The sequence below is a fragment of the Bradyrhizobium barranii subsp. apii genome (assembly GCF_011516635.5).
In the GTDB taxonomy this organism is placed as follows: Bacteria; Pseudomonadota; Alphaproteobacteria; order Rhizobiales; family Xanthobacteraceae; genus Bradyrhizobium; species Bradyrhizobium barranii.
Genome location: NZ_CP096255.1, coordinates 913,254 through 970,585 on the forward strand (window position 1 = coordinate 913,254; position 57,332 = coordinate 970,585).

Consider the following 57,332-nt stretch of genomic DNA (forward strand, 5'->3'; position numbering starts at 1 on the left):
TCGGCGAGGTCGCGCGCATAGGCATAGGTCTCCTCGCGCAGCTTTTCCGGTGAGCAGAGCCGGTTCACCAGGCCGATCCGCAGCGCCTCCTCACTCGAGACGCGCCGGGCCGAGAGCAGCAGATCCATCGCGTTGGCGTGGCCGACGATGTGCGGCAGCATCCAGGACATGCCATGCTCGGCGATCAGTCCGCGCCGCGCGAAGGCTGTCGTGAACACGGTATTGTCGGCGGCAAAGCGCAGGTCGCAATAAAGCGCGTGGACGAGGCCGATACCGGCGGTCGCGCCGTTGAGCATGGCGATGACGGGCTTTCCGATCGACGGATAGAAGCCGTAGCGCGTCTGCCAGTCCGGCCGGCGGTTCATGTCGAAGGGCGGCAGGTTCGAGGCACGCCTGACGTCGTTGGGGTCGAGCCCCTTCAGCGCATCCATGTCGGCGCCGGCGCAGAAGGCGCGGCCCGCGCCGGTGAGCACGATGACGCGGACATTGTCATCGGCGCTCGATGCTTCCATCGCATGGCGCACGTCGCGCTCCATCGTCGGCGTCCACGCATTCATGCGATCAGGGCGATTGAGCGTGATGGTCGCGACCTTGTCGCTCACCTCATACAGAATGTGTTCGTAGGCCATGACGCTCTCCCTGTGTCTGCCGGCACGCGTTCGCGCGCGCTCGTTAGGAACGAGCCTAGCATATCCAACGGTGAGGCAAGAGCTTGCGCCAAGGCCTTGCGCGAAGGCCTTGCGCAGAGGCGCGATCACTCGGCGGCTTGCGCCAGCACCTGCCGGCGCGCCAGCCAGCCATCGATGAAATGATCGAGCCAGGCCCGCTCCGCAACGTCGTACACGGCACGGTCCGCGAAATGATGATGCCGCTCGCGCGCACCGGGCGCGCTGAGGCCGTCATAGCCGCGCGTGGTCCAGCAATGCATCATCGCGCAGGTCACGTCAGGATGAAACTGCACCCCGAAAGCGTTGCCGGTGCGGAACGCCTGGATCGGAAAATCATCGCCTTCCGCAAGCAGCTCAGTGCCGACGGGCAGTTCAAATCCTTCGCGATGCCAGTGATAGACCTGCGCCGGCCAATTCGGGCAGAGCGCGTGGCCCGCGACGGTCGGGCGGATTGGATAGTAGCCGATCTGGGCCAGCGCCTCCGCATGCGGCGCGACGCGAGCCCCCAACTGCATCGCCAGCATCTGCGCGCCGAGGCAGATGCCGAGGAACGGTCGCTGTTCGCGGAGCGGAATTTCGATCCAGTCGATCTCGCGGCGGATGTAGTCGTCGGGATCGTTGGCGCTCATCGGACCGCCGAAGAAAACAGCGCCGGCATGCTGATCGAGCGTGTCGGGCAGGGGATCGCCGAAGCGGGGACGGCGAATGTCGAGGCGATGGCCGAGCGCGCGCAGCGCATTGCCGACGCGGCCGGGTGTCGAGGATTCCTGATGCAGGATGATCAGAACCGGCAACCGGGCTTCGGAGGCGGCGGCGCTCGGCGTCCTTCTGGGGAAGGGCACCAATTCTGCGCCACCAAACCTGTCCGTCCGGAACGACATGGCCTCTGCGAGTGCTATCGGTTCAGACCGCCAGCATAGCTAAGCGGTAGTTAACATCGCGTGAGTTCGCGCACACGCGTCCCGATATTGAAGCAAGCTCCGGGCCATTACGGAGCTTTGAGCTTTCTTCAAAGCGTTTTCGAGCGAAGTGGATACCGGTTCGCGTGAAGAAAACGCGTCAAGACAAGAAATCTAGTGCCTCTGCCTCTGGAACCGGCTGGTGGCGGACAGGATGAAGCCGCGCGGGAAGAAACGCAGCGCGAACGGCACGATCTTGATGCCGAGACCAGGCAGCACTGCCCGTTTGTTGGCCATCAGGCCGCGATAAGCTTGTTGCGCAACTTCGGCGGCAGACACGTTGAGAAGAGCCGTATCATGCCCAGCCCCGACGCCGGCGCGCGCCTGGAATTCGGTGGGCACCGGACCCGGGCAAAGTACGGTGACGCGAACGCCGCGCGGCGCGAGCTCCGCCCGCAGGGCCTCGGTGAGGGAAATCACATAGGCCTTGGACGCGTAGTACACGGCCATGCCGGGGCCGGGCAGAAAGCCCGCGACCGATCCGACATTGAGAAGACCGCCCTTGTTCCTGATCAGCTGATCGGCAAAGCGCAGCGACAGATCCGTCAGAGCCCGGACGTTGACATCGACGATGCCGACCTGTTCGACGCGGTCGCGCTCGATCGCATCGCCGAACACGCCGAAGCCGGCATTGTTGACGAGATGGTCGAGCTCAACGTCTTCGGCGGCAAGCGCGGCGGCGATCTTGTCACCCGCATCCGCCTCCTGCAGGTCGCAGGCGATCACGATCGGCTTCTTGCCGCCCTTGGCGGCGAGCTCGTTCGCAAGCGCCTCCAGCCGGTCCGCGCGTCGCGCCGTCAGCGCGAGGCGATGCCCGTTGGCGGCGAACACACGCGCCAGCTCCGTGCCGATGCCCGCCGACGCACCGGTGATCAACGTTACCCGCTCAGTCACGATCGAAGTCTCTTGAATTGAAGTTTTTTGGCCCCGCAATGGCGGAACGAGAGCATAGGCCGAGCGCGACAGGCAAGCGTCACCGGCAGCATGGCTGCTTGAGCGGGCAACAGGGAAGCAGGAAAACCACGGATTTTACGGGGAAATCCGGGGCCGGGCTGGCCGACGGAGGTATATTAAAGTTTCGTCATGTGGTCAGCACAACCGCCGATAATACCGCGTCGAGACGGCTCAACCCCCGACGGCGCCGTCCTTGACCTGACCACCGGCGCGATTTGCGACCGCATGCTTGAGGTCGATCCGGTCGCGCTGGGCGATCCCGAGCAGGTCGGACGCGCGCCAAACGACGTTATCCTCGAACTCGGACACCTGGCCATCGGCATAGACCAGCTCCCACATCATCTGGACGATGCGCTTGCGGCCCTCTTCGTCGAGCGAGCGCATGATGACGCTGGTGAAGTGATAGAGGTCGACGGCCTCGCCCTCGACCTGGGTGGCGTCCGCGATCAGGCGGTCGGCGGTACCGCGATCCAGCCCGAAATGGTTTTCGATCAGGCTGTGCAGCTTGCGCTGCTCGGTCGCCGTCGGCTGACCGTCCAGCGAGACCACGTGAACCAGCAGCGCGGTGGCCGCAAGCCGGTAATCGCCATCGCCGAATGCGCGATCCCCGGCATGAGGGGCCACAATGTCGGCGATGAATTGGCGCAGGCCGTCGAGCATAGGATCCTACCGAAAACGATGAAGCCGCGGGGGTGCGGCCGCCACCAGCATTATATGAGCAGGAAACTCAACCGCCGCAACGTGCGTCAGCTCCGCGCGGGCATTACCTTTCTGCAATCTGTCACGGTATCTCGTACACCACCATCTTGTCGGCGATGCCGCGCAGGGCCGCCTGCTTCTGGATCGGCTTGATCGCGCGCTGCTCGAGCACCTCGGCGACTGCGGGCGCATCGAGCACGGGGCCCGTGATGTGGATCTCCCGCGCCGTCGACAGGCTCTGGACGCGAGCGGCGATGTTGACGGTCTGGCCGAAATAATCCTGGCGTTCGTTGAGCATCACCGCAAGACACGGGCCTTCATGGATGCCGATCTTGACGATGAGATCGTCGGTGCCGCGCTGCCTGTTGAGCTCGTCCATCGCGGCCCGCATCCGCAGGCCCGCGACGATGGCGTGCTCGGGGCGGACGAAGGTCGCCATCACGGCGTCGCCGATCGTCTTCACCACCGCGCCCTTCTCGGAGGAGATGATCTCGAGCAGCGCATGGAAATGCGCGCGCACGAGATCGAAGGCGGCGAGATCGCCGACGCGCTCGTAGAGCGCGGTCGAGCCCTTCAAATCGGTGAACAGGAATGTCAGCGACGTGATCTGGAGCCGCTGGTCGAGGCTGAGATTGTCCGCCTTGAAGACATCGCGAAACGTCTGGTTCGACAGCATGCGCTTGGCGGTGAGGAACGGCTTGCGCTTGCCGATGAGATGATGGAGCGCCTCGGCCGCGATGAACACCGACGGCAACACGCGCACGCCGGCCTGGTTCTCCAGCGACAGCCGCAGCGGCCCCGGCCGCATGGTCGTCGTTCCCGTCGGAGCCTGCACCTTGTTGTACATGATCGCGAACTGCTGACGCTCCTTGGTCGGCTCGCCCTGGACGTCGATGAAATGGGCGGCGTGCGTCACCGGCTCGAAGATGATGATGAAGTCGCCCGGCAGTTGCAGCGACATGGTCGCTTTCTCGCCCGCCGGAAGCTCGAGTGTATCGAGCGTCACCTCGTTGGCGAGCGTCGCGAAGGATTCCTTGTTGAAGTCGACGCCGGAACTCCAGAATACCTGCTTGAAATATTCCCACACCGGAAGCGTATCGGGATCGTGCGCTGCGATGCGCCGCACGCGCGGATTGACGGTGAAGGAGACCTCGACCTGATCGTCGACCGACGCCTTGTACCCGCAGGCGCAGAGCGCGCAGTGATAATCGTCCGGCTTGAGCGCCTTCAGCGTCGAATGGGCGCCCAGCACGCCGCCGCAGCCCGGACAGAGCACGTTCCAGCCGAGATCGAACAGTCCGAGCCGCGCCGAATGCAGGAAGGTGGAGATCGTGTGCTCTTCGTCGAGGCCATGCTGCCTGGAGAAATCGAGGACATTGACGCGGTTGAGCTCGTGATCCTCGCCGTTCTCGATCAGGTGCGCGATCGCGTCGACCACCTTGGCATCGGCGGTCTGCTTCAGAACGGAAAACTGGGCCTGGATGTCGCTCATGGCGGAGGCTCTATCTGGGGTGGATCGCGCCATCGGGCAGACGAATGTCTGTCACCGACGCGTGATGCGGAACAAAGGTGAGTGGTCCGGCTGGGTCGTCACGACGCCGAGCGGGATCACCGGAACCCTGTCGGCAAGCTCGATACGGAACGCGCCGATCAACCGGGCCAGCGCCAGCACGGATTCGGCGTGCGCGAACGGCGCGCCGATGCAGACGCGCGGACCCGCGCCGAACGGCAGGTAAGCGAAACGGTCGGGCGCCTCGTTCGACATGAAGCGTTTTGGGATGAAGGCGTTCGGCTGATCCCACAGCTTCTCATGCCGGTGCAGCAGCCAGGGCGCGATCATGATGATGTCGCCCTTGCCGATCTCGACGCCGGCCGCATTGTCCTTCTCGCGCGCGGCACGCGCGACCAGGAAGGCCGGCGGATAGAGCCGCATGGTCTCCTCGATCACCGCGCGGGTGAACTTCTGGCGATCGATGTCGGCCATGCTGTCGAGATGCTCGCCGTGGGTCTCGGAGGCAACTTCCTCCTGCGTCTCCGGATCGAGCGCGAGCAGATAGAGCGCCCAGAACAGCGCCGTCGCCGTGGTCTCGTGACCCGCCAGGATCATGGTCGCGACCTCGTCGACGAGTTGCGCATCCGAAAAGCCCTTGCCGGTCTCAGGGTCGCGCGCCGCGTCCATGAGATCGAACAGGTCGCGCGGCGGCGCGCCGTCCTTCTTGCCCATCGTGCGCCGTTCGGCGATCAGCATCGCGACGAATTCGGTCCAGCGTTTGCGGAAGCGGGCGCGGGCAAAATCCATCGGGGTCGGCCAGGACACCGGCAGCAGCATGTCGAGGAAATAGGGCCGCCCGAGCCGCGCGCCGTATTCCATGACGAAATTGCGCAAGGTCGGGCCGTGACGGTCCATGCCGAACGAGAACATCGTGCGCCCGGCGATCTCCAGCGTCATGCGCTGCATCGTCTCGCGCAGATCGACCGGCTCGCTTGTTCGCGCATCAAGCTTTGTGATGGTCTCGTCGAGCACCGCGGTCATATGCGGGACGAGATTTGCAGTTGCACGCGGCGTGAAGGCCGGCGCGAGCGTCCGGCGCTGATGTGTCCAGGCGTGGCCTTCCGCGATCAGAACTCCTTCGCCGAGCACCGGACGCAGCATGCGGATCCCCGCCGGCGTGCGCGTGTAATTTTCATAATTGCTGAGCAGGACATGCCGGATTGCGTCCGGCTGATTCAGGATGAAGCTGTTGTGGAGGAAAAAGCGGCCCTTGATGACCTCTTCTTCGTAGGCACGCTGCCCCCAGGTTGCGATCATGTTCTGCTTGAGGACCGCGACCCGGCCGAAAAACGACATGTCGTCGGGCGCACGCGGCGGGGTCGGAGGGATGATGGGCCGACGCACACTGGCGATGTTCATGGCTCTCTCCCGCAGATATGACCCAAGCCAATAGCTAGTAAGTCAGCTCGGCAATCGCAATCCTGTTCTCGGAGGCGGGCCAGGCGCGCGCCACAATTCGTTCTTCGCCGAACTGGGCCACGATGTTACGCCCGGCCTCCGCGGCCGGGAGCCGCAAGGTTGCTGCCGAATCCGTGGGCACACCCGGCTTGACGTCGGCCGGCTCCTTGCCGTCGAGCAGCACCACGTCCCGCGGCAGGCCGAGATAGCCGCGCGGTCGCGACATGATCACGACGGCGCCGGCATCCTTGTCCGCCGGCCCGAGCGGGCGCGCGGCACGTAGATGCACGACATCGGACGAGCGCGGGAAGGGCGTGCGGTAGATATGCGTCGTCGGCGCGTCCGGCGATGTCAGGACGAATTCGAGGAACCAGGAAGGCTCGACCTGCGCCGGACCCCAGCGGCCGTCGGCGCCGGTCTTCGCGCTGTGCACCGCGCCGCCTTTGCGCTCCCCGGTATCAGGGTCGACGCGGAAGACATCGACGGTTGCACCTGCCACCGGGCGATTGGTCGACACGCCGCCTGGCGTACCGGTCACAAGGCCGCTCAACCTGACGCTCTGCTCCGGCACAATCGCGATGCGCGCGGGCTCGCGGCCGGCAATGAATTTGTAGATCTGGCGGAAGGCGCGCGGGTGAAACGCCACTTCGCGATGGTCGAGCGCGCAGAGCACGAGATTGGTGGCGCCCGTCAACTCCGGCCCTTCGACGGTAACGCCGGTCGGCGTGCCGGGTTTGCCGATGAAGCGGCCGTCGGCTTGCGCGTACTTGTCCATGCCATCGCTACGCAGGGTGAGGAAGGCCGTGCCCGGCGTCACCTCGCTCTCACCCTCATTCAGGCCGCGCAGAAATGTACCGCGGCCATTGAATTCGTTGTTCGGCTGGTCGTCGGTCGCGAACACGCCATGATTGGGGGTGCCGCAGAGGACGGCGTGGCTGACATCGCCGACGCCGCCGTTCTTGATGACGTTGCGAATCGCATAGCCGCCGCGCGAGCTGCCGACCAGTGCCACGCGGGCCGCGCCGGTGCGGCGCTTCAATTCCGCGATGGCCGCCGCGAGTTCGCGGCGCTGGTCCTCGGTCGAGGAGCGGCCCGCCTGCTCGACCTTGTCGTCGCTGCGCGCCAGCGGATCCGTGAAATTGATCGCCATCATGCGATCGCGCGCGACGCCGTTGGATTCCATCCGCCAAAGCGTCGTCATCCAGACCGCGTCGTATTCGCCATTGCCGTGGACAAACAGGATCGGCGGCACCTCGGCATTCTGAGCCGTGGGCGCGGTCTGGGCCAGCGCGCCTGTCCGCAAGCTCGCAACCGCGAAAGGCAAGCTGCCTGCCCCCAGCAGGATCGACCGTCGCGACAGCTTCATATGTTTCTCCGGAAAAACCACGTCTTTGGACCGCTTATACCGGCCTAACCACTGGACAGCGAAGGACTTTCGCAGGCATCACTGAACCTGCCGGAATCACCCAAAGACCATTCCAAGACCACTTCTGCCAGCCCATATGGAAGGGGATATGACCGAGCAGCCGAACCGTCAGAAATTCGCCGGCGACGGCATCGCCGCACCCCTGCGGTACACCGTGTTTCGGCGCATCTGGCTCGCCAGCCTGCTCTCCAATCTTGGCCTCTTGATCCAGGGCGTGGGCGCGGCCTGGGCGATGACGCAGATGGCGGCCTCGGCCGACAAGGTGGCGCTGGTGCAGACCGCGCTGATGCTGCCGATCATGTTGATCTCGATGCCGGCCGGCGCCATCGCCGACATGTATGACCGGCGCATCGTGACCTTGATTTCGCTCGCGATCGCGCTGATCGGCGCGACTGCGCTGACGGTGCTGGCCTGGCTCAAGCTGATCACTCCGGAAACGCTGCTCGTCTTCTGCTTCGTGGTGGGCAGCGGCAATGCGCTGTTCGGGCCGGCGTGGCAATCCTCGGTCAGCGAGCAGGTCCCGCCCGAATCACTGCCGTCAGCCGTCGCACTGAACGGCATCAGCTACAATATTGCACGCAGCTTCGGTCCCGCGGTCGGCGGCGTCATCGTCGCCTCGCTCGGCGCGGTGGCCGCGTTTGCCTGCAACGCGATCCTCTATCTGCCGCTGCTGGTGGTGCTGCTGCTCTGGCGGCGCAACACCGAGCCCTCGCGCCTGCCGCGGGAGAAGCTCAACCGCGCGATGGTCTCGGGCTTCCGCTACATCACCAATTCGCCGCCGATCAAGATCGTGCTGCTGCGCACATTGGTGATGGGCCTGATCGGCGGCGCCATCATGGCACTGATGCCGCTGATCGCGCGCGATCTGCTGCATGGCGGCGCGCAGACCTACGGCATCATGCTGGGTGCCTTCGGCATGGGCGCCGTCGTCGGTGCGCTCAACATCCATGAATTGCGCAAGCGCATGAGCGGCGAAGCCGCGATCCGCGCCTGCACCATCTCGATGGCATTTGCGATGGCCGCGCTTGCCGTGAGCACGGAGCCGGTGCTGACGGCGGCGGCGCTTGTGCTCGCCGGTGCGGTCTGGATGGCGGCCGTCGCGCTGTTCAACATCGGCGTGCAGCTCTCGGCGCCGCGCTGGGTCGCGGGCCGTTCGCTCGCGGCATTCCAGGCCTCGATTTCCGGCGGCATCGCGATCGGCGCCTGGGGCTGGGGCCATCTCACCGATTACGCCGGCGTCGAGGTCGCGCTGCTGACGGCCGCCAGCCTGATGCTGATCTCGCCGGTGCTGGGCATTTGGTTGGCGATGCCGCGCGTCGGCGCCCGCAACGAGGACGCGGACGTGCTCGCCGATCCGGAAGTCAAACTGTCGCTCACGGCGCGCAGCGGGCCGCTGGTGGTCGAGATCGAATATAGGGTGAGCCAGGAGAACGCGCGCGCCTTCCACAACGTGATGCAGGACGTGCAGTTCTCCCGCCAGCGCAACGGCGCCTATGGCTGGTCGATCGCGCGCGACATCGCCGACCCCGAATTGTGGACCGAGCGCTACCACTGTCCGACCTGGCTCGATTACTTGCGCCAGCGCAACCGCTCGACGCAGTCCGAACGCGCGTTGCATCAGCAGGCGATCGATTTCCACATCGGTCCCGATCCGGTGCGGATCCGCCGCATGCTGGAGCGTCCGTTCGGCTCGGTGCGCTGGAAGGAAGAGACGCCGGATCGTGCCGGCGCCGAGGTGCTGCCGGTGGTCGCGAGCGCGGCGGGAAGCAGCACTTAGGTTTTGGCCTGTAGCCCGGATGGCGCGAAGCGCAATCCGGGACGATCTCACCGCACGGGCAGACGCCGGATTTCGCTCATCCGGGCTACGACGGCACGTCCTACTGCCCGTGATCCGTCAGCACCTTGTCGCAGGCTTTGCTGAGGCGGGTGCGGTTCTGCTTGAGGCAAGCGAGCACGGCGCCATCGCCATTGTTCATCACGGCACGGCAGAAGCGCGTCACATCGCGCGCGCAGGCATCGTGGCCGGGCTGCTGTTGCGCTGAGGCGCTCGATGCGCACAGAATCAAAGAAACAATGAAAAGAAATCTGGTCATCGCGTAATGCCTCTTACCCCAAGGAAGTGCGGGCGAAGCTAGTGCGACGATCCCGAGGCCGCAACGGCTTTATTGCCGAGCGGGACTGGCGCGCGTGGCCCCGGCCTGACGCCGGGAGCACATCGCGAGGGGAGCCAACAACGATTGCCGTTGCGCGTTGTCCTACTGCCTGTCCTGGGCGTCAGCGACCTTGCGTGAGGCGCCCTTTGCGAGGTCCTTGTCCATCACCGCGCGGCAGCCGGCGCTCAGATCAGAGCGATGCTTCATCATGCACGCCGTGATCTTCGGGACGTTGGGGATTTCCGAGGAGCACAGACGGAAGGCATCGCCGGTGCACTGCTGCTGCGCCTCGGCCGAGAAGGCGAAGCTCGAGGTCGTCGCGACGATCGAGACGATGGCGGCAAAGCCCAGAGCCAGGCTGGTGTCGCGGATCCTACTCGTCAGCGATTTGGCAGAAAAAGACTTGGTCATTTGAAGCTCCCATTGGCGCCGCTGGAAGCGGAGCCCGTTGTTGATGGGAACTACGATGCTCCGGGAAAACAGTTTCCACTGTGATGACGGTCACGGGTGGCCCGCCTTCTGTGATCTCCGTCACATGGCGCACCTCGCTGAAAATCCGGCGCAAACGCCGTCGTGTTGGTGTCACGTTAACTGTTCCTTCGCATTAATGGCTCGTCGCGCGGGAGATTCCGCCGGGTTGGTTGCGTAATTGGAAAGAATAGCGATGCGTAATGCGTTGGGCCTGATGCTGGCCAGTGTAGTTGCGGCGGTCGTGATCGCCGTCGGCGGTTGGTTTTATTATTCCGCGCGCGCCGATCAGGGCGCCCCCAAAACAACGGCCGCCCGTGCCGCCGATCAATTGCCGGCACAGGCGAAGCTCGCCGCCAAGGATGACGTCGAGACCACCGCGGCGATCGCGGCCAGGCCGACGGCAGTTGCTCAGGCAGCGGCGCCTGCGCCCGCTCCGGCCATGCCGGTGCAGCAGCGGTCGACCTGTGCCAATCCGAACGCGCTGGGCGTTGCCCGCGTGGTCGAGATCGACACCACCGGCGGACCCGGCTTCGGCTTCGAGCATTTCAAGCAGTTCGACTTCCTCACCGACAAGGAGGTCGTGCTGACCTTCGACGACGGTCCGTGGCCGGTCAACACGCCCGCGGTGCTGAAGGCGCTTGCGGATGAATGCACCAAGGGTCTGTTCTTCTCGGTCGGCAAGCACGCGACCTATCATCCGGAAATCCTGCGCCAGGTGCTGGCTCAGGGCCACACGGTCGGCACGCACACCTGGTCGCACGTCAACCTGAACAGCAAGAAGATGACGGAGCAACAGGTCAAGGACGAGGTCGAGAAGGGCTTCAGCGCGGTGAGGTTCGCGCTCGGCACCAACCCGGCACCGTTCTTCCGCTTCCCGCAGCTTCAGCACAATCCGGCGATGGTGAGCTATTTCAGCACCCGCAATGTCGCGATGTTCTCGACCGACATCGACTCCTTCGACTTCAGGAAGGGTGCCACGCCGGAGAAGATCGTCGACAACGTGATGACCAAGCTCGACAAGCTCGGCAAGGGCATCATCCTGATGCACGACTTCCAGAAGCACACCGGCGAAGCGATGCCGGCGCTGCTCGCGCGGCTGAAGGCTGGCGGCTACAAGGTCGTGCAGATGAAGGCCAAGGCAACGCTCCAGACGCTGCCGGAATATGACGAGGCGCTGCTGAAGGACCTGAAGGTGCCGACCTCGAGCGCGCGTCCGATAACGAGCGTGGTGCAGACGGTGTCGCAGTAAGCCCGAACCACTTCCTCAATACGCGCATGGCCGGGCTCTTGCCCGGCCATTTGCTTTTGGAGCGAGTCGCAGCCTTACCAGTAGATGCCGTGGCGGTGCAGCTCGCTGATGATGCGGCCTTCGGTCCAGCTGCGCTTGTGCTTCGGCTTGCCCGCCTTTGCGGTCTTCGTGGCGGGCTTGCTCGTCTCCGCCGGCGCTGAGGTCGTCGTTGTCGCGGTCACGGCAGGAGCCGTCGCCACGGCGGGAGCAGGGGCCGAGACTGCCGGCGGACGATCAACGTATTTCGGAGCTTCCGCGGCTGGCGCGACTTCGCTGATTTGCATCGTCGGAGCGGTGGTCGTGGTGGCTTGCGGAAGGCCGTCGCCATGGCCAGCGACAGGCTGCGGTCGCCAGCATGGGCAGATGCAGAAGCCAGGACCATGGCGGCGACCAGAAGGATCTTGCGCATGTGAAATCTCCCCGTGTTTGCGTGACCGGGAAATTAGGGGAGATCTGATCTGCGTTATGTGACTGTCATCACGTAGACTGCGCGCTCGGTCTTGAACCCGCGATCAGCATTCGCGGCGATCAACCCGCAACGTCACGTCCGGAAAGGTCTCGGAATCGGGCGGACAGATATGTGCTTCCCGGCGAAGCCTCGAACGCGCCGCGCCGGATGGCGCGTTTCACGATTGTTTCCAAATGTTTCTGATTGTGGTAGACGCTCGACACGCGTCAAAAGGTGTGCCGAGTCCGCCCGTTATGACCTTCGTCCAGCGAGTGAAGCGTAAGCTGCTGCCGCCGCGAGAGGTTATTCAGGGGTACGAGAACCCGGAACTGGTTGAAACGATTTTCCTGAAGACAATCAACTACAACCCGGACAGCGACTGGCCGCTGGTCGCGGGCATAAACACGGTTCTGGATTTCGGCGGAGGCGCCGGCCTGCATTACAAGGTGGCGCGCCGGCAATGCCCGGACATTCGATGGGCGGTGGTTGAGACGCCAGCAATGGTGCAGCGCGCCAAGGAGCTTGGCACCGATAGGCTGATGTTTTTCGAGCGCATCGACCAGGCCGCCGACTGGCTCGGCACTGTCGATCTCCTCCACTCGAATGGGGCCATACAGTAGGTCCCGGATGCATCGGAGACCGTGAGAACGCTGTGCTCGGTTCGGCCGGCAACGTTGGCATGGTACCGCGTTCCGATCAGCGAAGAGACCCGGCGAGAGGTTCAGACATCGTACCTGAGCGACAACGGTCCAGGGTCGTCGCTCGCCTCCAGGGAGAAGCTCGTCAGATACGAGCGCAACTGGATCTCCGAGCAAGCATTCATCCAGGCTCATGAGGGATTTCGCATCACTGAGCAGAGCCCGGATCCCACCGAGCGCGGCACGCAACAATTCAGGTTCGCGCGGGTCTAGCTTGCGACAATACGGGGGGCGATGTGTTTGACAGGTTTGCAGACTGGTTACGTCAGACGGCCTTTTTCTCGACGGCTATCGACATCGCGCGCCAGACGTTACCAGAGCCCGCGCTGATCTGGTTGCGCACGCAGATGGTGCGCAATCTCCGTGGAACGCCTGGCGAGGTGTTCGGCGAGATCTATCGTCGCAACGTCTGGGGTTACAAGGAAACCGCTTCCGGCGGCGGATCCACGCTGCACAATACCCAAAGGGTGCGAGAAAGCCTTCCTGGTCTGGTTGGCGACCTCGGGATCCGTACCCTGCTCGATTTGCCTTGTGGTGATTTTCATTGGTTGTCGAAGATCGAACTTCCAATTTCTCGCTACATTGGAGGAGACATCGTTCCGGAACTGATTGCGCGAACGGGTGACCAATACAGTCGCCCAGATCGCACGTTCCTCCGGATCGATCTCTGCAACGATCCGCTCCCGGAAGCTGACCTGCTGCTCTGCCGCGATTGCTTCATTCATCTTTCCGAAGAGATGATTTTTCAAGCAATCGACAACATTCGTCGATCCAACATCAAGTATCTCCTGACGACCACTTACCCGGCGGGCCGAAATCGTGCGATCCGCACGGGTGACTTCTTCTCCATCGATCTGAGCGCTCCGCCCTACAACTTCCCGCCGCCGATCAAGGTGCTGGACGATTACGTCCCACCGTTCGACCGGCGGCAACTGGCGCTGTGGGAAATCGAAAGCCTGCGCAAAGTCTGAGGCGATGGCATGCCGTCTCGCGGCGAGGCTGCATCGGAGGATGAAACAACGGCGCGGAAAACAACGAAAAATCAGAGCGATAAATGGTGCCGCAAGAGGGATTCGAACCCCCGACCCCGTCATTACGAATGACGTGCTCTACCAACTGAGCTATTGCGGCGAACCCTGCCGGAACCCGCGCAATGCAGGTCCGGATACGCGCGCTCCTGATATCGGGCATGGCCCGAATTGGCAAGGTGGGGCGGGCTTCGAAATGTGCCTCACGCGCCCCAGCGGGACCAGAATCCGCGCCAGCCGCCTGCCTGGGCCTTTGCATGGGTTCTGGGCGTGCCGATTTGTTCCGCAAATTCATCGCTCGGACCCTCGTCATCGATCCCGGGATCATCGGGAGCGCGGACGATGGGGATGACGGCCTGGATCGGGGCCGGCGCAGGCTTGCCGAGGTCGGCGCGGGTCCGGAACACCGGCGTTGCCGCCTCCGGCGATGATTCGGCCGCCTCAGGGGCGGGATTGACCGGCTCGGCCGGCGTGACCGCAGGCTCTTCCTTGGCGGCCTCCGCGGTCGTCTCCTTGGCCTCAGGGGGCGAATTGTCCTGTGCGGCGGGGACCGGATCCGCCGCAGCCATGGGCGGTTCCACCGGGGGTTCGCTCGGGGCTGCCGTCACCCGCTTCGGCGGCGGGGCAGCCAGCATGGCTTCCTCGAAGGCCGAGGATTCGATCGTGGCGCCCTTGTCGGAGGGCAGGCTCGCGACCGGCGTTTGCCACTGGAAGGCATCGAGACGGCCGGTGACCGGCGAGACCGGACGCCAGCGGTCGCTGACATAGCCGTCCGCGGTCCAGGCCGGATCGTGGCGGGCGCGCACCGCGCGCAAGGTCCAGGCGCGGGCACGGCCGCCGTCGCCGTGCTCGGTGCGCTCGAGCTCGGCCATCAGCAGCGCGACGCGCTGGGTCGGATCATTGACGTAAGGCGCCAGCACCGCACGCGCACGCGCGAACTCGGAGGCGTCGATCGCGGCGCGCGCGATCGCGAGCTGGCCCTCGACATGGCCCACCTTGTCGGCCGGCGTCTTGGCCGCCAGCGTCTCGACCCGCTGCAAGCGCTGCCGCGCGGAATCGCCGAGCTTCACATGCGCGTAGGCGTCGGCAAGATCCGGATGCGGATTGGCGAGCCATGCGGCCTCGACCAGCTTCATGGAGCGGCGCACCTGATGCGCTTCGCTCTCGAACTTGGCCGCAAGCACCGCGGCCGGCACCAGCGTCGGCGCGAGCTTGATGGCCTCCATCACGCTCTCGCGCGCCACGTCGCGGTCCATGGTTTCCAATTCCAGCGCGCGGGCCGTGAGCAGCACGCCGCGCTGGCGGCGATAGGCCGCCTTGTCGATCAGACCCGCGGACAGATTCGAATCCAGGATCGCGAGCGCGCCGCTCCAGTCGCCGCGCGCGCAGCGGAAGCCGAGCACCGCGTGCGAGGCCCAGGTCGAGGACGGCGACAGCTTGATCGCTTCCTCCGCGATCATCACGGCGCCGACCGCATCGTCGGCGCGCTGCGCCTCGATGAACAGGCCGCGCAGGCCGAGCAGCCGGGTATCCTCGCGCTCGGCCATGACGCGGAAGACGCGCTGGGCCTCGTCGCGATTGCCTTCGAGCTGGGCCGACTGCGCGTGCAGCAGCAGTGCGAGCGGATCGTTCGCGGCCAGCCGCCGCGCCGTATCGGCGTGACGGCGGGCGAGGGCGGTATCGCCATGACCGATCGCGAGCAGGCCGTGGGTGATGGCATGGCGGCCGCGCGCATGGCGTTTCTCATGACGGCGGCGGCGCAGGCGTCCCGGCGCGCGCCAGATCATCGTCACGATGCTCCAGACCAGCACGACCGCCGCTGCAAAGACGCCGAGCAGAAACACGAACCTCGGAAGCGTCGTTGACGCGCGGAAACTGCCCGCGGTCAGGACGAGATCGCCGGGCTGATCGGCAACCCAGGCCGCGCCGGCCGCCGCCAGCGCGATCAGGACGAGGAAGAGGACGATGCGAAGCATGGCGATCCCTATTACGCGCTGATTATTGCGCGAACCTTTACTGAGCAGGCTTGACCAGATCGGGCTTGGCGAGATCCGCCATGGCATCGTCGGCGAATTTGCGGGAGGCACCGAGCGCGGCGTCGCGCGCATCGGCCTTGTCGAGCCAGGCCTGTGCCGGTGCACGATCGGCCTCGGGCAGCGTCTTCAGCTCGCGCCGCGCTTCCGCGAAATCGTTGCGGAGCGCCGCCGCCGTCACCCGTGCGACGATGGCGCCGCGATCATTGCCGACGCCGTCGGTGCGCTCGATACGAACGAGTTTCGAGGCCCCCGCCTGGAGACGCTCGACGATACCGGCACCGGCGGCCGGGGCTTCCGCCGGCGGCGAGAGCTTGGGCACGATGTTGAGCAGTTCGCGGCTCAGCGCGACCGGCGTTGGAATGCCTGACGATGCAAAGGTGTCGAGCGGCTTCAGCATATCGGGCTTGGCCGCGAGCGACCGCGCCGCGGCCAATTGCGATTCGTAAGGATCGCCATGCCGAACCGCGACGTCGAGCAGAGCCGCCGCCACGACATGGCGCAGCGGCTTGTCATTCGTCGCCTTGTTGTCGGCAATCTTCTCACCCTGCTGTGCGAGCTCGGCGCGCTCCGTCTTGCTGGCACGCTCCAGCTGCGCAATGCGGTCGCTGAGAGCGGCAAGATCAGGCGCTGCAGCGCGCGGTGCCGAGTTCACGTCGTTGGCGGTCTTGTCGGACTGTGCGCGCAGATTGGCGATGTCACTGCGCAAGGCACTTGCTGATTTCTCCAGTGCATCGATCCGCGCCACCACGGCCGGATCGGCGGCGGGCTTGCCCGCCTTGGCTTCGACCGCGGCGACACGTCCGCTGAGTGCGTCGACCGTCGCGCTCGTGACCTGCGGCGCGGCCGGCGGCGCCTCCACGGCGGGCCAGCCCAGCATCCAGCCGACGGCAATCACGATTGCGGCTGCGACCGCGCCGGAGAACGGCGCAATGACCCAGGGCGAAACCGGCGCCGACGCGGGAGCGGAAGCAACCGTGGTCTCCGCGTGCGCGGGCTCCGGGTCGGGCCTGGCCTCTTCGGATTTGGACTCTTCGACCGTGGCCTGCTCTTGCGCGGCCTGCTCTTGCGTGGCCTGCTCCGGCGTCGGCTGAACCTCCGGTTCGGCGGCCGCCGTTGGCTGCGGCTGGGTCGAAACTTCGGTTGCCTCAAGGTCGATGGTGGGCGGGGTGCGCTTGGCACGGCCTGACTCGGGAGCCAATCCTGCGTCTTCAGGCTTGTCGTCGGCCATCGTGACGGTTCCTCACACTCAAATGCCCTGAACGGACCCGATCGCGTCGGATTCGGCCCGACCTCTTACGCCAAACGGGTCCGCAAAGCACGCTCCAAGGTATCAAATAGGGCATTTTCGTCCGGCGTCGCGGCCCCCAGAACCTGCGACGCGCCGGCATCGCGCAGCACGCTGGCGACCGTCTCGGACAGGCAGCATTGCGGGATCGCCAGCGCCGAGATTTCGACGCCTTCGTCCCGTGCCGCATCCAGGAAGGCCCGTGCGCTGCGACGGGAGTAGTGCAGCACCGCCTCGATCCCATGGGCGGCAAAGCCATCGCAGACATCGCGCGGCAGGATCTTGACCGGAGTCATGCGATAGGTGGTCTGCGTCACCACGCTGAAGCCCTCCGCGCCGAGCTCGCCGCCGAGATCGCGCGACAGATCCGCGCCCGCGAGATAGAGCAGCGTGCTTTTCTTCTTCAGCAGCTTGTCGCGCGCGCTCTGCAGCACCTTGTCGCGCAAGGCCGCGGCATCGCCGCCGGCGACGATCACCTCGGCGAAGCCGGCGTCGCGCGCCGCGGCAGCCGTGTGCTCCCCGACCGCAAACAGCGGCAGCTCCAGGAGGCCAAGATTCTTCAAGCCAAGATCCTGCAATTGCGGCGCGACGGCGCGGATCGCGTTGGCCGACGTGACGATGATGGCGCCGTAGTCGGCCTCACTCTCGTCATGGAAGGCGACCGGCTCGAACTTGAGCATCGGGGCGAGCAGCACCACATGACCCCGCACCCGCAAATTTTCCGCCGTCGCCTCATTGTCGGGATGCGGCCGTGTGACAAGAATGGACATCGCTTGTGTTCCCGAACCACGTGGCGGTGACGCATTCACGAAGGCGACTGCGCGTGACGATTGCGCAAGTGGACCCCGGAATGCTACCGGACGTACCAGAACTCTGCTTTACGGATGAGCGCAAGGGCGCAAATTGGATAACAATTCGCCAATGCTGGTACTGGGCATCGAAACCACCTGCGACGAGACCGCCGCGGCCGTGATCGAGCGCGCGCCCGACGGCAGCGGCAAGATCCTGTCCAACATCGTGCGGTCCCAGATCGAGGAGCATGCCCGCTTCGGCGGCGTGGTGCCGGAGATCGCCGCGCGCGCGCATGTCGACGTCCTCGACTGCATCATCGACCGGGCCATGCACGAGGCCGGCATCGACTATGCGCAGCTCAACGGTGTCGCAGCCGCGGCGGGGCCGGGGCTGATCGGCGGCGTCATCGTCGGCCTCACCACCGCGAAGGCGATCGCGATGGTTCACGACACGCCGCTGGTCGCGGTCAACCACCTCGAGGCGCATGCACTGACGCCGCGCCTCACCGACGGAATTGAATTTCCCTACTGCCTGTTCCTCGCCTCGGGCGGGCATACCCAGATCGTCGCCGTCACCGGGGTCGGCCAATATGTGCGGCTCGGCACCACCGTCGACGACGCGATGGGCGAAGCCTTCGACAAGGTCGCGAAGATGCTGGGCCTGCCCTATCCGGGCGGGCCGCAGGTCGAACGCGCCGCGGCAACCGGCGATGCCACGCGCTTCGCCTTCCCGCGCCCGATGCAGGGACGGCCCGATGCCAATTTCTCGCTGTCGGGATTGAAGACGGCGGTGCGCAACGAGGCGAGCCGGTTAACCGAGATCGCGCCGCAGGATATCAGCGATCTCTGCGCGAGTTTTCAAGCCGCCGTGCTCGACTCGACGGCCGACCGGTTGAGCGTCGGCCTGAGGCTTTTCCGCGAGCAGTTCGGCGCTCCGCATGCCCTCGTCGCCGCCGGCGGCGTCGCGGCCAATCAGGCGATCCGCGGCGCCCTGCATGACGTCGCGCGGCAGGCCGGGACGCAACTGATCATGCCGCCGCCCGCGCTCTGCACCGATAACGGCGCGATGATCGCCTGGGCCGGCGCCGAGCGCCTGGCGCTTGGCATGATCGACACGATGGAAGCCCAACCCCGCGCACGCTGGCTGCTCGATGCCAACGCCACGGCGCCGGCCGGTTACGGCAACACGCGGGCGGGATTCTAGCCATGACGGCGTTTCGGTCCGTCGCGGTGATTGGTGCGGGCGCATGGGGCACGGCACTGGCGACGGTGGCGGCGCGCGCCGGACGGAACGTGACGCTCTGGGCGCGCAACAGCGAACATGTCGCGCGAATCGCCTCGACCCGCGACAATCCGCGGCTGCCCGGCGTGCGGCTGGCGCCGGAGATCGTCGTGACGCACGAGCTTGCGGAGGCCGCGCGCGCTGACATGGTGCTGATCGCGACGCCTGCACAGCATTTGCGCGGCGCGGTCAACATGCTGTCCTCGCATCTGGCAAAGCCGGTGCCGATCGTCGCCTGCGCCAAAGGCATCGAGCACGGCACCCATAAATTCATGACCGACGTCATCGCGGAAGCCGCACCTCACGCGCAACCGGCGATCCTGTCAGGCCCGAGCTTTGCCGACGACGTCGCGCGCGGCTTGCCGACCGCGGTGACGCTGGCGGCGAAGGATGAAGCGCTGGCGAGCGCACTGGTGCAGGCGCTGGGCTCGGCGACCTTCCGGCCCTATCACACGACAGATGTCCGCGGCGTCGAGATCGGCGGTGCGGCCAAGAACGTGTTGGCGATCGCGGTTGGCATCGCGGTCGGGCGCAAGCTCGGCGCCTCCGCCCAGGCTGCGTTGACGACCCGCGGCTTTGCCGAGCTCACGCGCCTCGGCCGTGCCCTCGGCGCGCGCGGCGAGACGCTCACGGGCCTGTCCGGCCTCGGCGACCTGATCCTGACCTGCTCGAGCCCGCAATCGCGCAATCTCGCGCACGGCCTTGCGCTGGGCCGCGGCGAGCAGCCGCCCGCGGGCAAGCTTGCCGAAGGCGAGTTCACCGCGCCTGTGTTGATCGAACTCGCAGCTTCGCACAACATCGAGATGCCGGTATCAGAAGCGGTCGCTTCGATCCTGAGCGGCCGGAGTACGATTGACGCCGCGATCTCGGGGCTGTTGACGCGCCCCTTCAAGGCAGAGGAATGACGTCTTTCTCGTCATGCCCGCGCTTGTCGCGGGCATCCACGTCTTGATATTGAATTGGTGGCAGAGACGTGGATGGCCGGGACAAGCCCGGCCATGACGAACGGATAGGACGCGCGATGAACTACTGGCTGGTGAAATCCGAACCGTCGGTGTGGTCCTGGGACCAGCAGGTGGCGAAAGGCGCCAAGGGCGAGGCCTGGACCGGCGTGCGCAATTACACCGCGCGCCAGAACCTCGTGAACATGAAGAAGGGCGACAAGGCGTTCTTCTATCATTCCAACGAGGGCAAGGAGATCGTCGGGATCGCGGAGGTCATCAAGGAGGCCTACCCCGACCCGACCGACAAGACCGAGAAATTCGTCTGCGTCGATATCAAAGCCGACAAGCCCTTGAAGACGCCGGTCACGATGGCCGCGATCAAGGCGGACAAGAAGCTCGCTGATATGGCGCTGGTGAAATACTCGCGCCTGTCGGTGCAGCCGGTAACGGCGGAAGAGTGGAAGCTCGTCTGCAAGATGGGCGGGGTTTAGTTGCAGGTGCTGTAGCCCGGATGGAGCGAAGCGCAATCCGGGAAAGTTTGGATTGGGGCATGACCCCGGATTACGCTTCGCTCCATCCGGGCTACGATATCCGGGCTTGCGTCTCCGGCAGCGCAAACACCTCGCATGGCGAAGCGATGCCGCGCAGCGGATGCGATCCGAGCGCGACGAGAGGCGTGTCCGTCTCCGCGGCCAGCGCCCCCGATACCAGCACGGTCCGTTCCAGGGGCTTGCACAATCCCTCGAGCCGGCTGGCGAGATTGACGGCGGGACCGATCGCCGTGAAATCGAGCCTGTTGGCGGCGCCGATATTGCCCCAGAGTATTTCGCCGAGATGAAGGGCCGCGCCGAACGCAAGCGGCGGCAGTCCTTGAGCGCCGCGCTCCCCGTTGAGATACGCCATGCCGGCTTCGGCTGCGCCTGCGGCACGCAGCGCGGCGTCGCAGGCGCGACGCGGTGAGGCCTCGACCACCGGGAAGATCGCGAGCACGCCGTCGCCGATGAATTTCAGCACCTCGCCGCCGAAGGCATGAACAGCACCGGCGATGCGATCGAACCAGGCGTCGAGCGCTGCGATGACGTCGGCCGGCGGTGTGGTCTCCGACAAGGTCGTGAAGTTGCGCAGATCCGCATAGAGCAGCGCGGCTTGAATGGTCTCACCGAGATCGCGCCGCAGCGGCGCCGCCAGCACCCGCTCCGCGCTGCGCTTGCCGAGATAGGCATCGAGCGTCGCGCGCAACGTGGCGCGCGCGGCGAGCACGGCCAGCGGCGTCGCGGCGAAACGCGCAGCCTGGCGCAATTGCTCGATCTCGTCTGCGGTGAACGGACGCGGCCCGATCCAGCCGAGTTGCGGCCCATCTTGTCGTCCGACCACCTCTTCGTGCACCTCGCCGCGCGCGATGTCGCGCAGCCAGCGGCGGCCGGCATCATTGGGCGGGTCAGGCGCCAGCCCACTTGGCGCGAAGCCGAGCGCCTCGATGACCCGGCCGTTCTCCGCGCGCCACAGCCAGGTCCGCTTCGCGATCAGCGGATGCGGCACCTCCAACGTCAGGCTGCCTGCCGCAAGCGGCACACCGTCGGCGACCAGATGAGCGCCGAGTTCCGCGAGCAGACGGTCGGCCCCGGGGCAATCCGAGGCGGCATCGACGAGCCAGGCGAGGGTCCGCGAAAGTAGCATGGCCCGATGATGGCGAAGGTCGGCCATCTTTGTCACGGGCAATCCTTGACGCACCGCTTCACTGCCGCCATGTGGCCAGTGTCAGCCCAGGGACGATCGCCGATGACCGAGCCATTCGTAGTGCGACGCGAAACCCAGAAGCCCCCCGCGCCACCGTCTTCGCCTATTTGACCGACCCCGAGAAAATCCTGAGCTGGATGGGCTCCGACGCGACCACGGAGCCGCATCCGGGCGGGCTCTATCTCCTCAAGGGCATCGGTCCACGTGGCGGCGTCGGCCGCGGCACCTTCCGCGAGGTCGTGCCGGTGCATCGTCTGGCCTACACGTTCGGCTGGGAGGGCGGTCAGGAAGTGCCGCCCGGCTCGAGCCTGATCGAGATCGACCTGATCGAGCGCGACGGCGGCACGCTGCTGCGGATGACCCATAGCGGGCTCCCGACCGAGGAACAGGCCGCCGCGCACGCGAAAGGATGGGCGCATTATCTGGGCCGGCTGACGAGCGCCGCCGCGGGCCGTGATCCCGGTCCGGACAAGGGTATCTCGGACAAGATGTAGCTCTCGTAGGGTGGGCAAAGCGAAGCGTGCCCACGCGGCCTATCAACAATGTCGTGAAGAATGGTGGGCACGGCGCTTCGCGCCTTTGCCCACCCTACGGCACCGCCGCTTAAACCGCCGCGGTCGCCACCACCTGCTGCAAGAGTTGCTCGCGCCTGGCCTGCGAACGCTGGCCCTTCATGGTCGCGGCGAAGCGTTCGAGAATACCGTCCTCGAAGGCGGTGACGATGGTGTCGTGGACGTAGCTCTTGCGGCAGATCGCCGGCGTGTTGGAGAGCTTGTCGGCTGCGGCGCGGATCGCGTCCAGCACCTGCTTCTTGCGGCCGCGCTGGCTGGTCGCCGGCGTGATCCGCGACAGCGATTCCACCACGACTGCGGACGCCATCAGGGTGCGAAAATCCTTCAGCGAAATCTTGATGCCGGCGATCTCGCGCAGAAACGCGTTCACCTGCGTGGTGCTGACCGCGCGCACGATGCCGTAGGCGTCGCGATACTGGAACATGCGCTTGCCGGGAACGCCGTTCAGGATCCCGATGGCGCGTACCAGCTTGGCCGCGTCGCACTCCTTGCGCACCGCCTTGCCGCCCTTGGCCTTGAAGGTCAGCACGAAGGAATCGTCCTCGAGCGTAACGTTCGACTTCAGCATCGTGGTGGCACCGCGGGTGCCGTTGAGGCGGGCATAGGATTCATTGCCGGGGCGGATCGCGGTGCGCGCGATCAGCTCGATCACCGCAGAGAGCGCGAATTCACGCGTCGGCTCGTCGCCCGACAGGAACGCGGAGACCTTGCGCCGGATCTTTGGCAGCGCGCCGACGAGCTTTTCCAGCCGATGCGCCTTGCGGTGCTCGCGGACCTTTTCCCAATCGGCGTGGTAGCGGTATTGCAGCCGGCCCGCGGCATCGCGTCCCACCGCCTGGAGATGCGAGCTCGGATCGGCCGAGTAGCGCACCTGGCGATAGGCCGGCGGCACCGCCATGGCGTGCAGCCGGCGGATGGTGCGGGCGTCGCGGATATGCGCGCCGTTGGGACGGACGAAGGAATAGCCCTTGCCGCGCTTGATGCGCCGGATGGTCAGCTCGTTCTGGTCGCCGAGCCGCAGGCCCAGCTCCTTCGCGATCGCCTCAACCGAGGTCGCAGGCGCGGTGTCGAAGACCTTTTTCGGGCTGAGACGGGCGGAACCGGCCGGTTTCGGCCATTGTCCGAGGGCTTTGGCCAGCGCGACAGCAGCAGGATCGGCCGAAGCGAGCCGCATCGTCCCGAGATTCTGCTGATCCATCATAGTCTTAAGCCTTAGCCCTGTCTGTTATCGGTCAATGCCGCTGTTCTGATTTTTGTTCCAAGGGTCTCTTGGACAGTCTCTTGGACGGTCTCTTGGGACCCGGGTTGGCCATTTAGGGTGTTCCGAACCGCATTGCGAGTCCCGAATCAGTGACAGGCGGTTTCTAAATACCTCCTGCGGCGCATGGGCGCCCTGCACAGGCCTATTCCGGCGTCTTGGTAAAGACCTGGAAAGCCGCGCCGGCCTGTTTCAGATCTGCGACAGTCGCGCCAGGCGGCGTTGATCTTCCACATGGCTGGCCGCTCGCCGAAGATCCAGCTTGTGCTCCTTGTCGGGTCCGGTTAGGCGGACGCATAATCGGTTCAACGATGACGTCGGCTCGCCAGTCGCCTGGGCTCGGCTTGCCGTATCTGGAGGGAAGCATGTCCGAGAAGACCTACGACGTCCCCGCGGAATGGGCCAAGCGCGCCTGGATCGACCAAGCCAAGTACAAGGACATGTACGCCCGCTCGATCTCGGACCCGAACGCGTTCTGGGCGGAGCAGGCCAAGCGTATCGACTGGATGCACGCGCCGACGAAGATCGAGAACGTCTCCTTCGCGCCCGGCAACATCTCGATCAAATGGTTCGAGGACGGAATCCTCAACGTCGCCTGGAACTGCATCGACCGGCATCTTCACACGCGCGCCAACCAGACCGCGATCATCTGGGAAGGCGACGATCCCTCGCAATCCCGGCACATCACCTACAAGGAGCTGCACGACGAGGTCTGCCGGATGGCCAACATCCTGCGCACCCGCAACGTCAAGAAGGGCGACCGCGTCACCATCTACCTGCCGATGATTCCCGAAGCGGCCTACGCGATGCTGGCCTGCGCGCGGATCGGCGCGATCCACTCCGTGGTGTTCGCAGGCTTCTCGCCGGACAGCCTCGCCCAGCGCATCAACGACTGCCAGTCCAAGGTGATCATCACCGCGGACGAAGGTCTGCGCGGCGGCAAGAAGGTGCCGCTGAAGGCCAATGTCGACGCAGCGCTCGCCAAGGCCGATGGCGTCGACTGGGTCGTCGTTGTCAAGCGCACCGGCGGCACGGTCGAGATGAATCCGTCGCGCGATCTCTGGTATCACGACGCCGCCAAGATGGTGACGACGGAATGCCGGGCCGAGCACATGCACGCCGAGGATCCGCTGTTCATCCTCTACACGTCGGGCTCGACCGGCCAGCCCAAGGGGGTGTTGCACACCTCCGGCGGCTATCTCGTGTTCGCCGCGATGACGCATCAATACGTCTTCGACTATCACGACGGCGACATCTACTGGTGCACCGCCGACGTCGGCTGGGTCACCGGACACAGCTACATCCTTTATGGGCCGCTGGCGAACGGCGCGACCACGCTGATGTTCGAAGGCGTGCCGAATTATCCGGACAATTCCCGTTTCTGGAACGTCATCGACAAGCACAAGGTCAACATCTTCTACACCGCGCCGACCGCGATCCGCGCGCTGATGCAGAGCGGCGACGAGCCCGTGAAGAAGACGTCGCGTGCCTCGCTTCGCCTGCTCGGCTCGGTCGGCGAGCCGATCAATCCCGAAGCCTGGGAGTGGTATCACCGTGTCGTCGGCGACGATCGCTGCCCGATCGTCGACACCTGGTGGCAGACCGAGACCGGCGGCATCTTGATCACGCCGCTGCCGGGCGCGACCAAGCTGAAGCCGGGCTCGGCGACGCAGCCGTTCTTCGGCGTCGTGCCTGAGATCGTCGATGCCGACGGCAAGGTGCTGGACGGCGAGACATCAGGCAATCTCTGCCTGACGCGGTCATGGCCGGGCCAGATGCGCACGGTCTATGGCGACCACGCCCGCTTCGAGCAGACCTATTTCTCGACCTACAAGGGCAAGTATTTCACCGGCGACGGCTGCCGGCGCGACGCCGACGGCTATTACTGGATCACCGGCCGCGTCGACGACGTCATCAACGTCTCCGGCCACCGCATGGGCACCGCGGAAGTCGAGAGCGCGCTCGTCGCGCATGAGAAGGTGTCGGAAGCCGCCGTGGTCGGTTACCCGCACGACATCAAGGGCCAGGGCATCTACGCCTATGTCACCCTGATGGCCGGCGTCGAGCCGAGCGACGAATTGCGCAAGGAGCTCGTCACCTGGGTGCGCAAGGAGATCGGCCCAATCGCCGCGCCCGACCAGATCCAGTTCTCGCCCGGCCTGCCCAAAACCCGCTCCGGCAAGATCATGCGCCGCATCCTGCGCAAGATCGCCGAGGACGAGCCGGGCAGCCTCGGCGATACCTCGACGCTCGCCGATCCGGCCGTCGTCGACGATCTCGTGAAGAACCGGCAGAACAAGAAGTCGGCGTAAGGCACGCTCTCGTGCCCCGGACGCGGCGCAGCGCTTCTTCAGAGGTGCGCTGCAGAGCCGGGGCCGATCCAATGGCAGAGCGTGTGGCCTCCCGGGTCCCGGCTCTGCGCAGCAGCGCCAAGGCGCTGCAGCGCGTCCGGGACGTAGAGCCCCCCTCGAAACAACAGCCATTCACACCCTCACGCACTTGTCAGGGCGCGCGGCGCCGCGCCCGCGTCTTTCCAGCCAAGTGTTGTTTTCTTGTCATTTACTTTATTTCGAACATTTTCTTTGTTCCGCGTGCTGGCGGGCCCTTGGCGGCCGCGCGTGGAAACCATCCGGTTAACAGGCGCGGTTAAGAATATCCGGGCAAGCGGGCAATTGCCGGTGCTGCGTAGTTTTGGACGATCCGTTCGGGGCAGAGGAAAAATTGATGTCGGTAAGGATTGCTGTGGCGCTCGCCGCCACCATCGGGGCAGGGGTCTTGACGTCGACGGCCGCAGAGGCGCGGCCGGAAATGGTGGGGACGCACCTGGCCGACTATTCGCCGGGCACCATCGTGGTCAAAACCAACGAGCGGCGGCTCTATCTCATCCTCGATAACGGCCACGCCGTGCGCTATCCGGTCGGTGTCGGCAAGTCCGGCAAGCAATGGGCCGGCACCACCCGCATCGACGGCAAATATATCAACCCGGCTTGGTCGCCGCCTGCGGAAGTGAAGCGCGACAAGCCCAGCATCCCGGACGTCATTCCGGGCGGCTCGCCGCGCAACCCGATGGGCGTTGCGGCGATGACGCTGGCCGGCGGCGAATACGCCATCCACGGCACCAACGTGCCGGGCTCGGTCGGCGGCTTCGTCTCCTATGGCTGCATCCGCATGCTCAACGACGACATCACCGATCTCTACGGCCGCGTCTCGGTCGGCACGACGGTGGTCGTGACGCGCTGATCGCCGGGATCAGGCAAGCAAGAGCCGCGTCTTTCGACGCGGCTTTTTGTTACCAGAAGCGCCAGCCGCGCGCGCACCAGCCGTCGCGATGGCCGCCGTTGTAGCTCCGCGCGTAACCGCCGGCGAGCAACGCGGCAGATACGTCCGCAGTTCGCCTTGTTGCAACGTTGGCGAGAACACGGCCGTATTTGTCGGGGCCGAGATTGGTGATCGTCACGCCGCCCTGGCCGAGCAGATCGCGCAGCGCGCCGGTCGCCGCTAGAGCCTTGTCCAATTCATCCTGGCAGGATGCCTTCATCTCCGGCGCATCGATACCGCGCAGGCGAACGCGCGCAACGAGAACGCGTCCGTCGCGCTGGTGCACGCGAGCGAGAAAGGTATCGCCGTCGATCGTGCGAATGACGTCGACCGGCTGACGGATGTCCGGATTGGCCTGCTGCAAAATGATCTGGGCATCTCGCGATTGACCGTCGATCGCATGCGGGAAGGGCCAGTTCATCCCGTGCCGGAACGTAAGCACGACGGCCACCACGATTGCGACCACGAACATCCACGGCAACAGCCCCGAGAAGTGACGGCCGAACGGCGAACCACTGTATGAGGGCCGGTATGGATGGCTGGGATCGAAACGCGGCATCCGCGCACGCTAGGGCTGAGTCGGGCGGTCCGGCAAGATAGCCTCAAAAGCCAGCCTCAAACGACAGCCTCAAAAGTCCGAGGCGATACCTTTGCGCTCCCAATCGCCGTAGCGGGTGGGCTCCGGTCCCTTCGGTCCCTGCAATTCCTTCGGCGCCGCCGCGGCGTGGGCAGCAGCAGCCTGCCGGCGCGCTTCGGCCTCGGCCAGCGCGCGCTGGGCGGCCGGCGGGAGCGGCTTGCGATCGGGAACGGGGGGCTGGTCACTCATCTCGGCGGTTCCTAGCGCAGGATCACGGGGTGTGCGACGTCCAATAACGCATTGCTGAGATGGTCATGGCGGGCTGTAAACGCGAGAGGCCATTCTTACATTTGGCATATTCGCATGCCAGAGATACGTCTCTTGAGGCATGCGCCCATTGCGGCGGAACTGCCGCTCGCCAAGAACCTTAAGCCGCATGCCATCTCAACGTTTCGCTCCTCCGTCCGAAGTGCCTGGTCTCGCGGCGCGGCGGATCGCCGCTGACATCGTCGACGGCGTGCTGCACAAGCACCGCACGCTTGACGATCAGCTCGACGGCAGCGGTGCCCATCCCGGATTGAAGACGCTCGCCGACCGCGACCGCGCGCTGATGCGCCGCCTGGTCGCGACCGTACTGCGTCGGCTCGGCACGCTCGGCCATGTGCTGTCCCGCTTGCTCGACAAGGGCATTCCCTCCGAAGCGCCGCGCGCGCAGAGCGCACTCCTGATCGGCGCCGCCCAGATTCTCTGGATGGACGTGCCCGATCACGCCGCCGTCGATCTCTCCGTCCGCCTCGTTCAATCCGACCGGCGTGCCGCGCGTTATGCCGGCCTCGTCAATGCCGTGCTGCGCCGCTGCGCGCGCGAGGGCAAGGCGCTGGTGGATGAAGTTGCCACGCAATCGCTGGACTTGCCGCCCTGGCTGCTCGCGCGCTGGAGCGCGCATTACGGCGAGGCGACCGCAAGAGACATGGCGCTGGCGCTCGGCCACGAGCCCTCGCTCGACCTCACCGTGAAATCGGACGCCGCGCAATGGGCGAACCGGCTGCACGGTGAAGTACTGCCGACCGGATCGGTGCGCACGGTGCTGCACGGCGCCGTGACCATGCTGCCCGGCTTCACCGAGGGGCAATGGTGGGTGCAGGATGCCGCCGCTGCGTTGCCGGCTCGGCTATTTGGCGACATCAAAGGCAAGTCCATTGCCGATCTCTGCGCCGCCCCGGGCGGCAAGACCGCGCAACTGGCCCAGGCCGGCGCGCATGTCACGGCGATCGACCGCTCACCCGCCCGGGTGGCGCGTCTGCGCGAGAATCTGACGCGGCTGTCGCTCCAGGCCGAAACCGTCGTCGCCGATGCCGTGGAATGGGCCGGCCCTGCCGAAGGTTTTGACGGCATCCTGATCGATGCGCCCTGCACATCGACCGGAACGATCCGGCGCCATCCCGACGTTGCCTGGCTCCGGCAGGAATCCGACGTCGCCGCCCTGACCGCGCTCCAGCAGCGGTTGCTGAAGAAATCCGTCTCGCTGCTCAAGCCGGGCGGGACGCTGGTCTACTGCACCTGTTCGCTGGAACCCGAAGAGGGCGAGCAGGCGATCGCGGCGTTACTTGCCACGGAGGGCGGCCTGCGCCGCGTGCCGATCGAAGCTTCCGAGGTCTCGGGGCTCAGCGAGATCATCACCACGGAAGGCGACCTGCGCACTCTGCCCAGCCACCTGCCGAACGCCGATCCCAAGCTCGGCGGGCTCGACGGCTTCTACGCAGCCCGGCTCGTTAAATCCTGATTTTGCACCGGTTTTTTGCGCCAGCGCTGATTCGCGACGCTTCAAGATGGTGTCAGACGTCCGATTTTGGGATTAAGAAGGATTCGTCGTTAATCCTCTCCCCCTTCAAGGCAAGGCGTGTCGGTCGCTCAACGCAGACGTATCTCGACGCTGGTGATGAACCGCTTCGCGCGGAACATGCTCGCGCGCGCGAGCGGCGGTTCCGTTGCGCTGTCGCGGGTCTGGCCCGGCCGTACCGACCGGCTGATCATCGCGCCGCATGACCTGCGCACCGCGGATGCGACCCGCGCCGCAGAGATCTATGCCGGCCGCTTCGTCTTCGCCGGCAAGATCGTCAATTGCCACGGCCGCTCGATCTTCGATCTCGAACCGCCGTCGGAAGACTGGGAGGTCGCGCTGCTCGGCTTCGGCTGGCTGCGCCATCTGCGCGCCGCCGACACCGCGCTGACGCGGGCCAATGCGCGCGCGCTGGTCGAAGACTGGATCGCCAACCCCGCCAACAAGCGCCGCGCCGTCGCGCGGCGTGCCGACGTGCTGGCGCGGCGTGTGATCTCGCTGCTGTCGCAGGCGCCGCTGGTGCTCAACGACACCGACAACAAATTCTACCGCCGCTATCTGCGGGCGCTGGCGCGGGAGATCCGCCTTCTGCGCTACACCATGGTCAACATGCCCGACGGAGTGCCGAAGCTCCAGGTGCTGATCGCGCTGTGCTACGCGGCGCTGTGCCTTGCCAACCAGGCGCGACAGATCCGCAGTGCCTCGAAAAAGCTCTCGGACGAGTTGCAGCGGCAGATCCTGCCCGACGGCGGCCACATCTCCCGCAATCCGGGCGCGCTGATCGAGCTCTTGATCGACCTGCTGCCGCTGCGGCAGACCTTTGCCGCGCGCAACATCGCGCCGCCGCCGGCGCTGCTCAACGCGATCGACCGCATGATGCCGATGCTGCGCTTCTTCCGGCACGGCGACGGCAATTTCGCGCTCTTCAACGGCATGAGCGCGACGCCCTCGGACCTGCTCGCCACGCTGCTCGCCTATGACGACACTCACGGCGCGCCGATGGCGAACATGCCGCATACCGGCTTCCAGCGCCTCGACGCCGGCCAGACCACGCTGATCATCGACACCGGCCCGCCGCCGCCGGCCGGCGTCAGCCACGACGCCCATGCCGGCTGCCTGTCGTTCGAATTGTCTTCCGGCATTAGCCGCATCGTCACCAATTGCGGCATGCCGACCACGGGCCGCGACAATTGGCGGCCGTTCGCACGCGGCACCGCGGCGCATTCGACGCTGACCTATCACGAGACGTCCTCATGCCAGTTCGTCGAGATGTCGGCGATGAAGCGCCTCCTGCACGGCTCGCCGGTCACCAGCGGCCCCGTCGAGGTCGAGAGCTATCGCGAAATCGTTCAGAACGGCACGCTGCTCACGACCTCGCATGACGGCTATCTCGCGAAGTTCGGCGCGATCCATCGCCGCGTGCTGATGATCGCCAATGACGGCGCACGCATCGACGGCGAGGACACGCTGTCGCCGCCGCAGGGCGGACGCTTCAAGGGCGCGGATGCCGATTTCGCGCTGCGCTTCCATCTGCATCCGGCGGTGAAGGCGAGCCGGCTGTCGGATGCCCGTGGCGTCATGCTGGTGCTGCCGAACCGCGACGTCTGGACCTTCGAGGCGCTCGACGACAAGGTCGACCTCGAGGACAGCGTGTTCCTGGCCGGCAATGACGGCCCGCGCCGCACCGCGCAGATCGTGATCCGGCAGGATGCGCGGCAGGCGCCGTCGATCCGCTGGAGCTTCGTCCGCTCCACTGCATCGCCTGCGGTCACCAATGCCCGCCGCAACGCCCGGCGCGAGCCGGAACTTCCGCTGTAAACGCGCACGATTCGGCCCCATCTCATCGTTGTGAAAACGGCCGAAAGCTGCTATCGAGCCCTCGCTCGCGCGACTGGCGACCTTGGATGGAGCACCATCGGGAAGCGCGAGACATAGAAGCCGCGCGCCTGGGCATAGACACTCCTTAAGACAGAGGATCTTGCTCATGACTGACCATCCCCGCCGCGTCACCCGTGCTCTTCTCTCCGTCTCCGACAAGACCGGCCTGATCGAGTTCGCAAAGGCGCTTGCCGCGCACGATGTCGAGCTGGTCTCGACCGGCGGCACCGCCAAGGCGATCGCCGCGGCCGGCCTCAAGGTGAAGGACGTTTCCGACCTCACCGGCTTCCCCGAGATGATGGACGGCCGCGTCAAGACGCTGCATCCGAAGGTGCATGGCGGCCTGCTCGCGATCCGCGACAACAAGGAACATGCGGAGGCGATGAAGGCGCACGGCATCGCGCCGATCGATCTCCTGGTCGTCAACCTGTATCCGTTCGAAGCGACCGTCGACAAAGGCGCGGGCTTCGAGGATTGCATCGAGAACATCGACATCGGCGGCCCCGCAATGATCCGCGCCGCGGCGAAGAACCATGACGACGTCGCCGTCGTGGTCGAGGCCGAGGACTACAAGGCCGTGCTCGACGAGCTCGCCGCCAACAACGGATCGACGACGTTGAAACTGCGCCGGCGGCTTGCCGCAAAGGCCTATGCGCGCACCGGAGCTTATGACGCCGCGATCTCGAACTGGTTCAACCGCCAGCTCGAAATCGACGCGCCCGACTTCCGCGCCTTCGGCGGCAGACTGATCCAGTCGCTGCGCTATGGCGAGAACCCGCACCAGACCGCGGCGTTCTATGCGACGCCCGACAAGCGGCCGGGCGTCTCGACCGCGCGGCAGCTCCAGGGCAAGGAGCTCTCCTACAACAACATCAACGACACCGATGCGGCCTATGAGTGCATCGGCGAGTTCGACGCCAAGCGCACCGCGGCCTGCGTCATCGTCAAGCACGCCAATCCATGCGGCGTCGCCGAAGGCTCCGATCTCGTCAGCGCCTATCGCAAGGCGCTGGCCTGCGATTCCACCTCGGCGTTCGGCGGCATCATCGCAATGAACCGCGCGCTCGACGCCGACACCGCGCGCGAGATCACGAAGATCTTCACCGAGGTGATCATCGCGCCCGATGCCAGCGAGGAGGCGATCGCCATCATCGGCGCGCGCAAGAACCTCCGCCTGCTGCTCGCCGGCAGCCTGCCCGATCCGCGCGCGCCTGGCCTCACCGCCAAGACGGTGGCTGGCGGCCTCCTCGTGCAAAGCCGCGACAACGCGGTGGTCGACGACATGACCTTCAAGATCGTGACCAAACGTGCGCCTGATGACGCCGAGATGCGCGATCTGAAATTCGCGTTCCGCGTGGCAAAGCACGTCAAGTCCAACACCATCATCTACGCCAAGGATCTCGCCACCGTCGGCATCGGCGCGGGCCAGATGAGCCGGGTGGATTCAGCGCGGATCGCGGCGCGCAAGGCGCAGGACGCGGCGAATGAGCTCAAGCTCGCAGAGCCGCTCACCAAGGGCTCGGTGGTGGCGTCGGATGCGTTCTTCCCGTTCGCCGACGGCATGCTCGCCTGCATCGAGGCCGGCGCCACCGCCGTGGTGCAGCCCGGCGGCTCCATGCGCGACGACGAGGTGATCAAGGCCGCCGACGAGCATGGCATCGCCATGGTGTTCACGGGCACGCGGCACTTCCGGCACTAACTCACCCCGAGCGTAGCCCGGATGGAGCGCAGCGAAATCCGGGCGACGCCACTAATCCCGTACCCGCATCAACAACCCCAGCCCCGCGACGAAGAACACCACCAGCACGGCCATGCCGGCCTTCTGGCTCGCCGTCACCGCGGTGATCATGCCGATCAGCAGCGGGCCGATGAAGGACGTTACCTTCCCCGTCAGCGCGAACAGGCCGAAATACTGCGCGATGCGATCCTTCGGCGCGAGACGGATCAGCAGAGTGCGCGAGGCGGCCTGAAGCGGGCCGCCGGCAGCGCCGATGAGACAACCCAACACGAGATAAGCGCGCTCGGCCGCGCTCGAGAACAGGGGCGCGCCCGGAAGAGGCGGCGCAACCTTGACGAACAGGACGCTGTCCTTGTCGACCAGAAGAATCGCCGCCACCGCCAGCAACAGAACAAGCAGGCTGCCGGCGATGACGCGCTTCGGCCCGAGACCGTCGTCGAGCTTGCCGCCAAGCCATGCGCCAAGGGCGCCGGCAATCGCGAGCATGATGCCGAAGGTGCCGATCTGGATCGTGTGCCAGCCGAAGGTGCCGGCGGCATAGATGCCGCCGAACGCGAACAGCGACACCAGGCCGTCGGTGTAGATCATGTTGGCGAGCAGGAATGCCGCGAGCGATTTCCGCTGCGGCAGGCCCTTGATCGATTGCTTGAGATCCGACAATCCCTCGCGCAGCGCCTCGCGCACCGGGTGCTTCGCCGGATAGTCCGGCGTGAACAGGAATAACGGTGTCACGAAGATGATGAACCACAGCCCGGTCAGCGGTCCCACGATGCGATCGCCCTGATGGCTGACCGGATCGAGCCCGAACAGCGGCTTGAAGCCGAGCAGCGTGCGGCCGGTCTCGGGATTGGCGGCGAGGAAGCCGAGCACGATGACGAGGCTGACGATGCCGCCGATGTAACCCGTGGCCCAGCCGGTGCCGGAGAGCCGGCCGATCCGCTCAGGCGGCACCAGGGTCGGCATCATCGCGTTGTTGAAGACGGTGGCGAATTCCGCGCCGACGCTGGCGAGCGCGACCGCCGTGAGCAGCGGCGCAATGATGGCGGGATCGCCGGGCTTGCCGATCCACAGCGTGCAGGCCGCCAGCACCAGCAGTGCGCCGAATCCCGCGATCCACGGCTTCCTGCGGCCCGAGGCATCGGCAATGGCGCCGAGCACCGGCGACATCAGCGCGATCGCGAGGCCTGCGGCCGCCATCGCAAAGCCCCACAACGACTGGCCGGTGGCGGCATCTGGCGCAATGCTGGTGGCGAAATAGGGTGCGAAAACAAAGGTCGTGATCAGCGTGAAATAAGGCTGCGCGGCCCAATCGAAGAAGATCCAGCTGATAACGGCGGCGCGCGGCGGATAGGTCCGCTGCGCGCCGGCCAAGCGCGCATCCGAGGCGATCGTCGTCATATTCCAGTCCCCATCACGAACAGTTTTGCCTCTGTTGGGGCAAAGCGTATAGCATTGAAGCGACGCGTGGGAACTGGCCTGAGGCCGCGACGGAAGCTTGATGATGTCGTCATATCCGACACGGCGGACATTTTTCGCCTTCATTGCCACTCTGGCGTTTGGTTTTTCGTCTGCCACCGCACAGGATGCGCGGCGAGCCTATGTCCCACCCGCGCTCGACACGGTGCACGCCGTTCCGTCCGAGCACGGCATGGTGGTGGCGCAGGAAAAGATATCGGCGCAAGTCGGCGCCGACATCCTGCGCCGCGGCGGCAACGCGGTCGATGCCGCGGTCGCCACCGGCTTTGCGATGGCCGTGACTTATCCGCGCGCCGGCAATATTGGCGGCGGCGGATTCATGGTGATCCATTCGGCCGAGCGCAACGAGGACATCACGATCGACTATCGCGAGACCGCGCCGGCTGCGACCACCCCGCAGATCTTCCTCGGCGCTGACGGCAAGCCCGATGCGGCGAAGTCGCGGGATTCGGCGCTCGGCGTCGGCGTGCCCGGCACCGTCGCAGGTCTTGTGCTGGCCTTGGAAAAATACGGCTCGGGCCGGTTCACGCTGGCACAGCTGCTCGAGCCCGCGATTGGGCTCGCCCGCGACGGTTTTGTCGTCACCGACGACATTGCCGACACGCTGCCGGGTTGGCACCGGCGGCTCGCGCGCTGGCCGTCGTCGGCCAAGATCTTCTCGCGCCCCGACGGCACACCGCTCGGCGAAGGCGACAGGCTGGTGCAGAGCGATCTCGCCGAAACGCTGTCGGCCGTCGCCGCACAGGGGCCGCGCGGCTTCTATGAGGGACCGGTCGCGGACAAGCTCGCCAAGGCCGTGACTGACGCCGGCGGCATCATGACGCCGGCCGATCTGAAATCCTATCAGGCCGTGGTCCGTGCCCCGGTGCGCGGCACATATCGCGGCTACGACATTGTCTCGATGCCGCTGCCGTCCTCCGGCGGCGTGGTGCTGGTGGAGACGCTCAACATCCTCGAGGGCTTTCAGCTGGCCGATCTGAAGCAGGGGTCGCCGGCCTCGCTGCATCTGCTGATCGAAGCCATGAAGCGCGCCTATGCGGATCGTGCGCGCTATCTCGGCGATCCCGCCTTCGTCAATGCGCCGATCGACACGCTCACTGCAAAGGACTACGCCGCCAAGCTGCGCGCCGGCATCTCCACGGAGCGCGCCACGCCGTCGAAGCAGCTCGTCTCCGCCCCTCCCGCGCCGCGCGAGGGCACCAACACCACGCACTTTTCCGTCGTCGACGCCGGCGGCAATGCCGTCAGCAACACCACCACGCTGAATTTCAGCTATGGCGTCGGCCTCGTTGCCGACGGAACCGGCGTGCTGCTCAACAACGAGCTCGACGATTTCACAGCCGCGGTCGGCGCTTCCAACGCCTACGGCCTCGTCGGTTTCGAGCCCAATCTGCCCGGACCCGGCAAGCGGCCGTTGTCCTCGATGTCCCCGACCATCGTGCTCAAGGACGGCAAGCCGGTGCTGGTGACGGGCTCGCCCGGCGGCAGCCGCATCATCTCGACCGTGCTCCAGGTCGTCGTCAACGTGCTCGACTACAAGATGGATGTGGCCGCCGCCGTCGCTGCGCCACGGCTGCATCACCAATGGCTGCCGGACGAGGTGCGCGTCGAGAGCGGCTTTCCCGGCGATGTGCTGTTCGAGCTGAAGGCGATGGATCACCTCATCGTCGAGCCGATGGGACAGACCTCGGCCAATTCGATTCTGGTGACGCCGAACGGTCCACTCGGCGCGCCCGATCCGCGTACCCGCGGCGCGGAGGCCGCGGGACAGTAGTTTCGCCGTTGCATGGCACGGCAGCGCGCGCCTGCTTGCGCGGGCTGCCGTGCGTGCTACCACCGCGCAGCTTTAAGTGACCGCCGGGGAACGCACATGAGCACAGCCGATCCGACCCAGCGCATTGAGCGCGCGGAGATCGAAGACACCAGCCTTCTCGCCTTCTACCGCGACATGAACGCGCCGGAGCGGCGGACGTTCTGGGCCTGCGCCGCGGGCTGGGCGCTCGACGGCATGGACTTCATGATCTATCCGCTGGTGATCGGCACCATCATCGCGCTGTGGAAGGTCGATGCGGCCTCGGCCGGACTCGCCGGCACCGTGACGCTGCTGGCCTCCGCGATCGGCGGCTGGCTCGGCGGCTATCTCTCCGATCATATCGGACGTGTCAGGACGCTCCAGATCACCATCATCTGGTTCTCGTTCTTCTCGCTGGTCTGCGCGGTCGTCCAGAATTTCGACCAGCTGCTGATCGCACGCGCCGTGCTCGGCCTCGGCTTCGGCGGCGAGTGGGCGGCGGGCGCCGTGCTGATGGGCGAGGCGATCCGTCCGCAATATCGCGGACGCGCAGTCGGTTCGGTGCAGTCGGGCTGGGCGGTCGGCTGGGGTCTCGCCGTGCTGTCGCAGGCGATCCTGTTCTCGGCTTTGCCGCCGGAGACGGCGTGGCGCTGGATGTTCGTGATCGGCGCACTGCCGGCGCTGCTGGTGTTCTACATCCGCCGCTCCGTCACCGAGCCGGAGATCGCGGCCGAGGCCCGCGCAAAACAGGCCGCGAGCGGCGATCGTCCTGTGCTCTGGGAAATCTTCTCCGGCCCGATCCTGAAGACCACGATCCTGGCCTCGCTGATGGCGACCGGCTGCCAAGGCGGCTACTACGCCGTCACCTTCTGGGTGCCGCAGTTCCTGACCAAGGAGCGGCACCTGTCGATCGTCGGTTCGACCGGTTATCTCTCGACGCTGATCATCGGCTCTTTCATCGGCTATCTCGTCGGGGCCTGGCTCGCGGATCGCATCGGCAGGCGCAATCTGTTCCTGATCTTCTCGATCGGCGCCATGGCCGTGGTGCTGCTCTACACGCAGCTGCCGCTCACCAACGAGATCCTGTGGGTGCTCGGCTTCCCGCTGGGCTTCTTCGCCTCGGGCTATTTCTCAGGGATCGGCGCGTTCCTGACCGAGCTCTATCCGACGCGGCTCCGCGGCTCCGGCCAGGGCTTCTGCTACAATTTCGGCCGCGGCATCGGCGCGCTGTTTCCGTTCCTGGTCGGCGCGCTCTCGGCGACGACGTCGCTCGCGAATGCCATCGCGATGTTCGCGGTGGTGGCTTACGTGCTGTTCTTCATTGCCGCCTTCGCGCTGCCGGAGACGCGCGGGCGCGTGCTGCACGCGGACTAGTCCGGCGTTATCACCCCGGGGCGGTGAGGAAATTTACCGCCCCACCTGGTACGGCCCCCCCTTTTCCAGCGCTCTGGCGTAGGCCGGCCGCGCGTGGATGCGCTCCAGGAATGCCATCGCCTTGGGATGGCCGAGCTCGAGCCCGCCACGCGCTTGCGCGGCTTCGAGCGGGAAGCTCATCTGAATGTCGGCGGCGGTGAACTCGTTGCCGGCAAACCACTCGCTCTTGCTGAGCTCGCCTTCCCAATAATCCATGTGCTGCTTGAGCTGCGGATTGACCAGCGCGGTGAGCGCCTGGTTCGAGACCTTGCGCACCAGCGGGCGAAGCAGCGCGGGTGCGCGCTTCGGCATCAGCGTGAACAGCAGCTTGAGCAGCAGCGGCTGCATCGCCGAGCCCTCCGCATAGTGCAGCCAATAGGTGAAGCGCAGCCGCTCCGGCGTGTTCGGCGGCGGAATCAGCCGGCCGTTGCCGTAGGTGGCGATGAGATATTCGATGATCGCGCCGGACTCGGCGATGGTGTTGCCGTTGTCGGTAATGACGGGCGACTTGCCGAGCGGATGGATGGCGCGCAGCTCCTTCGGCGCGCGCATGTCCGGCTGGCGCTGATAGCGCACGATCTCGTAGGGCACGCCCAACTCCTCGAGCAGCCACAGCACCCGCTGTGAGCGGGAATTGTTGAGGTGGTGAACGGTCAGCATCGTTGAGGTCCCCAGGCTAGGCGTGGTCGGTCGGCCGCGCCGTTCGTGCCAGCCCGGGAACGCAATGTCGAGCCATCCGGACGGATAATTTCACCCGGATATATTGACGTTGGCAATTTACCCGGATATTAAAAGGCCAACGTCATCAATATGGCAATGATTTCAATGCAACGGACTTTCACAGCCTTCCAGGGCCATCGCCGCCTGGCGTCCGGGCCAGCGGGAGAGGTCGCGCTGGTCGTCAAGCGGATGGTGCCACCGCCGGACGAGCCCATCATCATCTTCGAGGACAGCACGGGCCGACCGATCGACTTCGATCTGCGCGGCGGGGATCGCGAGGTGCTGGCGCGGGTGGCGAAGCTTGTCCCGCCGCCGGTCGAGGAGACCGCGCCACCGAGCGAGCCGCGCGGGCGCGGCCGGCCGAAGCTCGGCGTGGTCGCGCGCGAGGTGACGCTGCTGCCGCGGCACTGGGAATGGCTCAACGCGCAACCGGGCGGCGCCTCGGTCGCGCTGCGGAAGCTCGTCGACGAGGCAAGACGCGTAAGCGGCGACAAGGACCGCGAGCGGCAGGCCCGCGATGCGGCCTATCACTTCATGTCGACCATGGCGGGTAATCTGCCGCAGTTCGAGGAAGCTTCGCGCGCCCTGTTCGCGGATGACCGGCGGCGCTTCACCGGACTGATCGCCGACTGGCCGGTCGACGTCCGCGACCACATCGTCAAGCTCGCCTACAGCGACCGCGCTTAGGCGCAGCACATTCTCTCATCCCATCGACGGCCGAGCCGCGCGCGCATCGCGCGGCAACGGCTTCGCACGCCCCGATGAAAGGCCTATCCATGTCCGCGCCAAAGCCGCTCTGGACGACATTCCTCCGCTTCCTCGCGCCGCTGGTGCTGAGCAACGCGCTGCAATCGCTGTTCGGGACCGTCAGCAACGTCTATCTCGGCCAGATGATCGGCGTCGACGCGCTCGCAGCGGTGTCGGCGTTCTTCCCGGTGATGTTCCTCCTGTTCGCCTTCGTCATGGGCCTGAGCACCGGCGCCACTGTGCTGATCGGCCAGGCCTTTGGCGCGGGCGAGCATGGCAGGATCAGGATCGTCGTCGGCGCGACGCTCGCGATCGGCCTGCTGCTCTCGCTTTCGGTTGCGTTGGTCGGCGGCTTCTTCAGCCGGCAACTAATGACGATGCTCGCGACGCCTCCGGACATCCTCGACCAGGCGAGTGCCTATGCGCGCATCATGCTGCTCACCATGCCGCTCGGCTTCGTCTTCCTGCTGATGACGGCAATGATCCGCGGCGTCGGTGACGCCGTAACGCCGCTGCTGGCGCTGGCCTTGTCGACCACCATCGGACTGATCCTGACGCCGATGCTGATCCGCGGCGCGTTCGGGATACCTGCCGCCGGAATCACCAGTCCGGCCTGGGCGGCCGCGATTGCCAACGCGCTGACGCTGCTCGCGCTGGCCGCCTATCTGCTGCGGACGAAGCATGCACTGGCACCGGATGCCGCGTTGCGGCGTCATCTGCGGCTCAATCGTGCCGTGCTCGGAAACATCCTCGGCATCGGACTGCCGAGCGCGGTCGGCATGGTGGTGATGGCGATCGCAGAGCTCGTGCTGCTCGGGCTCGTCAACGGCTTTGGATCGGATGCCACCGCCGCGTATGGCGCGGTCAACCAGGTGATGGGCTACACGCAGTTCACGGCCATGTCGATTTCGATCGCGGTCTCGATCCTCGGCGCACAGGCCATCGGCGGCGGCGACAGGACGCTGCTCGATGGCATCGTGCGCACCGGCCTCATGTTCAACATCGTCCTGACCGGCGGGCTGGTGGGGCTGATCTATCTGGCGCCGCGGACCGTGCTCGGCCTCTTCATCACCGACAGTGCCGTGCTCGACCTCGCCGCGGGACTGCTTCACATCGCGCTGTGGAGCTCGGTGCCGTTCGGCCTGGCTACCGTGTTTTCCGGAGCCATGCGCGCGGCCGGCGTCGCCTTGGCGCCGATGCTGCTGTCGATCTTCGCCATTGTCGCGATCGAGCTCCCGGCCGCGGTGATCCTGAGCCGTACGATCGGCCTTGAGGGTGTGTGGGCTGCCTATCCGATCGTGTTCTGCGCCATGTTCGTTTTGCAGATGGGCTATTACCTCGCGGTGTGGCGCAGGCGCGCGATCCGGCGTCTGATCTGACCGGATCATCAAGATATTATGACCATCATTAAACGGTGGACCCGTGGCGCGCGCTGCGCCACAATGGATGAAAAGCCAGATTAAAAGCCAGGTCAGGGAGAACGATTTTGACCCGCACAGCCCCGCAATTCCTGTTCGATTTCGGCAGCCCGAACGCCTATCTCAGTCATCTCGCGATCCCGGCGATCGAGCAGCGCATCGGCGTCAAATTCGAGTACGTGCCGATCCTGCTCGGCGGCATCTTCAAGTCGACCAACAACAAGTCGCCGGCCGAGACGCTCGCCGGCATCAAGAACAAGCGCGAATTCCAGGCGGTCGAGACCGAGCGCTTCGTCAAGCGCTTCAAGGTCCAGCCCTATGTCATGAATCCGTTCTTCCCGGTCAACACGCTGAACCTGATGCGTACCGCAATCGCGGCACAGGCCGAGGGCGTGTTCGAAAAATATGTCGAGGCCGCTTTCCACCACATGTGGCGCGAGCCGAAGAAGATGGATGATCCGGAAGTTGCGGCGAAGGCGCTGGCGTCGTCCGGCCTGGACGCCCAAAAACTGTTCACCCGCGCCCAGGAGCCCGAGGTCAAGGGCAAGCTGATCAAGAACACCGAGGACGCCGTTGCCCGCGGTGCGTTCGGCTCGCCCACCTTCTTCGTCGGTAACGAGATGTTCTTCGGCAAGGAGCAGCTGCGCGAGGTCGAGGAGATGGTGTCGGGAAAGTGAAGCGCGCGAATGGCGCGTAGCGAATAGCGAGTGGAAATCGCGCCTGCTATTCGCTACTTCCTGTTCGCCATCCGCCAAAAATAAAGCCAAGTATAAAGCCAAGAATAAAAACGGAGTTCTCCCATGCGTATCCTCGTGGTCGGCGCCGGCGCCATCGGCGGCTATTTTGGTGGCAGGCTGTTACAGGCCGGCCGCGACGTCACCTTCCTGGTCCGGCCGCGCCGCGCCAGCGAGCTCGCGAGCGCCGGCCTCGTCATCAAGAGCCCGAACGGCGACGTGACCTTGAAGAATCCGCCGACCGTTCAGGCCGACGCGCTCAAGGAAAAGTTTGACGTCGTGCTCTTGAGCTGCAAGGCATTCGACCTCGACGACGCCATCAAATCGTTCGCGGCCGCCGTCGGGCCTGATACGGCGATCATCCCCATGCTCAACGGCATGAAGCATCTCGACACCCTCGACGAAAAATTCGGCAAGGAGCGCGTGCTCGGCGGCCTCTGCGCCATCGCGGCAACCCTGAACGAGAAGCGCGAAGTGGTGCAGCTCCAGCCGATGCAGTCGCTCAGTTACGGCGAGCGCGACGGCAAGCTCTCGGACCGGGTCAAGGCGATCGACGAGGCCTTCAAGAGCGGTATCAACGGCGCCGCCGCCAGCCAGAACATCATGCAGGACATGTGGGAGAAGTGGGTGTTCCTGTCTTCGCTCGCCGCAAGCACCAGCCTGATGCGGACCTCCGTCGGCAACATCCTCGCGGCCCCCGGCGGCCGGGACTTTTTGCTCGGCATGCTGGACGAGACCAGCGCGATCGCCACCGCGTCGGGCTACACGCCGGGCGGCCCGTTCTTCGAGCGCGTGAAGGGCAACCTCACCACCGAGGGATCGCCGATGACGGCATCCATGTTCCGCGACATCAAGGCGGGCCTGCCGGTCGAGGCCGATCACGTCATCGGCGACCTCATCGCGCGCGCCGACGCCGCCAAGGTACCGGTGCCGAAGCTGCGCATCGCGTATACGCATCTGAAGGCGTATGAGAGGCAGCGGGCGGGGTAGCTCCAAACTTCACTGTCGTCCCGGGGCGCGCAGAGCGCGAGCCCGGGACCCATAACCACAGGGAGTGGTTGTGACGCGAGCTGGTCACCACGAGTCTTCGCCAAACTTGATCCTGTGGCTATGGGTCCTCAGATGCGCAATTGCGCATCGTAGCTCGCGACTTCGTCGCTCCCCGGGACGACAGCGGCGTTTGCCGCAACGACTCCGCGTTACTTGAAATACGCGAGATAGTGCGAGACGGCAGTGATTTCCTCATCGCTCATGTGATAGGCGACATCGGCCATAGCAGCGCCGCCGCCGCCGACGCGCTGGCTGCTCTTGTAGTCGTGCAGTGCCTTGACCAGGTATTCCTCGCGCTGGCCCGCGAGCCGCGCGACGGCCTTGGTGCCGGCAAAGCTATCCGTATGGCACGAGGCGCAGCGGCGGCCGACGGCAACTTGCGCGCCTTTTTTCGACAGGTCCGGATCCCCGTCTTCCGCGGCCTTCGGCGGCGTCATCTGCGCGAAATAGGCGCCGAAATTGCGGATGTCCTCGTTGGTGATCTCCTCGGCGATCGGCTGCATCTGGTCGTTCTTGCGCGAGCCGGCGCGGAAGAACACGAGCTGCCACTGGATGAATTGATCGGGCTGGCCGGCCAGCGAGGGGATGTTCTCCGTCTGCGAAATGCCGTTCTCGCCGTGACAGCCGGAGCAGACGGCGGCCTTCTCCTGGATCGCGGCATTATCGGCGGCCTGAGCTCGGACGAATGCAAGTGCTGCGAGCGATAGCGTCACAGACAGAATTCCAAACCGAACGGCTCGCATGGCTGATTTCTCCGACTGTCATTGCCGGGCTTGACCCGCCTGCTTGGCGTAGGCCCGGCAATCCATCCCGTTTGCAAAGAGGTTTCTCGTTTGATGGATGCCCGGATCAAGTCCGGGCATGACGAACGCGTTCCGCTGCAAGCCTGTCACAAACAAAAGAGGCTGCGACCGTCATCCGGTCGCAGCCTCGTGTCGTCTTACGCTACTTCTTGCTGTAGCTGATGCGATAGATCGCGCCGGCCCAGTCATCGGCGACGAGGATCGAGCCATCCTTGGCGAGGATGATGTCGTTGGGACGGCCGAGATAGCCCTGGTCGCCCTCGATCCAGCCGGAGGCGAACACTTCCTTCTTGGCGTTCTTGCCGTCGGGGCCGACGATCACGCGCGTGATATTGCCGCCCTGGTACTTGTGGCGATTCCAGGAGCCATGCTCGGCGATCAGGATGTTATTCTTGTACTCGGCGGGGAATTGATCGCCGGTATAGAACTTCATACCGAGCGGAGCGACATGCGCGCCGAGGTTCAGCACGGGCGGCGTGAACTCGGAGCACTTGTGACCCATCGCGAACTTCGTATCCAGCAGGTCGCCCTGGTGGCAGTAGGGATAGCCGAAATGCTCGCCGATCTTCGAGATCATGTTCAGCTTGTCTGAGGGCAGATCGTCGCTGATCCAGTCGCGCGCGTTCTCGGTGAACCAGTATTTGCCGGTGCGCGGATCGACGTCGCCGCCGACCGAGTTGCGAACGCCGAGCGCGTAGATCTCGGCGTTGCCGGTCTTGGGATCGACGCGGCGGATCTGCGAGACACTGGTCGGGGGCACGCCGACGTTGAAGGGCGGTCCGAACGGCAGGTAGAACCAGCCTTCCTTGTCGACCGCGATGTACTTCCAGCCATGCGCGGCATAGGAGGGCATGTCGTCATAGACGACCTTGCCGTCGCCGAGCTTGTCGAGATTGGCTTCGGCGTTGTCGTAACGGATCAGCTTGTCGACCGCGATGACGTAGAGCGCGCCATCCCTAAAGGCGAGACCGGTGGGCATGTTCAGCCCCTTCAGGATGGTCTTGACCTCTTTCTTTCCGTTGTTGTCCTTGATGGCATAGACGTTGCCGAGGCCGAACGAGCCAACGAACAGCGTGCCCTTGTCACCCCAGGCCATCTGCCGCGCGGCGAGAACGCCGGGCGCATAGACTTCGATCTTGAAGCCGGCCGGCAGCTTGATCTTCTTCATCATCGCGGCGAGCTCGGCCTCCGACGCGCCGGTCGGCGGGCCTGATGGCGGCGCGAGGCCCTTCTGCGCCTCGGTCTCGTCGCCGAGGAACCAGTCATCCGGCGGATGGGTCCAGAACTCCTTGGTGCCGGATTCGTATTTCTTCAGCTGGCGGTTCTTGTCCTGCTGTTGCGCGCTGACTGCGCTTGTCCCCGCGAGAAGGGCAACCGCTGCAAGCGCCAGGACGGATTGAAAGACGGATTGATGGAATTTCATCGCGTCACTCCCCAAAGGCAGCCGTCAGGGCTGCACGTTATTTTGTTTTGCTAGTCGAGAGGCGAAGTTCGGAGTCTGTCAGGACGACAGACGCAAAAAGGTTAGCACATCTGCGGACGGTGAGAAGCGCGTCGGGAGCACTGCAGTCAGACTCAATAGAAATTGAGACTGAATGCCACGAAGATTTGCACGGCGCCGACAACGGTCTCGCTGCAACGCGGAATCAAAATGGCGCGTGACTGATTTGCAGGCAGCAGGAAGAGCGGTCGCACAGCATTGCGAAAACAACCCCATGCACAGTAGAACGGCTCAGCTCGGTCTGCTCCCGGTGACGCCGGGCAGACATTTGATGCGTCGAGCAAAACGGCAAAGACGGCGATTACGAGGCGACGGGATAGGGTCCGTCGTCGAATACCGTGTCGTGATAGCCTTTCGACCCGATCTCGCGCGCCAGCGTGCTGCGAAAATCGCGGCCATCGCGCAGGCTGTCCAGGACATGCGCGAAGTCGAATTCGGGCCGCCAGCCTAGCTCGCGCCGCGCACGGTCGTTGACATAGACGCGGTCGATCTCGGGGAATAGCCGCCATCCGCGCGCCGCATAGAGCTGCGCGCAATCCGTGTAGAGCTCGCGCACGACACCGGCCGCGTCGCGCGCGAGCGCCGCGAGATGACGGGATTCGAACGGGCTCGTGGCGGAGATGATGTAACGGGCAAAACCGATCTTCGGCGCGCGCTCGACGGCGAGCAGATGGGCGCTCACCGCGTCCGCTATATCCAGCCGTCTATAGAGCAGCTCATTGGCCTGTGCGTTGTCCAGCGGGTAAGCCGAGCGCACCGCCGGATCGTCATCGTCCTCAGGGAAGAAGCGCGAGGTCCTCAAGATCACGACCGGCAGGCCGCGCTCGCGAAAGAACAGCTCGCACAGCGTCTCGGCCATCAGCTTCGTCGTGCCGTAGATGTTCTTCGGCACCGGCGGCAGGTCCTCGGTGACCCACACCGCGGCCTGTCCGGCCCCGGGTCGAAGCTGCGAACCAAATGCGCTGGTGGTGCTAGTGAAGACGAAGCTGCGCACGCCGGCGGCTAGGGCCGCCTCGAGCAGATTGAGCGTGCCAGTGACATTGGTGTCGACGAAATCCTGCTTGCCGTGGGTCGCCACATGCGGCTTGTGCAGCGTTGCCGTGTGGATGACGGCGGTGACGCCGTCCATCTGCCGCTGCACGAAGTCGGGATCGATGATCGAGCCGATGGCATCGGTGAAGGGCGATGGCTTCAGATCGATCCCACGCGCGGGGAAACTGCGTCCCCGGAGCATACGGAGAACGGCCTCCCCAAGGTGGCCCGCGCTGCCCGTGACCAGAATTGTCATTTGAGACCCAATACAGCCGCCAGCGGCGTGGAAAACCACGGTCCGACCCGGTTTGGCTGGATGCTTTGGGAAAAATTGGAGCGGGCGAAGGGGCTCGAACCCTCGACCCCGACCTTGGCAAGAGCGCCTTGTTCCGTCCGAGCTAGTAACCACGAGTAAACCCCCAGGATTCCGGCTGTTGTCCAGGGTACGGAAACTGGAGAAGAGCTAGTTCGGTGGAGTTCGGGCGGTGACACTGGGTTTCTGCTCCCCCGGGGCTCCCCGGAGGGATAGCATGGTTGCGAGCAGCCGACGAAAACGGTTCACGGATCAGGGCATCGAGCGCCTTAGGTACGATACAAAGATCGCTCCCGAGAACGGCCGTTTAGAAATCTCAGACGATTTATGCCCGGGCTTAATTCTCCGAGTGACCCCCAAGGGGGTGAAGTCCTTCAGCGTGATCTACAAGATCCCTGGCGAGGGGGGTGTGACCCCGGGCGGGCGCCTTTTAACTGGCAAGCAGCATCGGATCACCCTCGGAACAACGCCTCCCCTCGACCTCAAATCCGCCCGGGAGCGGGCCAGGGAAATTTTGCTGGCCGCGAGCCACGGCCGCGACATCCGGCAGGAGCGAGCTGCAAGCCATATCCAGCGGCATCAGAATACGTTCGATCGGGCTTTCGAGCGATTTATTGAGCAGGAAATTAAACCAAGCGTTAACTCTTGGCGGAATGTAGAGCGCGTGCTGCGGCTCCACGTCCTGCCCCACTGGACAGGAACAGGTCTGCACGAAATCCGCCGAGCGGACATTCATCAGATCCTGGATGGATTGGTCGCGAGGGGGCTTCGAGGTGCTGGAGCCGAGGTGCGCAAGCACTTGTCACGCTTCTTTAGCTGGTCGGCCGATCGCGAACTCGTGCGAGAAAATCCGTTGACGGGCCTCAAACGCAGCGACCTAGGCTCTAACGAAGAGGCAGGCCGGGCACTGACTGACGTTGAGCTCCGGGCCGTTTGGCGGTCAGCTTGCAGCTTAGGATATCCGTTCGGAGCACTCTTCCGCCTTCTGATGCTAACCGGACAGCGTCGGAATGATTGGGCGCGGGCGAGCCGCTCCGAACTGGACTTTGGAAAAGGCTGGCTGGAGATCCCTAAGTCTCGCTACAAAAGTAGGCGAGACCACATCGTGCCGCTCTGCCCTCAGACTCTCGAAATACTCGATGATCTTCCTTCCTACAACTCTCCAAACCATTTTCTGTTTTCATCTCGAGAGGGCCGGGTGCCAGTCTCGGGCTTCTCAAAAGCTAAAGCCACAATGGATAGTGAGGCCAGCGCGTTGATCAAATTCGAAGATTCAACGCAATCACTTCAGAACTATCGCCTGCACGACTTCCGGGTCACTTGCGAAACTAGGTTAGCAACGCTCGGCTTCAATCAAGATGTTCGCGATGCCGTGCTTGGACACGCAAAGCAAGGCCTTCAGAGGACTTATAACAAGTATGACTATCACAATGAGAAGCATGAGGCACTTACGGCTTACGCATCTCACTTGGCGGAGATCGTTAAGTGACTGACCGCAACGCACCGGATCTGCACGAGGAGATTAATCGGCGAATTAGGTTGCAGCCACATCGAATAGCCGCAGCAGCCCGCGAAGGCGAAATCCCAGAATATTCGGATCAACTCGCGAAGGTGCTTGAAGCGATCAGACAGTCGTACTCTGACACGAGAGTCTCCGAGGAAGCACGTAAGACGCCAGGAATTTACAAAAATCCCGTTCCTCCAAAGCCCGGAGACGAATATTACGACGTGTGGGGAAAAGATGGAGGGTGGAGTGCTGGAACGTGGGACGAACTGTTTCCACCCGCCAAGGGGCAACCGCCTCATGAAGCACTGCGTTTAGTGCAGGATCAGCTGAAGGAATTTTGGACGGAACTACGCTGTCAAATGAACAAGGCCGCTGCTCAACCTTTCTCCCAGCATCGAAACACGCAAGGCCGCGACACAAAGCGAGCATCGAAACCAAAGAGATTGCTCAAGTGGGCCCCGCGGTTCGCTAAAGAGTATGTCCAGACGCATACGAGCGACGGCCGACAGCAAGGCAATATTCGTGAGGAGATGAGACCCCAAAACCCATCCGCGAAACTGTTCTTAGCGGCGGCTAAGCTGTTCGACCCCTCCTATACCGGAAGTAACTGCTATTCAGTTATGGAACGCCTCAAGAACGACAGGAGATCGCCCGAAGGACAGGCTGCCTTGAGAGAGCGGCGCAAACGAGCCGGTCAACGGCACCGGAGGAAGAAATCTCTCAACGCTAAATCGCACTCCTAAGACGAATTTGGCGGCGTCGCGATAAGGGCCATCAATGGAGCTGAGGAGCTGATCCCCCCGAGCTCCCCTTCCGAATACGGGTGGATAAACGTGATCCCGATGTTTGGGAATTTCGATCAGAGCCGAACCCTGCGCAGGTTGAGCTCCAAGACCGAAGCGAGCAGAGCTTTGATGCTTCTATTACAAGGGCCGGAGAGACTCCGAGGCGGCTGGCGAGAGCCGCAGCGTCACAAGACCGAGAAGACAGAGCTAACCCCAGGAAGCAAAGACAGAGGTGCCGGAGTTTCGCATCAAATTGTGCGTTGCAGAAGGGGCGCAGGTCGCTCCTGGTCAACGCCGCATCTGGCATCGTCAAAAATTAAAAGTGACAAGTTGAGCGTCAAATGCAGCGCCCAGAGTAGGAGTTACTGGCGCACGCCCAAATTCAAACGGTTGTGACTCTTTCCAATGCCAACCGCGAAGAGAATCGTCTAGAGTTATTTTGGTGACGGGCGATTGATTCAGATGCTCGTCGGTCGAAGACCCTTGGCAGATGCAAAACCTTGCTCAAGTGCTTCGTCGATTCTCTAACCGCGTAGCGCAGCCCACGACCCGCGTTTTCTCATAGTAGCCACCAGATCTGGCACTAAGTAACAGCTTCTGAGGCTCAACATAACATATCCGGCATCAAAATTGAAAATGGTAAAGCTTAAGAACGTCGATAGCTTCCTTCACTTGCTCAGGGTCGTCGTGAGGGATGCGAGCAAAAAGAAGGGAACGGAAGTTCGAACGATGTCGGTCGCGGCACTGAACAACCGACTACTGCAAAAGACGTTCAGGACATTCCAGTCGCGCGATTATGGCGCGGACAGCTTGAAGGAACTACTCGAGGCGTTCAAACCCGCCTTCGAATTGAAGGAGGAGAAGGGAGGAAGCACCGTCACATTCCACGATCTATCACTGTCGGCTGCCAGTCTGGTTACAAGGGCAACCGCCCCGGACCAGCAGGCCGAAAGTCCGGTGTCAGTTGGTGCCGGTCGGATACGCGCCGACCTCTGGACCTCGATCATGGACTACTCTAGCGGCAATCGATACGTCTGGGATGAACGGAAAGGAATCGCACGCAAAGCGTCTAACGATGATACCGGGCCCCTTCTTCCGACGATCCGCTCGGAAGAATTTCGCACTTGGCGCGCAGAATTTCTAACTTCCGCAAAGGCGACGCTGGCGCCTGAGGATAGGGCGATCGCGACCCGATGGTGCGAAAAGTTACTTCCGACGTCGAGCCTGCCACCCGAACTGCAGGCTCCTTGGAATAAGGAACTAAGCCGGCGAGTGCGGGATCGTCTATCTTCCTTTTTCTCTTCTCGCGATACGCGTTCGCTAGACGATGAGGTAGACCAAAAAGAGTTTATCGGGTCCGATCAGGCTGCTGACGAGGAAATGACCGCAGCAATTGATAGCGGAGAGTTCTTCTTAGTCGGAGAACTCGTGGCACGCCGCCTGGAGCAAAAAAGCGGGGTGGACGCATCGACAGCACTTGCGAGGATGGTCGCAGCGTGGAGTACGACGAAAGGGTCTCTCCTTCAACCCGACTCGGTGCCGGAACTGGTCGGCCGGCTTGACGCCCTTCCGACGGAGAGCGTCGCTCTCGCGCTCGTCAGCGCTATCCGGCGTCTCAGAGTCTGTCCGGAAAGATTACCTTGGATTGCATAGCTTTCGCAGCATGAGTCGGATGGAGGCCAGCTTGAGAAAGGCGAGCGCCCTGTGATTGAAGCATTCCCAATCTTTGGACAGTCTTCGGCATCGCCCGAGCCAGGCAAAGGTACGCTCGACGATCCAGCGTTTGGGCAAGACGACGAAACGGTGAGCCTGATCGGAGCGTTTGACGATTTCGAGGTTCACGCGCTTCAGAGCGCTACGCAGCCCCTTCTGGAAATGTGGCCCTTGATATCCGCCGTCGGCGTAGAGCTTCAGAAGAAAGGGATAGAGGCCGAACAACGTTGCCATCAGGAGCACGCCGCCGTCGCGATCCTGGATGTCCGCCGCATGCACGATGGCGTGCATCAAGAGGCCTTGCGTGTCGACGAGAATGTGCCGCTTCTTGCCCTTGATCTTCTTGCCCGCGTCGTAGCCATGGAGATCATGAGGCCCCCTTTTTCAGCGCTTTTCACGCTCTGGCTATCGATGATGGCGGCGGTGGGAGAAGCCTCGCGCTCGGCCCTTTCGCGACATTCGACATAGAGGGCGTGATGAATTTTATCGAGCGTGCCGTTCCAGCTCCACAGATCGAAGTAGCCATACAGCGTCGAGCGCGGCGGCAGGTCCTTGGGGATCGCGCGCCACTGGCAACCTGTGCTCAGGATGTACATCAGCCCGTTGGCAATCTCGCGCAGGTCCACCGTACGCTTGTTGCCGCCGCGCTTGGCCGGCGGGATGCGAGGCGCGATCAGCGCCCACTCCTCGTCGGTCAAGTCGCTCGGATAGCGCAGGCGGCTGCGGTCGTAGCGTGCACGGTTCTCGGTAGTCCACATTGGCGGCGCGTCCCCATCGAATCAGGCCGCTCACCTTGAATCACAACCGATTCATTCGACTCAACATGTTTTGGAACAGACACTTAGGGGCCAAACTCCGATCGTTCCGTATTGCCGTCGTGACAGCGTAGCTCAGCTCGCAAACAATGCTGCGGACCAGCGTGCTATTCATGTCGTTAACGCCGTCAGGCGTGTCGTTCGGCCAATCGCGTTGGCTTGGGATATAGGTGCCGCAAGCCGCCAAAAGGCAGCAGAGTATGGCACAAAGCAGGTGCAAATACCTCATGCTGCATCGCCTCTAAGTGTCCGACCGAAAAATAAGTTGAGTGATATCAGCGAGTTCTGATTCCATTGGTGTTGCGAAGCATCAAAGGGATCGAGGAATGTGGACTGATATCACCCGGGCACAGTTTGCCCGAGAGGAGCTGCGTTTGCCAAGCGACTTGACGGATGCGGAATGGGTCGTGCTGGAGGAGTTGCTTCCTGTGCGGGCCAAGCGTGGACGGCGTCCGAAATGGAGCTATCGCGACATCGTCGAGGCGGTGCTCTATCTGCTGCGCGGCGGGTTGCCGTGGCGCATGCTGCCGCCCACTCTGTTTCCACCAATGACCACGGTGCAGTACTATTTCTACCAATGGCGCGACAGCGGATTGTGGCAATCGATCAACCACGCACTTCTGATGCTGGCGCGCGAGGCGATCGGCCGGGAAGCCTCGCCGACGACTGGCGTGATCGACAGCCAATCGGTCAAGACCACGGAAGGCGGCGGCCCTCGCGGCTACGACGCGGGAAAGAAGATCAAGGGTCGAAAGCGCCACATCGTCACCGACACCCAAGGGCTCCTGGTCGGCGCGATCGTTCACGCTGCCGACGTCCAGGATCGCGATGGCGCGCCAGATGTCCTGTGCAGCATTCGCTACCGCTTCCCCTGGCTGCGCCATATCTTCGCCGATGGCGGCTATGCCGGCGAAAAGCTCAAGGCGGTGCTGGAAAAGATCGGCCGGTGGACTGTCGAGATCATCAAGCGCTCCGATGCCGCACAGGGCTTCGAGGTGCTTCCGCGGCGCTGGGTGGTCGAACGAACCTTCGCCTGGCTCGGCCGCAACCGCAGATTGGCCAAGGACTTCGAGCGAACCATCGAAAGCGCAACTGCCTGGCTCTTCCTCGCCTCCGTCCAACTCATGACAAGGCGCATCGCAGCCATAAAAACAGCAATGCAATTTTGAGTCAGGCTCTAAGGTTTGCATCCGATAGACGGTAGCGAGGCATGCTGCGCACATGCGTAGAACGCCGAAACGCCCCGCCGCAAAAAATAGCTCTTTTCACCGCACCTGCGGCACTAATTTACCGAATTTAAGAGTAATCGAAATCCTACTGCCAAGCCGACGGCGAGTCTGTAGCGAAACGGCAACATGTTGCAATTTATCGTTGTAGCGACTTCGCAGTGGAATTCGGGGCCTGCCGCCAACGGAGAATTGCTTGTTGTTTGTGACCTACGTCGCAATTGATGCCTTCCTAGTCCCGTTGCAATCTCCTTCGGAGGACATACCAAGGCGAGAGTTGAATTGAAGTGGTTGGCTAGGAATCGTTCAGCGCCGCAACAAGTTTACGTCCAGCATCGAGCAGCAGATCATCAAGACCGGTCTGTTTCGAGAGGGCATGGCATCTCACGCGAACAGTTCTGGGTGGACGCGAACGGAGCGATCTATTCCAGCTTTGCTATGGCAAGCAGCCTCTTGAGCTGGAGAAAAACAAGAGCACGCTCAAAGTATCGACGATCTCGTCGAGCAGCTTGACCAGATCAAGACGATCGCGGTCGCTGGCTGCATATTTCAGTGATCGTGAGCAGCGATTTCGCGCGATCATGAGCGCCGAATTCAGACGATCGTGAGCAGCCTCGCTCCGGCCGAGGCGGTGATAGGGTCAGCGTTCTGGCTGCTCGTCAAGGGTGATGGTTTTGGCGTTGCGTTTTCGCATGCTTTCGCCAGCAAGCTGGAGGCGGTGAGCGTTGTGGACGAGGCGATCCAGAATCGCGTCGCCTAGCGTGGGATCTCCGATAACTTCGTGCCATGTGTCCACAGGGAGTTGGCTGGTTACGATGGTGGAGGAGCGGCCATGGCGATCGTCAAGGATTTCCAGTAGATCGCGCCGCTCGGCAGCGGTGAGCACCGACAATCCCCAATCATCCAAAATCAGAACCTGGGCGCGGCCAAGGGTTTTGAGCAAGCGGGCATAACGTCCATCGCCCCGCGCGAGCCCCAACGCTTCGAACAATCTTGGGACGCGGTGATAGAGGACCGAGCGATTATCTCGGCAGGCCTTGTGGCCGAGGGCACAGGCTAACCAACTTTTGCCCAATCCGGTCGCCCCGGTTATGAGCAAATTCTCGTGGCGATCGATCCAGTCGCCGCTGGCGAGCTTGGCGAAGACGGCCCGGTCGATACCCCGCGGCGTGCGCAAATCGACGTCCTCCACGCAGGCATTCTGGCGGAGCGAGGCCAGCTTGAGGCGCGTGGTGAGCCGCCTGGTGTCGCGTTCCGCCGCTTCCCGGTCGACCAGCAGGCCGATGCGATCTTCGAACGGCAAGGCTTCGAGATCAGGCGATCGTCGCTGCTCCTCGAAGGCCTTGGCCATGCCGCTCAAGCCGAGCTCGATCAGGCGTTCGTGGGTGGGATGGTTGAGCATACAGGTCTCCTTGGCTTCAGTGAAAATAATCGCGGCCGCGGATGTTGCCGTGGCGCAGGGGTTGGTGTTCGGAGGGCTCGTCGAGAAAGGTACGATCCAGACCGTTCTGGAGGATGGAGCGGATCGAGGCGACGGATCGCGCCTTGATCAGAATGCCGCGCCGGCAGGCCGCTTCGACGCGCTCCGCGCTGTAGCTTTTGACCAGTGACAGAATGCCGAGGCAGGTGCGAAAGCCTTGCTCGGGATGCGGCCGGGCCGCGATCACGGCCTGGAAGAAGGCGGCGGTCGACGGACCGATCCGCTCGCCGGCGACGATCACTCCGGCGGGCGTCCATTGACCGTAGCGCCGATGGGCGCTGGGCATATGGTCGGCGATGGTGGTGTGGCCCCGCCGGTTGGGCGCGCGGGCGTGGCTGGCGATCCTGCGGCCGTTGTGGAAGATCTCGACCGTTCTGTCATCGATGCGTGCGTCGACAAGCTCACGGATGAGCCGATACGGCGCGGAATACCAGTGTCCATCGATCTCGATATGATAGTCGGGGCCGATCCGGCATCGCTTCCAGCGTGCGAAAGCGTAAGCCTGGTCCGGCAGCTTTGTAAGCTTGGGCTTGTCGAGCTCGGCGAACAGTTCGGCGCGACTGGCGCCAAAGTCGCGCATCTGCCTTGCATTGAGTTCGACGACGAGTGTTTTGATGGCTGCGTTCAGCTCCGCCAACGAAAAGAAGCGTTGGTTGCGCAGCCGCGCCAGAATCCATCGCTGGGCGACTTGCACCGCAACTTCGACCTTTGCCTTATCTTTTGGGCGCCGCGGCCGGGCTGCGAGAATGGCCGTGCCGTAATGGCTCGCCATCTCGGCATAGGTTCGGTTGAGGCCGGGATCGTGGCGGTCGGGATTGGTGACGGCGGCCTTGAGATTGTCGCAGACTACGAATGTCGGCACGCCGCCGAGGAAGGCGAAAAGATTGATGTGGACCCGGATCCAGTCGGCGAGCCCCTCGCTTGGACAGGCCTCGGCATAGGTATAGTTGGAGGCGCCCATCGCCGCGACGAACAGCTTCATCGACTGCACTTCCCCGTTTGAGGGATCGATGACGTCGATGGTGTCGCCGGCGAAATCCACGAAAACCTTCTCGCCGCCCAGATGCGTCTGCCGCATCGAAGGCCGGGCTCGCCCCTTCCAGGCCTCGTACGTCGTGCAGAACCAGGTGTAGCCGAAGCCATCGGGATGGGTGGCGCGATACTCGTCCCACAGCAGCCGACGGGTCACGTTGCGTCGGCGCAGCTCCTTGTCGACATAGCCCCAGTCGGGAACGGCCCGCTGGGGGCTCTGCGACGCAGGCCTCGGCGCCGGGAAAAGCAGCAGCTCCAGGTCCTCGTCGCTCATTCCGGCCGGCAACGGCCAGTTCAGCCCGGCAGCCCCGGCTCGGCGTAGATAGCTGTGCACGGCGCCGTTGCTGATGCCCAAGGTGCGCGCGATGGCTCGCTCCGGCAAGCCTTGAACATGTTTTAAGCGGAGAACCTCTTTGATCCGGCGCATCGACAATCTCTGGGTGGGCATCGGCCTTCCTCGTTCACTGACGAGGCAGTTCCTAAGCCGGTTGAGTTGTCGGCCGAAGCGGGCTGAGTTGCTGAAAAGCTGCTCACGATCCCGCGAAATCCGTGCTCACGATCGTCTGAAATCTCTGCTCACGATCCCCTGAAATCCGTGCTCACGATCCCGCGAAACATGCACGCTGGCGGAATGGACGAAGCATTGGCTGCATGTGCTAACGCTGTCCGGTCGAATTTCAAAGTGGCGAAGGAAACGAAAACGGGTAAGGGCTAGATCCACCGTTGCCCAACACTATCTCTGGTTCGACCCTCTCTTGGCTCAAAACCAACGGAGGGTTTTTTCCATGGATGATGAACTGATTGATTGCCCACGCCCTTTCGCCTGTTCTTGAAGATGTTCGTGTCGGCAAATGGATTCCGCTGAAGTAACAACCGCCTCGGCCGCAAGGGGGACCTCAGGATCATGAGTTTGAGCAGATGTACACCGTGGTCTCTAACGAGTTGCTCGATGCTGTACGAGCGAAGAACGAAGCGGACTAATCACATCGGCGCCCCAACCCGCCGATCCCCGCTGTCGGCTCTTACGAGACGCTTTCTTGGCCGACATTTGGAGGAAATCCTTCGGCTCAACCTTCAACACAGTTGAAAGCTTCAAGGATTTCCAGCCCGACCCAGGTCGCGCCCTTCTCCAACTTGCTGATATAGATGCGGTTTATCTCAGCCTCAAACGCCAACGCCTCATCGCTTATGTACCGATCCTCTCCAATCGTCTGCGTAATGCCGTGACCCATGCTCCGTTCTTCGCCGGCCCCAACGGACCGTGCGGCGCTTTTTCCCGACGCCGATTATCGCCACGCGCGTGCTACACGATAGGCCCTAGCCCGCCCTATTCGTGAGAGCGCGGTATTTTGGTCCGACTGGTGCATCCGCACACCTCCGCTGACGAGGCGCACAGGATTGCCTTCGGCTTTTCACCGCCTGACGACCGGTACTTTGCAACGCGCTTGAGGGATGGGTTGGGTGAACGCGGGCGGACGCCCCACCGGTCAAGGACCGAGCGGCAGCAGCGCGCCGGGCAAGCTGCGGATCAGGTCGGCTTCGGGACATGCCGCGGCGAACGCAAGGCGAATGCGGCTCTTGGTCTCGACAACCCGGGCGGCGATTTTCAAGAGCCGAAGACGCAGCGTCGCGAACTCGGCAGTGGCCAATTCCCGGACTTTGGGAATGGCGTCGCGCACGGTCAGCATCAGCCAATAAGCGGCGGTATGGAGAACGAGGCGGACTTGATTGGCGAGCGCCGAACGGCAACTGGTGCGATCGGAGGCGAGCTGCGTCTTATGCAGCTTGATCAGATTCTCGGCTTGGCCGCGCGCGCAATACAGGCTGTCGTAGATCCACTCGGCCGAGCCGACATCGAGGCTGGTGACGACGAAGCGGATGTCGAGGCCGAGCATCGTCGCCTCAATACGGGCGACGGTGCGCCGTTCGCGATCCCAGGACTTTGCCTTGTGGCGCGTCTCGGTATAGCCGCGCAGAACAGCTAGGTTCTCGATGGCGCGTCGGGTGCGGATATCGTCGGCGACCTCGTCGACTTTTCTGGCGAGCGGCCTGGTACCGGACAGACCGAAGATGTAGTCGATGCCGTTGTTCTCGCACCACGTCATCGCCTCCGGCCGAGCATAGTGCCCGTCGCCACGGAACGTAATTCGCGTCTTGTGCCATCGCGTGCGGATGTGCCGCACCAGGCGGCGCAGATGGGCACGCACCTCGACCCCGCCAGGCGTCTTGCCGGGCCGCAGCACGACCGCCACGGGCCGGCTCTTCTCCGTGTCGTAGACGTGGATCGGCAGGAAGCAGCGTTCGTCATAATGAGCGTTGAACAGCGAGAGTTGCTGATGGCCGTGGACGACATCGCAGGTGTCGTCAATGTCGAGCGTGACGGATGCAGGCTCGCACGGATAGCTATCCATCCATGCATCGACCAGGGTGTAGGTCAGGCGGATCACGTCGCGCAGGCGGGGAGCATTCTCCAGCCGCGACAGCGTCGGTTGGGAACACAGATCGCGACCGCTGTCTGGTAGCCGTCCACAGGCCAGCTTGAATGCGGGATCGGACCGCAGATGATCGAGGTCATCGGCGTCCTCGTAGCCGCAGCAGATCGCGAACATGCGAGCGCGAAACATATCGACAAGGCTGTGCACGACCCGCGTCGGATCGCGCCGATCCGGGAACACCCGGGCCAAATTGTTGGCCAAACCGAGACGTCGCTCGGCCATCGCAAGAAGCATCACGCCCCCGTTCGAGGTCAGCCGACCGCCATCGAAGGCAGCTGTGAC

47 protein-coding genes, 1 tRNA gene, 3 pseudogenes and 1 riboswitch (2 of these 52 cut by a window edge) are annotated in these 57,332 nt (G+C 64.1%); of the genes and pseudogenes, 23 read left to right on the forward strand and 28 right to left on the reverse strand.

The genetic code is table 11. The features are described 5' to 3' along the window. The 7 genes from HAP41_RS04335 to HAP41_RS04365 form a co-directional block, all read right to left on the reverse strand. Nucleotides 1-629, reverse strand: the 5' portion of a protein-coding gene (locus HAP41_RS04335; RefSeq protein ID WP_224580524.1) for an enoyl-CoA hydratase. The gene continues 202 nt to the left of window position 1, outside the view; only the first 629 of its 831 coding nucleotides appear in the window; the start codon lies at nt 627-629; its stop codon lies beyond the left edge, outside the window. Between the two features lie 125 nt (nt 630-754). Beyond that, nucleotides 755-1,549 carry a glutamine amidotransferase gene (locus HAP41_RS04340; RefSeq protein ID WP_166105070.1) on the reverse strand — a complete coding sequence of 265 codons (795 nt, stop codon included), beginning with the start codon at nt 1,547-1,549 and terminating at the stop codon, nt 755-757. 192 nt (nt 1,550-1,741) lie between these two features. Further along, on the reverse strand, nt 1,742-2,521 hold the full coding sequence (locus HAP41_RS04345) for an SDR family NAD(P)-dependent oxidoreductase (protein WP_166105067.1): 780 nt from the start codon (nt 2,519-2,521) through the stop codon (nt 1,742-1,744). Nucleotides 2,522-2,752: 231 nt separating this feature from the next. Continuing rightward, nucleotides 2,753-3,241 carry a tellurite resistance TerB family protein gene (locus HAP41_RS04350; RefSeq protein WP_166105064.1) on the reverse strand — a complete coding sequence of 163 codons (489 nt, stop codon included), beginning with the start codon at nt 3,239-3,241 and terminating at the stop codon, nt 2,753-2,755. Nucleotides 3,242-3,362: 121 nt separating this feature from the next. Continuing rightward, complete coding sequence (locus HAP41_RS04355; RefSeq protein WP_071908711.1) at nt 3,363-4,772, reverse strand: adenylate/guanylate cyclase domain-containing protein; 1,410 nt, start codon at nt 4,770-4,772, stop codon at nt 3,363-3,365. Nucleotides 4,773-4,823: 51 nt separating this feature from the next. Further along, the gene (locus HAP41_RS04360; protein WP_166105061.1) at nt 4,824-6,191 is read right to left on the reverse strand and encodes a cytochrome P450; all 1,368 of its coding nucleotides are present in this window, start codon (nt 6,189-6,191) and stop codon (nt 4,824-4,826) included. Between the two features lie 34 nt (nt 6,192-6,225). Continuing rightward, a complete protein-coding gene (locus HAP41_RS04365; RefSeq protein WP_166105058.1) occupies nt 6,226-7,596 on the reverse strand; it encodes a hydrolase in 1,371 nt (456 codons plus the stop codon). 148 nt (nt 7,597-7,744) lie between these two features. On the opposite strand from HAP41_RS04365, the gene HAP41_RS04370 reads away from it, so the two are divergent. Continuing rightward, complete coding sequence (locus HAP41_RS04370; RefSeq protein ID WP_166105053.1) at nt 7,745-9,433, forward strand: MFS transporter; 1,689 nt, start codon at nt 7,745-7,747, stop codon at nt 9,431-9,433. A 100-nt stretch (nt 9,434-9,533) separates the two neighbouring features. Here the strand turns inward: HAP41_RS04370 and HAP41_RS04375 are convergent, their stop codons facing one another. Continuing rightward, entirely contained in the window at nt 9,534-9,749 is a 216-nt protein-coding gene (locus HAP41_RS04375; protein ID WP_063980334.1) for a hypothetical protein, read from the reverse strand. Between the two features lie 162 nt (nt 9,750-9,911). After that, on the reverse strand, nt 9,912-10,220 hold the full coding sequence (locus HAP41_RS04380) for a hypothetical protein (protein WP_166105051.1): 309 nt from the start codon (nt 10,218-10,220) through the stop codon (nt 9,912-9,914). 253 nt (nt 10,221-10,473) lie between these two features. Here HAP41_RS04380 and HAP41_RS04385 point away from each other — a divergent pair, with 253 nt between their 5' ends. Then, a complete protein-coding gene (locus tag HAP41_RS04385; protein ID WP_166105048.1) occupies nt 10,474-11,529 on the forward strand; it encodes a polysaccharide deacetylase family protein in 1,056 nt (351 codons plus the stop codon). A gap of 74 nt (nt 11,530-11,603) precedes the next feature. Here HAP41_RS04385 and HAP41_RS04390 read toward each other — a convergent pair. Then, nucleotides 11,604-11,977, reverse strand: a pseudogene (locus HAP41_RS04390) (hypothetical protein). A gap of 233 nt (nt 11,978-12,210) precedes the next feature. On the opposite strand from HAP41_RS04390, the gene HAP41_RS04395 reads away from it, so the two are divergent. Continuing rightward, nucleotides 12,211-12,636 (forward strand): class I SAM-dependent methyltransferase, encoded by a 426-nt coding sequence (locus tag HAP41_RS04395; protein ID WP_166105045.1) that lies wholly within the window; start codon nt 12,211-12,213, stop codon nt 12,634-12,636. 314 nt (nt 12,637-12,950) lie between these two features. Continuing rightward, nucleotides 12,951-13,685 carry a class I SAM-dependent methyltransferase gene (locus HAP41_RS04400; RefSeq protein ID WP_166105042.1) on the forward strand — a complete coding sequence of 245 codons (735 nt, stop codon included), beginning with the start codon at nt 12,951-12,953 and terminating at the stop codon, nt 13,683-13,685. A gap of 84 nt (nt 13,686-13,769) precedes the next feature. On the opposite strand, the gene HAP41_RS04405 is transcribed toward HAP41_RS04400, so the two are convergent. The 4 genes from HAP41_RS04405 to HAP41_RS04420 all read right to left on the reverse strand — a co-directional run bounded on the left by HAP41_RS04405 (nt 13,770) and on the right by HAP41_RS04420 (nt 17,833). Next, nucleotides 13,770-13,845: transfer RNA gene (locus HAP41_RS04405), tRNA-Thr, on the reverse strand. 100 nt (nt 13,846-13,945) lie between these two features. Continuing rightward, complete coding sequence (locus HAP41_RS04410; RefSeq protein WP_166105038.1) at nt 13,946-15,718, reverse strand: heme biosynthesis HemY N-terminal domain-containing protein; 1,773 nt, start codon at nt 15,716-15,718, stop codon at nt 13,946-13,948. A gap of 37 nt (nt 15,719-15,755) precedes the next feature. After that, on the reverse strand, nt 15,756-17,006 hold the full coding sequence (locus HAP41_RS04415; protein WP_166105035.1) for a hypothetical protein: 1,251 nt from the start codon (nt 17,004-17,006) through the stop codon (nt 15,756-15,758). A 65-nt stretch (nt 17,007-17,071) separates the two neighbouring features. Next, nucleotides 17,072-17,833, reverse strand: coding sequence for a uroporphyrinogen-III synthase (locus HAP41_RS04420; protein ID WP_166105032.1), 762 nt, complete (start codon nt 17,831-17,833; stop codon nt 17,072-17,074). 151 nt (nt 17,834-17,984) lie between these two features. Between HAP41_RS04420 and tsaD the strand changes: the two genes are divergently transcribed. The 3 genes from tsaD to HAP41_RS04435 all read left to right on the forward strand — a co-directional run bounded on the left by tsaD (nt 17,985) and on the right by HAP41_RS04435 (nt 20,571). Next, entirely contained in the window at nt 17,985-19,058 is a 1,074-nt protein-coding gene (tsaD, locus tag HAP41_RS04425) for a tRNA (adenosine(37)-N6)-threonylcarbamoyltransferase complex transferase subunit TsaD (protein ID WP_166105028.1), read from the forward strand. A 2-nt stretch (nt 19,059-19,060) separates the two neighbouring features. Next, nucleotides 19,061-20,041, forward strand: a complete 981-nt coding sequence (locus HAP41_RS04430) for an NAD(P)H-dependent glycerol-3-phosphate dehydrogenase (protein WP_166105024.1) — start codon at nt 19,061-19,063, stop codon at nt 20,039-20,041. A 116-nt stretch (nt 20,042-20,157) separates the two neighbouring features. Next, entirely contained in the window at nt 20,158-20,571 is a 414-nt protein-coding gene (locus tag HAP41_RS04435) for an EVE domain-containing protein (protein ID WP_166106223.1), read from the forward strand. Between the two features lie 91 nt (nt 20,572-20,662). Here HAP41_RS04435 and HAP41_RS04440 read toward each other — a convergent pair whose 3' ends face one another. Then, entirely contained in the window at nt 20,663-21,757 is a 1,095-nt protein-coding gene (locus HAP41_RS04440; RefSeq protein ID WP_166106220.1) for an adenylate/guanylate cyclase domain-containing protein, read from the reverse strand. A 102-nt stretch (nt 21,758-21,859) separates the two neighbouring features. Between HAP41_RS04440 and HAP41_RS04445 the strand changes: the two are divergent. Then, nucleotides 21,860-22,311: pseudogene (locus HAP41_RS04445) on the forward strand (SRPBCC family protein). 109 nt (nt 22,312-22,420) lie between these two features. Here HAP41_RS04445 and HAP41_RS04450 read toward each other — a convergent pair. After that, nucleotides 22,421-23,590: a DNA topoisomerase IB gene (locus HAP41_RS04450; protein WP_063980320.1), complete on the reverse strand. Its 1,170-nt coding sequence runs from the start codon at nt 23,588-23,590 to the stop codon at nt 22,421-22,423. A 422-nt stretch (nt 23,591-24,012) separates the two neighbouring features. Here HAP41_RS04450 and acs point away from each other — a divergent pair, with 422 nt between their 5' ends. Further along, the gene (gene acs / locus HAP41_RS04455) at nt 24,013-25,959 is read left to right on the forward strand and encodes an acetate--CoA ligase (RefSeq protein ID WP_166105020.1); all 1,947 of its coding nucleotides are present in this window, start codon (nt 24,013-24,015) and stop codon (nt 25,957-25,959) included. A gap of 412 nt (nt 25,960-26,371) precedes the next feature. Further along, on the forward strand, nt 26,372-26,887 hold the full coding sequence (locus HAP41_RS04460) for a L,D-transpeptidase (RefSeq protein WP_071917016.1): 516 nt from the start codon (nt 26,372-26,374) through the stop codon (nt 26,885-26,887). A gap of 49 nt (nt 26,888-26,936) precedes the next feature. On the opposite strand, the gene HAP41_RS04465 is transcribed toward HAP41_RS04460, so the two are convergent. Together HAP41_RS04465 and HAP41_RS04470 are read right to left on the reverse strand one after the other, a co-directional pair. Then, entirely contained in the window at nt 26,937-27,524 is a 588-nt protein-coding gene (locus tag HAP41_RS04465; RefSeq protein WP_166105017.1) for a thermonuclease family protein, read from the reverse strand. Between the two features lie 69 nt (nt 27,525-27,593). Continuing rightward, nucleotides 27,594-27,791, reverse strand: a complete 198-nt coding sequence (locus tag HAP41_RS04470; RefSeq protein ID WP_028151091.1) for a DUF1674 domain-containing protein — start codon at nt 27,789-27,791, stop codon at nt 27,594-27,596. Nucleotides 27,792-27,978: 187 nt separating this feature from the next. On the opposite strand from HAP41_RS04470, the gene HAP41_RS04475 reads away from it, so the two are divergent. The 3 genes from HAP41_RS04475 to purH all read left to right on the forward strand — a co-directional run bounded on the left by HAP41_RS04475 (nt 27,979) and on the right by purH (nt 32,959). Continuing rightward, nucleotides 27,979-29,325, forward strand: coding sequence for an RsmB/NOP family class I SAM-dependent RNA methyltransferase (locus HAP41_RS04475; RefSeq protein ID WP_135213932.1), 1,347 nt, complete (start codon nt 27,979-27,981; stop codon nt 29,323-29,325). Nucleotides 29,326-29,481: 156 nt separating this feature from the next. Next, nucleotides 29,482-31,200: a heparinase II/III family protein gene (locus HAP41_RS04480; RefSeq protein ID WP_166106218.1), complete on the forward strand. Its 1,719-nt coding sequence runs from the start codon at nt 29,482-29,484 to the stop codon at nt 31,198-31,200. Between the two features lie 59 nt (nt 31,201-31,259). Continuing rightward, nucleotides 31,260-31,341, forward strand: a riboswitch (ZMP/ZTP riboswitch). A 25-nt stretch (nt 31,342-31,366) separates the two neighbouring features. After that, nucleotides 31,367-32,959 carry a bifunctional phosphoribosylaminoimidazolecarboxamide formyltransferase/IMP cyclohydrolase gene (gene purH / locus HAP41_RS04485; RefSeq protein ID WP_085403038.1) on the forward strand — a complete coding sequence of 531 codons (1,593 nt, stop codon included), beginning with the start codon at nt 31,367-31,369 and terminating at the stop codon, nt 32,957-32,959. Between the two features lie 51 nt (nt 32,960-33,010). Here purH and HAP41_RS04490 read toward each other — a convergent pair whose 3' ends face one another. Then, the gene (locus HAP41_RS04490) at nt 33,011-34,396 is read right to left on the reverse strand and encodes an MFS transporter (RefSeq protein WP_166105012.1); all 1,386 of its coding nucleotides are present in this window, start codon (nt 34,394-34,396) and stop codon (nt 33,011-33,013) included. A 100-nt stretch (nt 34,397-34,496) separates the two neighbouring features. Here HAP41_RS04490 and ggt point away from each other — a divergent pair, with 100 nt between their 5' ends. Both ggt and HAP41_RS04500 read left to right on the forward strand, forming a co-directional pair. Further along, nucleotides 34,497-36,248 (forward strand): gamma-glutamyltransferase, encoded by a 1,752-nt coding sequence (ggt, locus tag HAP41_RS04495; RefSeq protein ID WP_166105008.1) that lies wholly within the window; start codon nt 34,497-34,499, stop codon nt 36,246-36,248. 96 nt (nt 36,249-36,344) lie between these two features. After that, nucleotides 36,345-37,640 carry an MFS transporter gene (locus HAP41_RS04500; protein ID WP_166105003.1) on the forward strand — a complete coding sequence of 432 codons (1,296 nt, stop codon included), beginning with the start codon at nt 36,345-36,347 and terminating at the stop codon, nt 37,638-37,640. A gap of 33 nt (nt 37,641-37,673) precedes the next feature. Here HAP41_RS04500 and HAP41_RS04505 read toward each other — a convergent pair whose 3' ends face one another. Further along, nucleotides 37,674-38,339, reverse strand: a complete 666-nt coding sequence (locus HAP41_RS04505) for a glutathione S-transferase family protein (RefSeq protein ID WP_176400447.1) — start codon at nt 38,337-38,339, stop codon at nt 37,674-37,676. A gap of 165 nt (nt 38,340-38,504) precedes the next feature. Between HAP41_RS04505 and HAP41_RS04510 the strand changes: the two genes are divergently transcribed. The 4 genes from HAP41_RS04510 to panE all read left to right on the forward strand — a co-directional run bounded on the left by HAP41_RS04510 (nt 38,505) and on the right by panE (nt 42,288). Next, on the forward strand, nt 38,505-39,086 hold the full coding sequence (locus HAP41_RS04510; protein WP_166104994.1) for a DUF2239 family protein: 582 nt from the start codon (nt 38,505-38,507) through the stop codon (nt 39,084-39,086). An 89-nt stretch (nt 39,087-39,175) separates the two neighbouring features. Beyond that, entirely contained in the window at nt 39,176-40,525 is a 1,350-nt protein-coding gene (locus HAP41_RS04515; RefSeq protein ID WP_175618172.1) for an MATE family efflux transporter, read from the forward strand. A 107-nt stretch (nt 40,526-40,632) separates the two neighbouring features. Further along, nucleotides 40,633-41,241: a 2-hydroxychromene-2-carboxylate isomerase gene (locus HAP41_RS04520; RefSeq protein WP_166104988.1), complete on the forward strand. Its 609-nt coding sequence runs from the start codon at nt 40,633-40,635 to the stop codon at nt 41,239-41,241. 123 nt (nt 41,242-41,364) lie between these two features. Next, complete coding sequence (panE, locus tag HAP41_RS04525; protein WP_166104984.1) at nt 41,365-42,288, forward strand: 2-dehydropantoate 2-reductase; 924 nt, start codon at nt 41,365-41,367, stop codon at nt 42,286-42,288. 209 nt (nt 42,289-42,497) lie between these two features. On the opposite strand, the gene HAP41_RS04530 is transcribed toward panE, so the two are convergent. From HAP41_RS04530 to HAP41_RS04540, 3 genes are all read right to left on the reverse strand, one after another. Beyond that, complete coding sequence (locus HAP41_RS04530) at nt 42,498-43,091, reverse strand: c-type cytochrome (protein ID WP_166104981.1); 594 nt, start codon at nt 43,089-43,091, stop codon at nt 42,498-42,500. Nucleotides 43,092-43,293: 202 nt separating this feature from the next. Continuing rightward, a complete protein-coding gene (locus tag HAP41_RS04535) occupies nt 43,294-44,574 on the reverse strand; it encodes a PQQ-dependent sugar dehydrogenase (protein ID WP_166104978.1) in 1,281 nt (426 codons plus the stop codon). Nucleotides 44,575-44,953: 379 nt separating this feature from the next. Continuing rightward, nucleotides 44,954-45,940, reverse strand: coding sequence for an NAD-dependent epimerase/dehydratase family protein (locus HAP41_RS04540; protein WP_166104974.1), 987 nt, complete (start codon nt 45,938-45,940; stop codon nt 44,954-44,956). A 274-nt stretch (nt 45,941-46,214) separates the two neighbouring features. Here HAP41_RS04540 and HAP41_RS04545 point away from each other — a divergent pair, with 274 nt between their 5' ends. From HAP41_RS04545 to HAP41_RS04555, 3 genes are all read left to right on the forward strand, one after another. Next, entirely contained in the window at nt 46,215-47,486 is a 1,272-nt protein-coding gene (locus tag HAP41_RS04545; RefSeq protein WP_166104968.1) for a tyrosine-type recombinase/integrase, read from the forward strand. Continuing rightward, a complete protein-coding gene (locus tag HAP41_RS04550) occupies nt 47,483-48,247 on the forward strand; it encodes a hypothetical protein (protein ID WP_166104964.1) in 765 nt (254 codons plus the stop codon). The genes HAP41_RS04545 and HAP41_RS04550 overlap by 4 nt, the downstream gene beginning before the upstream one ends. Before the next feature lie 771 nt (nt 48,248-49,018). Further along, nucleotides 49,019-49,942, forward strand: coding sequence for an OST-HTH/LOTUS domain-containing protein (locus tag HAP41_RS04555; protein ID WP_166104960.1), 924 nt, complete (start codon nt 49,019-49,021; stop codon nt 49,940-49,942). On the opposite strand, the pseudogene HAP41_RS04560 reads toward HAP41_RS04555, so the two are convergent. Then, nucleotides 49,925-50,760 (reverse strand): annotated as a pseudogene (locus HAP41_RS04560) (IS5 family transposase). The gene HAP41_RS04555 and the pseudogene HAP41_RS04560 sit on opposite strands and share 18 nt — an antisense overlap. 383 nt (nt 50,761-51,143) lie before the next feature. Between HAP41_RS04560 and HAP41_RS04565 the strand changes: the two are divergent. Further along, nucleotides 51,144-51,986 carry an IS5 family transposase gene (locus tag HAP41_RS04565; RefSeq protein WP_166104957.1) on the forward strand — a complete coding sequence of 281 codons (843 nt, stop codon included), beginning with the start codon at nt 51,144-51,146 and terminating at the stop codon, nt 51,984-51,986. Nucleotides 51,987-52,683: 697 nt separating this feature from the next. Here the strand turns inward: HAP41_RS04565 and istB are convergent. The 4 genes from istB to HAP41_RS04585 form a co-directional block, all read right to left on the reverse strand. Then, complete coding sequence (istB, locus tag HAP41_RS04570) at nt 52,684-53,445, reverse strand: IS21-like element helper ATPase IstB (protein ID WP_166063422.1); 762 nt, start codon at nt 53,443-53,445, stop codon at nt 52,684-52,686. Nucleotides 53,446-53,461: 16 nt separating this feature from the next. After that, a complete protein-coding gene (istA, locus tag HAP41_RS04575) occupies nt 53,462-55,003 on the reverse strand; it encodes an IS21 family transposase (RefSeq protein ID WP_166065845.1) in 1,542 nt (513 codons plus the stop codon). Between the two features lie 619 nt (nt 55,004-55,622). Next, nucleotides 55,623-55,787 (reverse strand): hypothetical protein, encoded by a 165-nt coding sequence (locus tag HAP41_RS04580; protein ID WP_175618171.1) that lies wholly within the window; start codon nt 55,785-55,787, stop codon nt 55,623-55,625. Between the two features lie 255 nt (nt 55,788-56,042). Next, a protein-coding gene (locus HAP41_RS04585) for an IS1380 family transposase (protein ID WP_166091063.1) crosses the window boundary here: on the reverse strand, nt 56,043-57,332 show its 3' portion. Its footprint extends 54 nt past the window's final position; the window shows 1,290 of its 1,344 coding nt (coding positions 55-1,344); its start codon lies off the right edge, out of view; its stop codon occupies nt 56,043-56,045.

Excerpts from the sequence above, each read along its gene's own strand:
- HAP41_RS04340 (WP_166105070.1), bottom strand. The coding sequence starts at position 1,549 with ATGTCGTTCCGGACGGACAGGTTTGGTGGCGCAGAATTGGTGCCCTTC.
- HAP41_RS04350 (WP_166105064.1), bottom strand. The coding sequence starts at position 3,241 with ATGCTCGACGGCCTGCGCCAATTCATCGCCGACATTGTGGCCCCTCAT.
- HAP41_RS04355 (WP_071908711.1), bottom strand. The coding sequence starts at position 4,772 with ATGAGCGACATCCAGGCCCAGTTTTCCGTTCTGAAGCAGACCGCCGAT.
- HAP41_RS04360 (WP_166105061.1), bottom strand. The coding sequence starts at position 6,191 with ATGAACATCGCCAGTGTGCGTCGGCCCATCATCCCTCCGACCCCGCCG.
- HAP41_RS04365 (WP_166105058.1), bottom strand. The coding sequence starts at position 7,596 with ATGAAGCTGTCGCGACGGTCGATCCTGCTGGGGGCAGGCAGCTTGCCT.
- HAP41_RS04370 (WP_166105053.1), top strand. The coding sequence starts at position 7,745 with ATGACCGAGCAGCCGAACCGTCAGAAATTCGCCGGCGACGGCATCGCC.
- HAP41_RS04375 (WP_063980334.1), bottom strand. The coding sequence starts at position 9,749 with ATGACCAGATTTCTTTTCATTGTTTCTTTGATTCTGTGCGCATCGAGC.
- HAP41_RS04380 (WP_166105051.1), bottom strand. The coding sequence starts at position 10,220 with ATGACCAAGTCTTTTTCTGCCAAATCGCTGACGAGTAGGATCCGCGAC.
- HAP41_RS04385 (WP_166105048.1), top strand. The coding sequence starts at position 10,474 with ATGCGTAATGCGTTGGGCCTGATGCTGGCCAGTGTAGTTGCGGCGGTC.
- HAP41_RS04395 (WP_166105045.1), top strand. The coding sequence starts at position 12,211 with ATGTTTCTGATTGTGGTAGACGCTCGACACGCGTCAAAAGGTGTGCCG.
- HAP41_RS04410 (WP_166105038.1), bottom strand. The coding sequence starts at position 15,718 with ATGCTTCGCATCGTCCTCTTCCTCGTCCTGATCGCGCTGGCGGCGGCC.
- HAP41_RS04415 (WP_166105035.1), bottom strand. The coding sequence starts at position 17,006 with ATGGCCGACGACAAGCCTGAAGACGCAGGATTGGCTCCCGAGTCAGGC.
- HAP41_RS04420 (WP_166105032.1), bottom strand. The coding sequence starts at position 17,833 with ATGTCCATTCTTGTCACACGGCCGCATCCCGACAATGAGGCGACGGCG.
- tsaD (WP_166105028.1), top strand. The coding sequence starts at position 17,985 with ATGCTGGTACTGGGCATCGAAACCACCTGCGACGAGACCGCCGCGGCC.
- HAP41_RS04430 (WP_166105024.1), top strand. The coding sequence starts at position 19,061 with ATGACGGCGTTTCGGTCCGTCGCGGTGATTGGTGCGGGCGCATGGGGC.
- HAP41_RS04435 (WP_166106223.1), top strand. The coding sequence starts at position 20,158 with ATGAACTACTGGCTGGTGAAATCCGAACCGTCGGTGTGGTCCTGGGAC.
- HAP41_RS04440 (WP_166106220.1), bottom strand. The coding sequence starts at position 21,757 with ATGCTACTTTCGCGGACCCTCGCCTGGCTCGTCGATGCCGCCTCGGAT.
- HAP41_RS04450 (WP_063980320.1), bottom strand. The coding sequence starts at position 23,590 with ATGATGGATCAGCAGAATCTCGGGACGATGCGGCTCGCTTCGGCCGAT.
- acs (WP_166105020.1), top strand. The coding sequence starts at position 24,013 with ATGTCCGAGAAGACCTACGACGTCCCCGCGGAATGGGCCAAGCGCGCC.
- HAP41_RS04460 (WP_071917016.1), top strand. The coding sequence starts at position 26,372 with ATGTCGGTAAGGATTGCTGTGGCGCTCGCCGCCACCATCGGGGCAGGG.
- HAP41_RS04465 (WP_166105017.1), bottom strand. The coding sequence starts at position 27,524 with ATGCCGCGTTTCGATCCCAGCCATCCATACCGGCCCTCATACAGTGGT.
- HAP41_RS04470 (WP_028151091.1), bottom strand. The coding sequence starts at position 27,791 with ATGAGTGACCAGCCCCCCGTTCCCGATCGCAAGCCGCTCCCGCCGGCC.
- HAP41_RS04475 (WP_135213932.1), top strand. The coding sequence starts at position 27,979 with ATGCCATCTCAACGTTTCGCTCCTCCGTCCGAAGTGCCTGGTCTCGCG.
- HAP41_RS04480 (WP_166106218.1), top strand. The coding sequence starts at position 29,482 with ATGAACCGCTTCGCGCGGAACATGCTCGCGCGCGCGAGCGGCGGTTCC.
- purH (WP_085403038.1), top strand. The coding sequence starts at position 31,367 with ATGACTGACCATCCCCGCCGCGTCACCCGTGCTCTTCTCTCCGTCTCC.
- HAP41_RS04490 (WP_166105012.1), bottom strand. The coding sequence starts at position 34,396 with ATGACGACGATCGCCTCGGATGCGCGCTTGGCCGGCGCGCAGCGGACC.
- ggt (WP_166105008.1), top strand. The coding sequence starts at position 34,497 with ATGATGTCGTCATATCCGACACGGCGGACATTTTTCGCCTTCATTGCC.
- HAP41_RS04500 (WP_166105003.1), top strand. The coding sequence starts at position 36,345 with ATGAGCACAGCCGATCCGACCCAGCGCATTGAGCGCGCGGAGATCGAA.
- HAP41_RS04505 (WP_176400447.1), bottom strand. The coding sequence starts at position 38,339 with ATGCTGACCGTTCACCACCTCAACAATTCCCGCTCACAGCGGGTGCTG.
- HAP41_RS04510 (WP_166104994.1), top strand. The coding sequence starts at position 38,505 with ATGCAACGGACTTTCACAGCCTTCCAGGGCCATCGCCGCCTGGCGTCC.
- HAP41_RS04515 (WP_175618172.1), top strand. The coding sequence starts at position 39,176 with ATGTCCGCGCCAAAGCCGCTCTGGACGACATTCCTCCGCTTCCTCGCG.
- panE (WP_166104984.1), top strand. The coding sequence starts at position 41,365 with ATGCGTATCCTCGTGGTCGGCGCCGGCGCCATCGGCGGCTATTTTGGT.
- HAP41_RS04530 (WP_166104981.1), bottom strand. The coding sequence starts at position 43,091 with ATGCGAGCCGTTCGGTTTGGAATTCTGTCTGTGACGCTATCGCTCGCA.
- HAP41_RS04535 (WP_166104978.1), bottom strand. The coding sequence starts at position 44,574 with ATGAAATTCCATCAATCCGTCTTTCAATCCGTCCTGGCGCTTGCAGCG.
- HAP41_RS04540 (WP_166104974.1), bottom strand. The coding sequence starts at position 45,940 with ATGACAATTCTGGTCACGGGCAGCGCGGGCCACCTTGGGGAGGCCGTT.
- HAP41_RS04545 (WP_166104968.1), top strand. The coding sequence starts at position 46,215 with ATGGTTGCGAGCAGCCGACGAAAACGGTTCACGGATCAGGGCATCGAG.
- HAP41_RS04555 (WP_166104960.1), top strand. The coding sequence starts at position 49,019 with ATGTCGGTCGCGGCACTGAACAACCGACTACTGCAAAAGACGTTCAGG.
- HAP41_RS04565 (WP_166104957.1), top strand. The coding sequence starts at position 51,144 with ATGTGGACTGATATCACCCGGGCACAGTTTGCCCGAGAGGAGCTGCGT.
- istB (WP_166063422.1), bottom strand. The coding sequence starts at position 53,445 with ATGCTCAACCATCCCACCCACGAACGCCTGATCGAGCTCGGCTTGAGC.
- istA (WP_166065845.1), bottom strand. The coding sequence starts at position 55,003 with ATGCCCACCCAGAGATTGTCGATGCGCCGGATCAAAGAGGTTCTCCGC.
- HAP41_RS04580 (WP_175618171.1), bottom strand. The coding sequence starts at position 55,787 with ATGGGTCACGGCATTACGCAGACGATTGGAGAGGATCGGTACATAAGC.